This window comes from Enterobacter sp. CCUG 70166 (genome assembly GCF_020224095.1).
Taxonomy (GTDB): domain Bacteria; phylum Pseudomonadota; class Gammaproteobacteria; order Enterobacterales; family Enterobacteriaceae; genus Enterobacter; species Enterobacter intestinihominis.
In genome coordinates, this window is sequence record NZ_NRIQ01000028.1 from 56,255 (window position 1) to 113,143 (window position 56,889).

Sequence of the window (56,889 nt, forward strand, 5' to 3'; positions counted from 1 at the left end):
CTGGGCGAAGAGTTCGTTAACAAGTGATCTTGTCCCGGTAAAAAAAACGGAGCGCTAAGCTCCGTTTTTTTATGCCCGTCAGTTAGTGGCCGGGTATTCCTGGATGGTGACCTGAATCGTGAGCTTCTTGTCATTACGCATGACTTCTACGGGGATGATAGAGCCCGGTCGAATTTCCGCCACCTGGTCCATCGTTTCAAGCGCAGAGACCGCCGGCGTGCCGTTGACGGAAAGAATAACGTCGTTCACCTGGATACCTGCATTGGCCGCCGGGCCGCCAGGTGCCACTTCGTTGACCACAATCCCCTGGATCTGATCGATACCACCGCCCTGCGTATGCATCGGCGCGATTTCACGCCCGCCAATACCGATGTAGCCACGGATCACGCGGCCATCGCGGATCAGCTTGTCCATGATCTTGGTCGCCAGCTGGAACGGAATGGCAAAGCCAATCCCTTCCGGTGTTTCGCCATCGTTGCTTTTGTCGAAGGAGAGGGTGTTAATGCCCATCAGTTCGCCCAGAGAGTTCACCAGCGCACCGCCGGAGTTACCGTGGTTGATCGAGGCATCGGTTTGCAGGAAGTTCTGCCGCCCTGACGGGTTCAGTCCAATTCGACCTGTCGCGCTGATGATCCCCTGAGTGATGGTCTGGCCCAGGTTGTACGGGTTACCGATCGCCAGCACCACATCGCCGATATGCGGCGTTCGTTTGCGATTAATCGGGATAGTCGGCAGACCGCCCGTGGCGTTGATCTTCAGCACCGCCAGATCGGTCAGGCTGTCCGACCCCACCAGCAGGGCTTCAAACACGCGGCCATCCTGCAAGGCGACGATAATCTGGTCGGCATCGTTGATCACGTGTTTATTGGTGATGATGTAACCCCGGTCATCCATGATCACACCGGAACCGAGCGTGCGGATCTCCAGCTGGTTATGAGCGGAACTGTTAAGCCCGCGGTTATAGACGTTAACCACGGCGGGGGCGGCACGGCGTACCGCCTGATTGTACGTTGCAGGCGTTTCATCCGTGCTGTCGAACTGAGGAGCCGACAGTTTGTTGAACTGGCGTAAAGATGGCATAGCCACCAGCAGCAGACCGGCAACGATCAAACCAATGACAATTGAACGAAAGAGCTTTAAAAGCATGATGCGTGTGTCGTTAAAAAAGGAACGGTTTGCAGCATAACATGAGTTATCCGGACATCACACGCAGCGGCGATGCCCGGAGTCGCAAATGGTTAACGCAGTAAAATGTAGAGGGTGTCGTTGCCACGGATAATTTGCAGGGCAATGACCGCCGGTTTACTCTCCAGCACCTTGCGCATTTCGGCAATAGACTGCACGCGAGTGCGGTTCACACCCACGATCACGTCGTCCTGATGTAAACCTGCCTGCGCGGCCGGGCTGCTCTTCTCAACGGCAGTGACAGAAATGCCTTTCGTGCCGTCTTTAAGCTGACCGTCGCTCAGCGTTGCGCCCTGTAGCGCCGGGGAGATCTGTTCTGCACTGGCGGAAGAGGAGGTGCTCTTGTCCAGTGTCACTTCCACGGTCAGCGGTTTGCCCTCGCGGATCAGGCCCAGCTTCACTTTAGCGCCAGGCTCCGTGGTGGCAATACGCGAACGTAATTCAGCGAAGCTGCTCAGCGGTTTATCGTTCAGGCTGACAATAACGTCACCGGATTTCACGCCCGCTTTCGCAGAGCCTGAGTTGGGCAGCACTTCGCTGACAAACGCCCCGCGCTGGACGTTGAGCTTAAAGGCTTTGGCGATATCGGCGCTCATCTCCATGCCTTTAATGCCCAGCAGCCCGCGCTTAACCTCGCCAAACTGTATCAGCTGTTGAGACAGGGTTTTCGCCATGTTACTCGGAATGGCAAAACCAATCCCGATGCTGCCGCCGCCTGGTGCGAGGATAGCGGTATTAATGCCGATCAGTTCGCCGTTCAGGTTAAGCAGCGCACCGCCGGAGTTGCCCCGGTTGATGGAGGCATCGGTCTGGATGAAATTTTCCAGCCCTTCGAGATTCAGGCCGCTGCGCCCCAGGGCAGAGACAATCCCGGAGGTGGCGGTCTGCCCTAAACCGAACGGATTACCGACCGCGACGGCAAAATCACCCACGCGCAGCTTATCGGAATCGGCGATGGCGATCTGGGTCAGGTTGCTGGGGTTTTGCGCCTGTAGCAGGGCGATATCACTCTGATCGTCACCGCCGATCAGTTTGGCGTCAAACTCCCGGCCATCGTTCAGCTGAACGCTGATTTTATCAGCCTGGCTGATCACGTGGTTATTGGTCAGGATATAGCCTTTGGCCGCGTCGATAATCACGCCCGAACCAAGGCCTTCAAACGGCTGAGCCTGCTGATCCGGCGCCTCTTCGCCAAAATATTTCTTCAGCTCTTCGGGAATACGCTGGCTTTGGCGTGCCGTCCCTTCCACCTGAACGCTGACTACCGCAGGCAGGACTTTTTCAAGCATCGGCGCAAGGCTGGGAATGGCTTCTTGTCCTGGCACCTGCGAAGGTAGTGCCGCACTGGCGGGGAAGGACGCCGAGAGAGATAACCCGACACTTAACGCTAAGGCGCTCAACAGCTGGTTTTTTTTCTTCATCGATGCTGACTCTCGTATCCTGGAATGAAAAAGAACGGCCCCAAAAACATCTTGATGTTATTGAATTTTCAACCGCTGAACAATGAGGTGTTTGACTAAATAATAGCTGGGGACGGGAAGAAAGGACGGGCGCATAAGGTGCGCCCGTAAAATTTATTCAGGTTGTGCGATTAATCGCGTTTTACGCCACCGCGCAGCAGGCCGGACGCGCCGTCTGAATAGTCGCGTGGCATCTGAACCGGTGCCTGATCGTTACCGGCCTCAGAGTCCGCCAGACGATTGCGGAAGGGGTTGCTCTCCGCGGTCATTTCCGGCAGCAGGCTGCTGGAGCTTTTCGCCATGTGCTGGTAGAGCTGGCGATAATCTGTCGCCATGTTGTCCAGCAGCTCAGCGCTACGGGCAAAGTGGCTGACCAGCTCTTCGCGGTATTCTTCCAGTTCGGCTTTGTTCTTTTCCAGTTCGTATTGCAGTGACTGCTGCTGACGCAATTTGCGGTTACCGAAACGCATGGCCACAGCACCAATGATGATGCCGACGACTAAACCGATTAGCGCATATTCCCAGGTCATGAACTTCTCCCGTTGTCTTGTTGTTCCGTAGGGTGTTGGCTCGGCTCCTGCCTGTGCCTGATTATGCCACTATAACCGCTATTTCCGCAGAAGTGGAATCCTGACGTATCATCGCGTAGTGTAGAACGGCCTTTTTTTCATCAGCCACGCGCGCTGATGAGGTTTAACTAAAGGAATAACAATAACATCATGCAAAACCTGTCCCCATCATCGCGTTACCAACTCGCCCTGAGTGAGGGCACACACCAGCCGGATGATGTCCAGCGTGAAGCGGTAAACCGCCTGGACACGATTTACCAGGAGCTTCTGGCGAAACCCGCCGATGCGGTGCAGAGCAGTGGGCTGAAGGCGGCATTCGGCCGTTTACTGGGCAAAAAAGAGCCCACGGTAAACGCACCGGTTCGTGGCTTATATATGTGGGGCGGCGTTGGGCGGGGTAAGACCTGGCTGATGGACATGTTCTACCAGAGCCTGCCCGGCACGCGTAAGCAGCGTCTGCACTTTCACCGTTTTATGCTGCGGGTTCATGAGGAGTTGACGGCGCTCCAGGGCGAAACCGACCCGCTGGAAATCGTGGCGGACCGCTTCAAGGCGGAAACGGACGTACTCTGCTTCGACGAATTCTTTGTTTCCGATATTACGGACGCGATGCTGCTGGGGGGGCTGATGAAAGCGCTGTTTGCGCGTGGGATCACCCTGGTGGCGACCTCAAATATCCCGCCGGATGAGCTTTATCGCAACGGTCTCCAGCGGGCGCGTTTCCTGCCAGCCATAGATGCCATTAAGCAGCACTGCGACATCATGAATGTCGACGCTGGCGTCGACTATCGTTTGCGCACGCTGACGCAGGCGCACCTGTGGCTTTCACCGCTGAATGCCGACACATCCCGCGAGATGGATAAACTCTGGCTGGCGCTGGCAGGGGCGCCGCGGGATAACGCACCAGCGCTGGAGATTAATCATCGTCCGTTGCCGACGCTTGGCGTAGAGAACCAGACGCTGGCCGTCTCGTTTGCAACGCTCTGCGTGGACGCCCGCAGCCAGCATGACTACATTGCGCTTTCGCGACTGTTCCATACCGTTATGTTATGGGATGTGCCCGTCATGACCCCTCTCATGGAGAGCGAAGCGCGCCGCTTCATCGCGCTGGTGGACGAGTTTTATGAGCGCCACGTCAAGCTGGTAGTCAGTGCCGAGGTGCCTTTATATGAGATCTATCAGGGCGAGCGCCTGAAGTTTGAGTTCCAGCGCTGCCTGTCGCGCCTGCAAGAGATGCAGAGCGAAGAGTACCTTAAGCGTGAGCATATGCCATAAATGCTACCCTCTCCCCGTGGGAGAGGGGCTGTGGGTGAGGGCACCAGGCCTTAACAAACGCTACCCTCTCCCTGTGGGAGAGGGGCTGGGGGTGAGGGCACCAGACCTTAACAAACGCTACCCTCTCCCTGTGGGAGAGGGGCTGGGGGTGAGGGCACCAGACCGCACAATACGCAACCCCGAAAAACCCATCCCAAATCACATTTAAGGGTCGATCTTTGACCTCAACTTCTCTATAATCTTGCGACCCCACGTTACGAGAAGGTTTTTTTCCCGAAACTTTCTATGTGTCGGCATGTGCTATTCGAAGGGGTAGGTTTGCCGGACTTTGTCGTGTGAACCTCAACTGACTAAACGTTTGGGTGTTCACCAACGTGTAACTTATTATTTGGGTAAGCTTTTAATGAAAACTTTTACAGCTAAACCAGAAACCGTACAGCGCGACTGGTATGTTGTTGACGCGACCGGTAAAACTCTGGGCCGTCTGGCTACTGAACTGGCTCGTCGCCTGCGCGGTAAGCATAAAGCGGAATATACTCCGCACGTTGATACCGGTGATTACATCATCGTTCTGAACGCTGACAAAGTTGCTGTTACCGGCAACAAGCGTACTGACAAAATGTACTACCACCACACCGGCCACATCGGTGGTATCAAAGAAGCGACCTTTGAAGAGATGATTGCCCGCCGTCCTGAGCGTGTGATTGAAATCGCGGTTAAAGGCATGCTGCCAAAAGGCCCGCTGGGTCGTGCTATGTTCCGTAAACTGAAAGTTTACGCAGGCAACGAGCACAACCACGCGGCACAGCAACCGCAAGTTCTTGACATCTAATCGGGATTATAGGCAATGGCTGAAAATCAATACTACGGCACTGGTCGCCGCAAAAGTTCCGCAGCTCGCGTTTTCATTAAACCGGGCAGTGGTAAAATCGTAATTAACCAGCGTTCTCTGGAACAATACTTCGGTCGCGAAACTGCCCGCATGGTAGTTCGCCAGCCGCTGGAACTGGTTGATATGGTAGAAAAACTGGATCTGTACATCACCGTTAAAGGTGGTGGTATCTCCGGTCAGGCAGGTGCGATCCGTCACGGTATCACCCGCGCGCTGATGGAGTACGACGAATCCCTGCGTTCTGAACTGCGTAAAGCTGGCTTCGTTACTCGTGACGCTCGTCAGGTTGAACGTAAGAAAGTGGGTCTGCGTAAAGCACGTCGTCGTCCACAGTTCTCCAAACGTTAATCTATTCTGCTTACGCAGAACGATTGGCGAAAAACCCGCTTCGGCGGGTTTTTTTATGGATAATGCGCAGGTTATCCACAGTAACATTTCATATATCTTCTCTTTTTCCACATTTCCGGCATCCCCTCACCACAAAGCCATCAAAATCTGGTAAACTATCATCCAATTTTATGCCCAAATATCGGTGAATACTCGATTTTTGTTCGATTCTTGAACAATGTGTTTTCTCTGGGATGGGCGATACATCATCTGGCTGGCCCCGTTGGGCTGGTAGCAGTAAAAATTCTGAATATACCTGGAGGTTTTCGTGGCTGTCGCTGCCAACAAACGTTCGGTAATGACGCTGTTTTCTGGTCCTACTGACATTTATAGCCATCAGGTTCGTATCGTGCTGGCCGAGAAGGGTGTCAGTTTTGAGATCGAGCATGTGGAAAAGGATAACCCGCCTCAGGATCTGATCGATCTCAACCCGAGCCAAAGCGTACCGACGCTGGTGGATCGTGAGCTGACCCTGTGGGAATCCCGTATCATTATGGAATACCTGGATGAGCGTTTCCCGCATCCGCCGCTGATGCCTGTTTACCCTGTTGCGCGTGGTGAAAGCCGCCTGTACATGCAGCGTATCGAGAAAGACTGGTACTCGCTGATGAACGTTATCGTTAACGGTTCCTCTTCAGAAGCGGATGCTGCGCGTAAACAGCTGCGTGAAGAGCTGCTGGCGATTGCGCCGGTATTTGGTCAAAAACCTTTCTTCCTGAGCGATGAGTTCAGCCTGGTAGATTGCTACCTGGCACCGCTGCTGTGGCGCCTGCCAACCCTGGGCGTAGAATTCAGCGGTCCTGGCGCGAAAGAGCTGAAAGGCTACATGACTCGCGTATTCGAACGCGACTCTTTCCTGGCATCCTTAACTGAACCGGAGCGCGAAATGCGTCTCGGCCGAGGCTAATGACTGTGGAAATGTCACAACTTTCACCACGCCGTCCGTATCTGCTGCGCGCCTTCTATGAATGGCTGCTGGATAACCAGCTCACGCCGCACCTGGTTGTGGATGTGACGTTGCCGGGCGTGCAGGTTCCAATGGAATACGCACGCGACGGACAGATTGTACTGAATATTGCGCCACGTGCAGTGGGTAACCTGGAACTGGCGAACGACGAAGTGCGCTTTAATGCGCGTTTCGGCGGCGTGCCGCGTCAGGTTTCCGTTCCGCTGGCTGCGGTTCTGGCTATCTACGCCCGTGAAAACGGTGCAGGTACCATGTTCGAACCGGAAGCGGCTTATGATGAAGAGGTCGCCAGCCTGAACGATGATGGGACATCCGATGAACGTGAAAGCGACACGGTAATGTCTGTGATTGATGGCGATAAACCCGATCATCACGACGACAATGACCCTGATGACGATCCGCCTCCGCGCGGTGGTCGTCCGGCACTCCGTGTCGTCAAATAAACTTCATAAAGCACAATATTTTTTCCGAACCTGCACAGCTGTGCAGGTTTTTTTATTTTCTGCATAAAATTACTCTCTAAAAAACTTGTGTCTTTGCAAAAGATATCGGTCTATTAATTGGCATGGGATTAATCTTGTTGGGTTATTTTCTGTAGGACAGTTAAATTTATCTTCAATAATGTTTTATTTTAATTTGATTGTATCCGATATCACCCTGTGAAAATATATATGTGCGTTAACAAAAACGGATTTTCTTTTAAGGACAAATTATGAATATCACTTTTAAAAAATTATTTTCATCTGCTGCTATTTGTGCAGCCCTCGCCATGTCAAATGCACACGCTGCTAATGATGTGACGTTGAAAGTTATTGGTAATATCGTTCCTGGTTCCTGCGTACCCTCACTGCCAAACGGTGGAGTGGTAGATTATGGCACAATGCCAGCTTCTACCATCAATCCAACTGGCACGGCGAATACACTGGTTCAGTTGGGGGCTAAAAGTATTACTCTCACTATTACCTGTGACAGCGATACCAGCGTTGGGGTGACTTCTACGGATAACCGCCATGATACTCGTGTGGGCCTGGGGAGCGCCGCTTATATTGAAAATGGGTTTTTCGATAATGTAAATGCTAACGCTTCAGGAAACGCCTATGGCTTGGGTAAAACGAGTGCGGGTGTGAATATTGGCTCCTATGTCATTGCAGCAGATCCCGTTAATACAACAACAGATGGTGTTGTCGCTGATCTCATTGCAGCCACAGGTACCGATACATCAAATTATACCTGGGTAAAATCCAGTACGGGTGCTTTTGCACCAGTTAACAGTGGCACAGGCCAGACACGTGTCTTTACGGCTGCTGCATCGGGAACCACCACACCAAAAGCTTTTAAAGTTATGAATATGCCGTTACGCATTACAACTGCGCTTCAGGACAACACTGTATTGGGTACAGGCGATACTATCACGCTTGACGGTAATGCCACGCTGAGCCTTGTTTATCTTTGATATTCGTTATTGCTAAATGCTGTAGAAAATAAATCGGGAAATGAAAATAATGGAATTTAAAAAAGTACTCTCGGCAGCAACCGTCGCCGTAGCCTTCGGTTTATCCGCTTTTGCTGCCCAGGCCGCTAACGATGTTACGCTGAAAGTTGTCGGTACGATTAACCCGGCTGCATGTACGCCGACCCTGCCTGATGGCGGCGTTGTAGATTATGGAACGGTACTGAACCAAAATATTGCACCGACCGGTGCGACAAACAAGCTGGTACAATTGGGGCAGAAAAGCATCACGCTAAATATCAGTTGCGAAAGCAACATGAGCGTTGCTTTTACCTCCACCGATAACCGCCTGGACAGTCGCGTTAACCTGTCTTCAACCGCGTTTATCGCAGGTAGCGGTACGGATAAATCAGACTTCAGCAACACCGCTGGTGCCTTTGGTCTGGGTAAAACCACCGCTGGCGTGAGCATTGGTGCTTACACCGTTGCCATCAATACTGAAGCGGTCACAGCGGATGGCGCGAATGTTGACACCCTGGTAACAGGGAGCATCACTGAAGGCCAGCGTTCCTGGGAGAAAGTTGCGCCAGGCCTGGGTTACCTCTGCTCGCTTAACGGCTGCACGGGCTACCAAAAAGCGAATACCGTAGCAACAGCCGGTACCACGCAGCCAAAAGCCTTCAAACAGCTTAGCGTGCCGTTGCTGGTTACCTCTGCAGTGCAGGATAACTCGGTATTAGGTACGACTGACGTAATTACGCTGGACGGTAACGCAACCATTAGTCTGGTATATCTCTAATAATTTAACGCTTAATTAACGTGGCAATGGTTAGAGTATTTAAAAGCCATTGTCACGCTTTTTTTGCATTAAAATAGCTTTCTCTGCCGCAAGAATAATAAAAATAATGCCGGTATGATTTTTATTTATTTATGTGAGTGGAAAGTCATGAAGAAAATTCTATATCTTGCGTTGTTGGCTGTAGCGACAAAGTGTTGTGCCACCGGTATGGTTCCAGAAACATCGGTTTTATTAGTCGATGCACAAAAAGGCGAAGCCAGTATGAATGTTAAAAATACGGATTCGCAGCCTGCATTGCTTTATACAAACATTGTAGATTTACCTGATAGCGATAAATCTATTCGTTTAATCGTTTCTCAACCTGTAGTCCGTGTCGACGCCGGGGAAACACAGCGAATGCGTTTTCTGCTGCAAACCAGCAAACCCATGAAGTATGAAGAACTTAAACGCGTCACGTTCGAAGGCATTCCTCCAAAGGAGAAAGGAGAAGATAAAGTTGCGTTGACTATCCGCCAGGATCTTCCTGTTGTAATTCATCCTGCGGGTCTACCTGAGGAGACGCAGCCATGGAAATTTTTGACATGGAACAAAAAGGGTGATGGCCTGGTTATCAACAATCCCAGCGATTACGTTGTTCGTATAACGGCATCCTTTAAAACATTACCCTCAGGAAAAGCGGGTGTGCTGGATAAGACCTACATCCTCCCTCACACCTCGATAAAAACAACATTACCAAATTTCTCTGATAATAAAGTTGAATTCTATCCGGCGAGTCGTTACGGCTATAAAGGGGATCGCTTTACTACAGATTTGAAGTAAGCCTCTATAAGGACAGCAAAGGATATGCAGCAAAAAACGTTACTCGCCTGTCTCATTGGCCTGGTCTGTTCTGGCCAGGCGATGGCTCAGCAGATGGAGACTGCTGCCATTAATTTTGATCAGGAAACGCTTCGTTCACTGGGGATAAACCCGGACGTATCAAATTATTTCTCTCGCAAGACGAAGTATTTACCGGGTAGCGTTTCCGTCGCTCTGAAGGTGAATGGTGATAATAAAGGCAACGTTATTGCTCGTTTCGACAACAACGGCGATCTCTGTTTCGACAAACCTTTTATGGAGCAGGCAGGATTAAAAGTTCCCTCTGACTATGAGTCCGGCTGCTACGATTATACCGGTCATATCCCGAGCGCTATTGTGGAGGCTTCGCCTGCGCAAGAATCTCTAAGTCTGGTTGTACCGGCGGATCGGGTAGCAAACAGCGAATCGGATATCGGAGCTTATACTTCCGGTGGCACTGCTGCGCTGTTGAATTATTCTCTTCTCTCCTCGCGCAATGAGTTTGGTGACGGGCACTCTGACTTTTCACAGGCCATGCTGGACGGTGGGGTCAATTTCGACGACTGGATCTTACGTACTCAGCAACTGCTGAGCCGGAGCGACGGAGAATTCGAGAGTAATAACTCGTCGACCTATTTGCAGCATACTTTTGTCCCCCTGAAAAGTACCCTAAGGGCGGGCGAGGTCAATATCAATAACTCCCTTCTTCAGGGAACGGGAATTTATGGTATTGAGCTTTCACCGGAGAGCGCCTTACAACAGGGCGGTAGCGGAGTGAGCGTGTCCGGTATCGCCAATACGCCTCAGGCCCGTATTGAAGTGCGTCAGCAAAATGTTCTGGTGTACAGCACACTGGTGCCGGTCGGGCCGTTTAATCTCACCGATGTGCCGGTACGTAACGGCGTTAGCGATCTGAACGTGACGGTAGTGGAAACCGATGGCAGCCAGCACAGCTATGTGGTGCCCGCAGCGCTGTATAACCAGAGCGCAGGGGCGCCTTCAGGATATCACTTCGCGCTGGGACGAGTGAGCGATAGCTATAGTGAAACGCCATGGGTAGCCAGCCTTTCTGGAGGCTGGAAACTAAGCGAACGGGTGAATGTCAACGCAGGCTCAATCGTAGGAGAAGATTACCAGGCTGTCGCCACCAGCCTTGATACAGTGCCGCTACCAGCCTGGCTTGTTTCACTCCAGGCGAACCAGTCCAACGATTCGAAAGATTCACTGAAAGGGCAGAGGTACACGCTATCGGCAACATGGAGTTCTGACCCCGCATTTGGCATGGGGGCTAACGCCTCTGTTACGCATAAATCGCAAGACTATCGCGAACTTTTTGAAGCACTGGATGATGATTTCGACAGCGGTAATAAAAATGAGTATTCCGCCGGGCTGACCTGGAGTGTGCCCTACTTAGGCACGCTTAGCACCAGCTACTACCAAACGCAGGGTTATGATAAGTCAGATGATTCCCGCTTCATCTCTGCGGGTTGGAACAAGTCATTCAAGTACGCCACGATTTCCATGAACTGGCAACATCAGTTGAGTGCAGATGAGGAGAATGAGGATGATGGCGATCTGTTCTACGTCAACTTCAGTATTCCTTTTGGTGCCAGCAATAGCGTTAGCCTGTACAGCCGTCATGATGACCATAAAACGCGGTATGGCGCCTCTGCGCTTGGCGTTGTAAGTGATACCACATCCTGGTCGCTGGGAGCTGAACACGATCAGGCCACGAATCGCGATAATGTAAACGGTGGGATAAGCAGCAACCTTCACTATACGCAGCTTGGCCTGAGCGCCAGTTCGGATAACGAGAATAGCCGCAGCTATTCAGGATCGCTACAGGGGGGCATCGCGGTTCATGGACAAGGCGTTACGTTCTCTCCATGGGCGATCCGCGACACGTTCGCGATCGCTGCTCTGGATAAACCCGTCTCCGGTGTGAGGATTGACACGCCCCAGGGGCCGGTATGGACCGACTTCCGTGGTCAGGCAGTGGTACCGTCAGTGGGAGCCTGGCGCCCAGCGCGGGTAGAAGTGGATACGGAAACATTGCCGAAAAATATGGATATCGGGAATGGAACCCGTGTCGTCACGCTTGGCAAAGGAGCGGTAGGGCATCTTGATTTTACTGCGTTAACCCAGCGACGTGCACTGGTGAACGTTACCCTGGCAAACGGTAAAAAGCTGCCGAAAGGGATCGCCCTTGAGGATTCGCACGGAAATTATCTTACGACCTCAGTGGATGACGGCGTGGTCTTTTTTAACGATGTTGAACCTGCTCAACAGGTGGTGGCAAAACTGGATAACGGCACCTGTGCATTTGGTCTGAAGCTTCCGAAAGAGGCAAATACCGATACATTCTATGAAACTGTCAGTGAGGTGTGTAAATGAAGGCGCTTTTTTTAGCCGTGTGCGCAATGGCGTTTTCTCTGCATGCTATGGCTGACTGCCAGTTAGTATCAAGCCAGCAAAAACTCAGCTATGGCCGTATGAGTGCCGCAGAGCGCCAGGCGGAAGGGAACACGTTGATTGAGATGCCGGAGAAACAGATTGTCCTGAACGTGATATGTGATGAACCGTCGCGTATTCGTCTCTTTCTGGGCAGTAACGTACCGAAAGGGCATGAATTTGGTTTTGGTGATAACGGCGTCATGCGCGTTACTGCCGCGCAGGCAACGGTGGACGATCGTACAGTCAATCTGGCGGCTATCCATGCCGGCGACCCGTGGGTTACCAATGGCGGCGTGAGAGAGATCGCGCCAGCGCTTAACGAAGGGATTGCGTTTATCAACGGTCAGGAGCTGCGGGGAAAAACGGCGTCTGTCACGCTTACCATCAAACCGCGCTTCAAAAGTAACCATATTACGGACAGAGAAGTGTGGCGCGGAAATTTACGCGTAAGGATGGATGTACAATGAAAAAGCGTATAGCGCTATTACTCTGCGGAATGTCTGCCGCTTCAGCGGTATGGGCAACTGATACGGTCAATATTGATGTGGATGTCACCGTTGACGCTGCCGCCTGTACACCGGCGTTGAGCAATGGCGGTGTGGTAGATTTCGGCACGCGCTATGCGGGGTCGCTCTCCTCCAGCGCATTCACACAGCTTGGTACTCGCGATCTTACACTATCGGTGACGTGTGAATCTTCTACGGGAGTTGCGATTACCGCGCGTGATACCCGCGCCAGTTCCGTGGTCGTTGGCAAAGATAAATCCGGGCAAGAAGGGGTAAAATTCCAGATAAATAACGGTGCCTATGTGCGTGATACGACCCGCCTGTTTGGTTTAGGATTGACCAGCGAGCAGAAGCCGATTGGCAGTTATGGGGTGCAAATTAACGCGGCAGGCGTGACGGCAGCCGACGAAAGTGCCGCTGTTCAGGTGGAGATCGCCGGGGCCGCGACCAAAAATGGTCCATGGACGCGCACGACGCTATTGCCCTTGCCGACCCAGCAGGACTTTTTCTATACGTTTGTGCAAAAAGGCACGGATATTCCGCAGCCGATCTCATCGGCGGTTGTTCCGCTACAGGTGAGCGCCGCTGTCGCCAACGGGCTTGGCAGCGGGCAAGAGATCAAGTTGGACGGCGAGGCGGTGATTACGCTGGTCTATTTATAATCTCTCTTCTGCAAAAGAATATCGAAAATAGACGCGCCAGTTCACCGCTGGCGCCGCGCTTACCAGGTCTGCAAAGAGGCTGCGGTTTGTAGACCTGATAAAGCGTAAACAGGCTGATACGTCTCCGGATGAGATTTCCTGAAACGATAATTACCGTTTAAAGGTCACCGCTTCCGGCTGCGTCAGATGCAGCGTTGTCTGGCTGGGTACCGTCTCGGCGATAACCCGCCCGTGACGAACCGAATAACGCGCTGGCGTCTGGCGACGAACCGCATCAAAGCCATTTTCGGCCGGTAAAACAACCAGGTTCGCAGAATTACCCACCTTCACGCCGTAGTCCTGCAGGTTGAGCGTTTTCGCGCTGTGGGTGGTGATCAGATTCAGCCCGTCGTTAATCTGCCCGTACCCCATCAGCTGGCAGACGTGTAAACCCATATGCAGCACCTGCAACATATTGGCGGTGCCCAGGGGATACCACGGATCGAAAACGTCATCATGCCCAAAGCAGACGTTGATCCCCGCCTCCAGCATCTCTTTCACGCGCGTTACGCCGCGGCGCTTAGGATAGGTGTCGAAACGGCCCTGAAGGTGGATGTTCACCAGCGGATTGGCGACGAAGTTGATGCCCGACATTTTCAGCAAACGAAACAGGCGGGACGCGTAGGCACCATTATAGGAGTGCATCGCTGTGGTATGGCTGGCGGTAACGCGCGCGCCCATCCCATCACGGTGCGCCAGCGCGGCGACGGTTTCCACGAAGCGCGACTGTTCATCATCGATTTCGTCGCAGTGTACGTCGATCAGCCTGTCGTACTTCTGCGCCAGTGCGAAGGTTTTGTGCAACGACTCCACACCATACTCGCGGGTAAATTCAAAGTGCGGAATTGCGCCAATAACGTCCGCCCCCATACGCACCGCCTCTTCCAGCAACGCTTCACCGTTGGGATAAGAAAGAATGCCCTCCTGGGGGAACGCCACGATTTGCAGATCGACCCACGGGGCGACCTCCTGCTTCACTTCCAGCATCGCTTTCAGCGCCGTCAGCGTGGGATCGGAGACGTCAACGTGAGTACGCACATGCTGAATGCCGTTGGCCATCTGCCATTTCAGCGTCTGCATTGCGCGGGTCTTAACATCTTCGTGGGTGAGCAGCGCCTTACGTTCAGCCCAGCGCTCAATCCCCTCGAATAAGGTACCAGACTGGTTCCAGCTCGGTTCACCAGCCGTTTGAGTGGTATCCAGATGGATATGCGGCTCAACGAAAGGGGGAATGATCAGCCCGCCTTCAGCATCAAGCACCTGGCCCACCGGTGACGATGCCGCGTCCTGCGGTTCAATACGGCTAAAGCGCCCGTTTTCAATTGCGATCTGCCATAACCCCTCTTGCCCCTGTAAACGGGCCTGACGAATGGTGAGGGTATTATTCTGCATGGGGAGCCTCCGGGGCGGTAGCAAAGGTACGTCTGACTAAGGGGGTTAACAGAAGGTAGCTGAATACGCCACCGAGGACCGCATTCACCGGCACTATACCGGGAATAATATTCCCTGCAGCCACGCCGAGCGCGACCGAAAGAATGGCTACCCAGTTGACCGGCACAAAGGTAGCGCTATGGAAGCTGGCGTAGCGGCGGCGGTTGATCAGATAGTCGGCGATAATCACCCCACCGACGGGAGGGATCGCCGCCGACAGAAAGGTGAGCCAGCCGACAAAGTTATTGTACAGCCACAGCGCGCAGAGCGTGCCGATAATACCGTTAACCACCGACAGCGTGCGGCTGGAAAGGCCGGTCACGTTGGCAAAGCCCAGACCCGACGCATAGAGCGCGTTGTCGTTGGTTGTCCAGATGTTCAGGCCGAGAACGATAATGGCGGGCAGCAGTAGCCCCTGAGCGATCATCACGTCCGAGATATCCGCCTGTCCAACTGCCGCGGCGCCTGCCGCACCGAAGATAAACATCAGCGAGTTGCCAAGGAAAAACGCCACCATTGCCACCACCACGGCGCCTTTCGCGTTACGCCCAAAGCGGACGAAGTCGGCGGTCAGCGTTCCGGCGCTGATGAAGGAGCCGACGACCAGCGCCAGCGCGCCTGAAAAATTGAGCGGGGTCTGTGGCACCATCGCTTTTAAATGATCCAGCCCGCCCACGCCGTGCACCGCCAGCCAGACGGAGTAGCTGCCGAGGATAACTATCGCGGGAACGGCGATGATCGACAGAATCGTCAGCGCTGAGATACCAAAGAAGATGGTCATGGTCATCAACAGACCGGATACCGCGATCAGGATATTGACGTCGATGCCCGTGGCTTTACTCACCGGGATGGCAAACATCGCTACGCCGACGCCAAACCATCCTACCTGCGTACCGCCTAAAAGCATGGAGGGAAGCCAGGAACCTTTTATACCGAACGAGTAACGCGCAAGAAGATGGGTTGAGAGGCCGGTTTTTGCGCCAATGTAGCCAAGAAAAGCAGTGTAAATACCGAGGAGGAGATTGCCGAAGAGAACTGCGAGGAAGAAATCATTATAGGAAAGACCGGTACCGAGCGTACCTCCGGTCCACATACTGGCGGAAAAAAAGGTTAACCCTAACATCACAAAAGTGAGTGGAACCACGCCTTTCCGCGCCGCCAGAGGGACGGGGCCCTGGCTATAATTGTTATCTTGCGACACAACGCCTCCTTGAATTTTGGCCAAAAAATCCGCCGCATAATATACAGTTTTTTCATGAAAGCAAACGTTTACGTCAGGATTTACGCTGCTTTTTTGCTTAAAAAGGTATCATTAACTTAAGGGCAGGCTACTGAAAACAGGCTCCCCAGCGTTCCGCTTTATGCTTCTGCCGGGGAGTCAGAGGGGCTTACACTTCCAGGAAGTTCATGATCCCGTCAGCCGCTTTACGGCCTTCGGCAATCGCCGTCACCACCAGGTCAGAGCCGCGAACGATGTCGCCACCGGCGAAGATTTTCGGGTTGCTGGTCTGGAACGCGTTGTCGCTGCCTTCCGGCGCAATTATGCGGCCCTGAGAGTCCAGCTCTACGCTGTGCTTCGCCAGCCACTCCATGCTGTGAGGACGGAAACCAAACGCCATCACCACGGCGTCAGCCGGGATCACGTGTTCAGAACCGGCCACGATCTCCGCGCGACGACGGCCTTTCGCATCCGGCGCGCCCATCTCCGTGCGCGCCATCTTCACGCCGCTCACTCTACCGTTGGCATTCACCTCAATACCCAGAGGCTGGATGTTGAACTGGAACTCCACGCCCTCTTCACGCGCGTTTTTCACTTCGCGCTTAGAGCCCGGCATGTTCTCTTCGTCACGACGGTAAGCACAGATGACGTGCGCCGCGTTCTGACGAATGGAGGTACGCACGCAGTCCATCGCGGTATCACCGCCGCCCAGCACCACCACGCGTTTGCCTTCCATGCTGACGAACGGCTCATCGGCGGTCTCGCCGTAGCCCATTAGCTGTTTGGTATTCGCAATCAGGAACGGCAGCGCGTCGTACACGCCTGGCGCATCTTCGTTCTCCAGACCACCGCGCATGGACTGATAAGTGCCTACGCCCAGGAACACGGCGTCGTAATCTTTCAGCAGGTCGTCGAGCTGCACGTCGCGGCCCACTTCGGTGTTGAGTTTGAACTCAATGCCCATGCCGGTGAAGATTTCGCGGCGGCGGGTCATCACCTCTTTCTCCAGCTTGAAGGCCGGGATACCGAAGGTCAGCAGGCCGCCAATCTCCGGGTGGCGATCAAAGACCACCGCTTTCACGCCGTTACGGGTCAGCACGTCCGCACAGGCAAGGCCTGCCGGGCCCGCGCCAATAATCGCCACGCGCTTGTCGGTTTGACGCACACCGGTCATATCCGGCCGCCAGCCCATTTCGAACGCTTTATCGTTGATATAACGTTCGATGTTGCCGATGGTCACCGCGCCAAACTCGTCGTTCAGCGTACAGGAGCCTTCACACAGACGATCCTGAGGGCACACGCGGCCGCACACTTCCGGCAGGGTGTTGGTCTGATGAGACAGCTCGGCGGCTTCAAAAATACGCCCTTCGTTGGCCAGCTTCAGCCAGTTCGGGATGTAGTTATGGACCGGACACTTCCATTCGCAGTAAGGGTTACCGCAGGACAGGCAGCGGTCTGCCTGTGCTTTGGCCTGGCCTTCTGAAAACGGCTCGTAGATTTCAACAAATTCAATTTTACGGATCTTCAGCGGTTTCTTTGGCGGATCAACACGCTGAAGGTCGATAAACTGGTAAACGTTCTGGCTCATCTGAATTCCTTACTGCGCCTGCACGCGCAGCTCTGCTGCGCTACGACTACGGTGACCCAACAGGGCTTTAACATCGCTGGACTTCGGCTTAACCAGCGCAAATTTCGCAGAGAACGCCGGCCAGTTGGCCAGGATCTCTTCGCCGCGCGAAGAACCGGTATGCTGCACGTGTTCGGTAATTAAGCCGCGCAGGTGTTCTTCGTGGATGGCCAGCGTATCAACGTCCAGCACTTCCACCAGTTCCGGGTTCACGCGTTTGCGGAACTCACCGTCTTCATCCAGGACGTAGGCAAAACCGCCCGTCATGCCCGCGCCAAAGTTCACGCCGGTTTTACCCAGGACGCACACAATTCCGCCCGTCATGTATTCACAGCCGTTATCGCCGATGCCTTCCACCACGGTGATGGCACCGGAGTTACGCACCGCAAAACGCTCGCCCGCACGGCCCGCGGCAAACAGACGACCGCCGGTTGCACCGTACAGACAGGTATTGCCGATGATGCTTGCTTCATGGCTGCGGAAGGCTGAACCAACCGGAGGACGCACCGCCAGCAGACCGCCCGCCATGCCTTTTCCGACGTAGTCGTTGGCATCACCGGTCAGGTATAACTCAACGCCGCCCGCGTTCCACACACCGAAGCTCTGACCCGCGGTACCGCTGAAGTGCGCGGTAATCGGATCCGACGCCAGGCCCTGGTCACCGTGCGTTTGCGCGATGTAACCGGAGAGGGATGCACCCACGGAACGATCGGTGTTGCGGATATCAAACCAGAACGTTTTGCTCTGCTTCTCATCCACGTACGGCTTCGCCTGTTGCAGCAGCTGCGCGTTCAGCACGCCGTTGTCGAACGGCGGGTTGTTCTCGGTGCAGTAAACCGCTTTGCCAGGATGCGGCTGAGCGGTTTCCAGCAGCTTAGACAGCTCCAGCTTCTGCTGCTTGGCCGTGAAGCCCTCAAGCTCTTTCAGCAGGTCGGTACGGCCAATCAGATCCACCAGACGCTTCACGCCCAGCTGCGCCATCAGCTCGCGGGTTTCACGGGCGATGAAGTCAAAGTAGTTAGTCACTTTGAACGGGAGGCCGTGATAGTGATTCTTACGCAGCTTTTCGTCCTGGGTAGCAACGCCCGTTGCGCAGTTGTTCAGGTGGCAAATACGCAGGTATTTACAGCCGAGCGCAACCATCGGGCCGGTACCGAAGCCGAAGCTTTCCGCACCCAGAATCGCCGCTTTGATGATGTCGAGGCCGGTTTTCAGCCCGCCGTCTACCTGCAAACGGATCTTGTGACGCAGGCCATTGGCGACCAGCGCCTGCTGGGTTTCCACCAGACCAAGCTCCCACGGACAACCCGCGTATTTTACGGAGGAGAGCGGGCTTGCGCCGGTGCCGCCGTCGTAGCCGGCGATGGTGATCAAATCCGCATAGGCTTTCGCCACGCCGGTGGCGATGGTGCCAACGCCCGGCTCGGAAACCAGCTTCACGGAGATCATCGCTTTCGGGTTGACCTGTTTCAGGTCGAAAATCAGCTGCGCCAGATCCTCGATAGAGTAAATATCGTGGTGTGGCGGCGGGGAGATCAGCGTCACGCCCGGCACCGAGTAGCGAAGCTTAGCGATGTACGGGGTGACTTTATCACCCGGCAGCTGACCGCCTTCACCCGGTTTTGCCCCCTGCGCGACCTTAATCTGGATCACGTCGGCGTTAACCAGGTACGCAGGCGTTACGCCGAAACGGCCGGACGCTACCTGCTTGATACGGGACACTTTATTGGTGCCGTAACGGGCAGGATCTTCACCGCCTTCGCCGGAGTTGGAGTTGCCGCCGATGCTGTTCATGGCTTCCGCCAGCGCTTCGTGGGCTTCCGGGCTCAGCGCGCCGATAGACATCGCCGCAGTATCAAAACGTTTGAACAGCTCAGATGCGGGTTCAACCTCGTCAATGCTGACCGCTTCCTCACCCGGATTGAGGGCAATGAGATCGCGCAGCGTCGCCGCCGGACGGTTGTTCACCAGCTCAGCATACTGCTGATAATCGCTGTACTCGCCGCTCTGCACCGCCTGTTGCAGTGTGCGCACCACGTCCGGGTTATAAGCGTGATACTCACCCCCGTGAACGTATTTCAGCAGACCGCCCTGTTCCAGCGGCTTACGTGCCAGCCAGGCGCGTTTCGACAGGTTCACCAGATCCTGCTGGAAGTCAGCAAAGCCTGCGCCACCAATACGGCTGATCACGCCCTGGAAGCAGAGGTTGGCAACGTCGTCATGCAGACCGACCGCCTCAAACAGCTTCGAGCAGCGGTAAGAGGCGATGGTCGAGATGCCCATTTTGGACATGATCTTGTACAGACCTTTGTTGATGCCGTTACGGTAGTTCAGCATCACAGCACGGTAGTCTTTGTCGATCGCGCGGGTATCCACCAGGCGGGCCAGTGTTTCGTAGGCCAGATACGGGTAGATCGCCGTGGCGCCAAATCCTAACAGCACCGCAAAGTGGTGCGGGTCGCGCGCGCTCGCAGTTTCAACGATGATGTTGGCATCGCAGCGCAGGCTCTTGTCCACCAGACGCGTCTGGATAGCCCCCACCGCCATGGGTGCAGGCACCGGCAGACGGTTTTTCGCGATGTTGCGGTCAGACAGCACCAGCAGAACGGTGCCGTTACGCACCATCTGCTCGGCTTTGTCGCACAGCGCGTTCACCGTCTCTTCGAGGCTCGTTTCGGTCACGTCGAAGGTGATATCGAGCGTGTCGGCGCGATAGTGCTCCTCGGTCATGGTGGTGAGCTGTTTGAAATCGGAGTACAGCAGGATCGGTGATTTAAAGGTCAGACGGTGCGCCTGACCTTCGGCTTCACAGAATACGTTCATCTCACGGCCGATGCTGGTGGCCAGCGACATGACGTGGGCTTCGCGCAGCGGATCGATTGGCGGGTTGGTGACTTGCGCAAACTGCTGACGGAAATAGTCGTAAATAATGCGTGGCTGGCTGGAGAGCACAGCAAACGGGGTATCGTCACCCATTGAGCCGACCGCTTCCTGGCCGTTTTCGCCGAGCACGCGAATAACCGAGTCCAGCTCTTCCGCGCTGTAGTTAAACTGCTTCTGGAAGCTCGCGAGGGTGTCATCGTCCAGCTCGCGTCTACCCACTTCTTCGTCTGACAGATCTTCAAACGGCACCAGACGACGCACGTTTTTCTCCATCCACTCTTTGTACGGATGGCGGCTCTTCAGATCGTTGTCGGTTTCAGCAGAGTGCAGAATACGCCCACCGCGGGTGTCAATCACCATCAGCTCGCCCGGTCCGACGCGGCCTTTCTCGACCACTTCGTCTGGCTGGTAATCCCAGATACCCACTTCAGAGGCACAGGTGATGAGCTTGTCTTTGGTAATGACATAGCGCGCCGGACGCAGACCGTTACGGTCCAGGTTACAGGCGGCAAAACGTCCGTCGGACATAACGATGCCTGCCGGGCCATCCCACGGCTCCATGTGCATGGAGTTAAAGTCAAAGAACGCGCGCAGCTCAGGGTCCATATCCGGGTTGTTCTGCCAGGCCGGCGGTACAAGCAGACGCATGGCGCGCACGATATCCATCCCGCCCGCCAGCAGCAGTTCCAGCATGTTATCCATTGAGCTGGAGTCCGAGCCGGTTTCGTTCACGAACGGCGCGGCATCGTGCAGGTCCGGGATCAGCGGGGTCTGGAACTTATAGGTACGGGCGCGGGCCCACTGGCGGTTACCGGTGATGGTGTTGATCTCACCGTTGTGCGCCAGGTAGCGGAACGGCTGAGCCAGCGGCCAGCGTGGAACGGTGTTGGTGGAGAAGCGCTGGTGGAACAGGCAAATGGCCGATTCCAGACGCAGATCCGCCAGGTCCAGGTAGAAGCGCGGCAGGTCAGCCGGCATGCATAGACCTTTATAGATGTTCACCAGGTTAGAGAGGCTACAGACGTAGAACTCTTTATCGTCCTGAAGACGTTTTTCAATGCGGCGGCGGGCAATAAACAGACGGCGTTCCATATCACGCGGACGCCAGCCCGCAGGCGCGTTGACGAAAATCTGTTCAATACGAGGCAGCGAGGAGAGGGCGATTTCACCGAGCACCCCTTCGTTGGTTGGCACATCGCGCCAGCCGACAATCGACAGGGTTTCACGCTGAAGTTCTTCTTCAACGATGCGGCGTGACGCGGCAGCTTTTTCAGGATCCTGATTCAGGAACAGCATACCGACAGCGTAGTTTTTGGCTAAACGCCAGCCGCGCTCTTCCGCCACGATGCGGAAGAAACGATCCGGTTTTTGCAGCAGCAGACCGCAACCGTCGCCGGTTTTACCATCGGCAAGGATGGCGCCACGGTGCTGCATACGGGCCAGTGCGTGAATAGCAGTACGCACTACCTTGTGGCTAGGTTCGCCTTCTATGTGGGCGATCAGGCCGAAACCACAGTTATCCTTCTCAAGGGATTTATCGTACAACATATCAGTGAACCTCCCCAGGCTCGTCGGGCTTCCCACTGAACTTTACCGTGGCGCACAGGCGCAGAAAGAGCATGGCGACGGGGTTAGCGTTTCATACGCGGACCTCGCATTCGCCCTCTTTTTCATCCTTTCGCGCAGGTAAACAAGTTTGAGGACTTGCTTCAGAGGGAATCTCAATTACTGCATAAATATGATGAGCAGGCCGCTCATCCAGAAAGCTTCCAGCGGATTTCCAACTTATCGGGAATTGGTACACAGGTCAAATGGCAATCTTATTTATACAAAAATGCGCTAAAGAGTGGTCATATTGTTGTTTTTATTGATGATTTCACTATTTTTACAACCACTTAAAGCGCCGGGAAGGTGCAGGGGAGTGTGATCTGACTCACTATATGAAAGCGGTATTATCAATGCAGCGTGCTGAAATGCAGATTTATAGCAGAATAATAATCTGGGGTGGCATTCAAACCCGCATAAAATCACTGTTTTTCAGACCTGGCGCTATAAATGAAAAAAACCATCAGAACATAAGGAAAAGTAATTACGTGCAGGGTGAATGAAATCTCGGTAATCGTGATTATTTATTCAAATAGATAAAGGCCGTCCAGGGCGATTGATCCAGGTCATCGCCGACAGAGGCTAAAAATGGCAGGCTTGTCCCCTTTCTTCGGGACGGTCTATCAGATTATGCAGTTACAGAAATTAGTCAATATGTTTGGTGGGGATCTTTTGCAGCGCTACGGACAAAAGGTTCACAAACTGACGCTGCACGGCGGCTTTAGCTGTCCGAACCGCGATGGCACCATCGGGCGTGGTGGCTGCACCTTCTGTAACGTGGCCTCGTTTGCTGATGAAGCTCAACAGCATAAATCTATCGCTGAACAGCTCGCCCATCAGGCGAGTCTGGTGAACCGCGCGAAGCAATATCTGGCCTATTTCCAGGCCTACACCAGCACGTGGGCGGAGGTGCAGGTGCTGCGCGCTATGTATCAACAGGCGGTTGCTCAAGCGAACATTGTCGGGCTGTGCGTGGGGACGCGTCCGGACTGCGTGCCGGACGCCGTGCTGGATTTACTTAGCGAGTACAAAGAGAAGGGCTACGAGATCTGGCTGGAGCTGGGCTTGCAGACCGCGCACGACAAAACCCTGCACCGTATCAATCGCGGGCATGATTTTGCCTGCTACCAGCGCACCACGCGTCTCGCCCGCGAGCGTGGATTAAAAGTCTGCTCGCATCTGATTGTCGGCTTGCCGGGAGAAGGGCAGCAGCATGGCCTTGAAACGCTGGAAAAAGTCGTCGAGACCGGCGTGGACGGCATTAAGCTGCACCCGCTGCATATCGTTACGGGAAGCATTATGGCGAAAGCCTGGGAAGCGGGGCGGTTAAGTGGCATCGAACTCGACGACTATACGGTGACGGCGGGGGAGATGATTCGCCACACGCCGCCGGAGATTGTTTACCACCGCATCTCGGCAAGCGCCCGCCGCCCAACGCTTCTGGCACCGCTCTGGTGTGAGAACCGCTGGACGGGGATGCTGGAAATCGACCGCTATCTACAGGAGAACGGCGTACAGGGGTCGGCGCTTGGCCGCCCGTGGGTTCCACCGCTACCGGCGACGGCCGCCTAACAGACTTCCCAGCATACCGCGCACTATCTGGTTGGTAATCTGACGCGTCGCGCTTTTTGCCATGGTCTGCACCACGCCATCGCGTTTGCCGCCGCGCGGCCCGGTGCTGCCGAACAGAATATCTTTCAGCCCGCCGAGAATGCCGTCGTCCACGGCTACAGATTGCCCTTTGGCGGCAGGCGCATCCTGCGATTCGGCAGTCGCCTGCACCCCTTTTTGCAGCATCTCGAACGCGGATTCGCGATCCACCTCGTCTTCATACTTCCCGTACACCGGGGAGTGGTTGATCAGGCCGTTGCGTTCATCGTCCGTTACTGGCCCCATGCGCGAGCAGGGCGCAATCACCATCGCGCGCTCGACAACTGTCGGGCTGCCTTTTGCATCGAGGAACGAAATCAGCGCTTCACCGGTGCCCAGCGCCTGAATGGCGGTTTCGGTATCAAAGGCCGGATTGGCACGCATGGTTTGCGCCGCGGCTTTCACCGCTTTCTGATCTTTCGGCGTAAAGGCGCGCAGGGCGTGCTGCACGCGGTTACCCAGTTGCCCCAGTACGTTGTCCGGAATATCCGACGGGTTTTGCGACACAAACCAGACCCCGACGCCTTTGGAGCGGATCAGGCGGATAACCTGTTCAATTTTATCCAGCAGCACCTGCGGCGCGTCGTTAAACAACAGGTGCGCTTCGTCAAAGAAGAACACCAGTTTGGGTTTTTCCAGATCGCCTGCTTCCGGCAGTTGTTCGTAGAGTTCAGAGAGCATCCACAGCAGGCTGGCGGCGTAGAGCTTCGGCATCTGGTAGAGCTTCTCTGCGCTCAGAATGTTGATGATGCCTTTGCCGCTGCTGTCGGTGCGCATCCAGTCTTTGATATCCAGCATTGGCTCGCCGAAGAAATGCTCGGCGCCCTGTTGCTCCAGCGTCAGGAGCCCGCGCTGAATGGCGCCCACCGAGGCGCTGCTGATATTGCCGTACTGGTTCTGGAAGGATTTGGCGTTATCGCCAATGTACTGGGTGATGGCGCGCAGATCTTTGAAGTCGAGCAGCAGTAAGCCCTGATCGTCGGCGATACGGAAGATAATGTTCAGCACCCCGGACTGCACGTCGTTAAGATTAAGCAGACGGGCCAGCAGCAAAGGGCCGAGGTCGGAGACGGTGGCGCGCACCGGATGCCCTTTTTCGCCGAAGATATCCCAGACCACCACTGGATTACCGTGCGGCGTCCAGTCCGTGATGCCGATATTTTTCAGGCGCTCGAGCAGTTTTTCTGACGCCGTGCCTTCCTGAGCCACCCCGGTTAAATCGCCCTTCACGTCAGCCATAAAAACCGGCACGCCAGCCTCGGACAACGACTCAGCCAGCTTTTGCAGGGTGACGGTTTTTCCCGTCCCGGTCGCGCCGGTGATCAGGCCATGACGGTTCGCCATCGCGGGCAGTAAAAACAGCTCTTTTTCCAGCGTCCTGGCGATTAACAATGGTGTACTCATGATGCACGTCCTCTCGTAGTCCTGGGTGGAGTATAGGCAACCTGACGGCAAAATGTCTGCGTAAATTCCTCACTTTGCGGCGCATTATCCAGTGCGGACTATGCTTTTGCATACGGTAAACAAAATTTTGGGAAACTATGTCCAGATTCTTTTTTAACGACCGCAAACAGCTTGTCAACGATGCCATTGAAGGCATACTTCTCTCCGCGCCGCACGGTAATCTCGTCAAACTGGATATCGATCCGGCCATCCGCGTGGTGGCACGCGGCGACTGGGATAAAAGCCGCGTGGCGGTGATCTCCGGTGGCGGCTCCGGCCATGAACCGGCACATGCCGGGTTCGTCGGTAAAGGCATGCTTACCGCAGCGGTGTGTGGCGATTTGTTCGCCTCCCCAAGCGTGGATGCGGTCCTCAATGCCATTGTGGCGGTGACGGGCGATCGTGGCTGCCTGCTAATTGTGAAAAACTACACCGGCGACCGGCTTAACTTTGGCCTGGCAGCGGAAAAAGCCAAACGCTACGGCCTGAAGGTGGAGATGGTTATCGTCGCGGATGATATTGCCCTGCCGGATAACAAGCAGCCGCGTGGTATCGCGGGAACGGCGCTGGTGCATAAGATTGCGGGATATGCGGCAGAGCAGGGGAAATCGCTAAACGACGTTCGGGATATAGCGCAACAGGCCTGCGATAACCTCTGGAGCCTGGGCGTGGCGATGCAAACGTGCAACCTGCCGGGCAGCGATGATGAAGAGGGGCGCATAAAACAAGGCCATGTCGAGCTGGGTTTGGGCATTCACGGCGAGCCGGGGGCATCGGTGGTGGATACGCAAAACAGCAAAGCCATTATCGACACGCTGGTGACGCCGTTACGCGCGCAGGCGGGTGACGGGCGCTTTGCGGTGCTGATCAACAACCTCGGCGGCGTGTCAGCGCTTGAGATGGCTCTGCTCACCAAAGAGCTGGCGCATTCGGCGCTGAAAGAGAACATTGCGTATCTGATTGGCCCGGCGCCGCTGGTGAGTGCGCTGGATATGAAAGGGTTTTCGCTAACGCTGTTAAAGCTCAGCGATTTCTTCGAGAAGGCGATACACGCCGAGGTCGAGACGCTGGGCTGGCAGAAGCCCGTCGCGTTCGCGCCCCTGCGTACCGTCCCCCATAGCGCCCTTCATGACCGCGTGGAATATACCCCATCGGACAATCCGCAGGTGAGCGAGGCCGTCGCTTCGGTAACGAAGACATTGATCCAGCTGGAAAACCGCCTCAACGCGCTGGATGCCAAAGTAGGCGATGGCGATACGGGCTCCACCTTTGCGCAAGGGGCGCGGGATATTGCGCAGCGACTTGAGGAGAACAACCTGCCCCTTAACGACGTGCCGACATTACTCCTGCTGGTGGGGGAGCGGCTGGCTACGGTAATGGGCGGGTCGAGCGGGGTGCTGATGTCGATCTTCTTCACGGCGGCAGGACAAAAGCTTCACGATGGACAGCCGCTACCAGAAGCATTGTTGAGCGGACTGGCGCAGATGAAGCAGTATGGCGGTGCAGATCTTGGGGATCGCACGCTGATCGACGCCCTGCAACCGGCGCTGGAGGCGTTAAGGGATAGCGATCTGCGGACGGCGGCGCAGGCTGCGCAGCAGGGCGCCGAAGCAACGGCAAAAATGGCGAAAGCCGGCGCGGGACGCTCGTCGTATGTCAATAAAGAGAACCTGGATGGGGTGATGGATCCGGGAGCGGTCGCGGTGGCGGAAGTGTTTAAGACCATGGTAGATGCAAAACGGTAACAACCGTTACCGTTTTTAGTGTTTGCGCCCTCTCCCTGTGGGAGAGGGTTGGGGTGAGGGCATCAGGCCGCACATTCCCCGGCAAACTCACATCAGAAATCCGCTTTCAACACTACGCGGTAGCGGGCTTTACCGTCGCGCACGTGCTGGATTGCTTCGTTGATTTTTGACATCGGATACAGTTCGGTGGTCGGCGCCACTTTTGTGCGTCCGGCAAACTTCATCAGCTTGCGTAACTCATATGGCGTGCCGGTAGCAGATCCGGATACGCTGCGATCGCCGCCGATCAGGGTAAACGCCGGAACCGGCAGCGGCTTCATCACCGCACCCACGGTGTGGAAGTTACCACCGTAGGCCAGGGCCTCAAAGTACGGCTGCCAGTCGAGATCGACGTTGACGGTGTTGATGATCAGGTCAAACTGACCTGCCAGAGCGGTGAGCGCCTCGGGATCGCGACTGTTCACCACTTTATCCGCACCCATCGCCAGCACTTCCTGCTCTTTCGCCGGGTTCGAGCTGAACGCCGTCACTTCACAGCCCATCGCGTGCAGCAGTTTGATGGCAATATGCCCCAGCCCGCCAATACCGATCACGCCCACGCGGCTGGTGGCAGTTACGTGATGCATCAGCAGCGGTTTAAATACGGTTATACCGCCACACAGCAGCGGACCTGCGGATTCAATATCAATGCTGTCCGGCAGCGGGATAACCCATTGCCAGTCGGCGCGTAGTTTATCGGCGAAACCACCCTTGTTCAGGATGGTCGGCGTAGCGCCCTCAAGGCAGTTGATCTGGTTACCGCTAATACAGGCGTCGCAGTGGCCGCAGCTGCGTGCCGTCCAGCCGATACCCACGCGCTGGCCCACTTTCAGCCCTTTGTCCTGCGCGGCGCTGCCGAGCGCCACGACGCGGCCAATGACTTCGTGCCCGGCAACCAGCGGATAGCTGGAAAAGCCCCATTCATTGTCGATCATCGAGAGGTCTGAATGGCAGATCCCGCAGTAATCCACCTGTACTTCGACGTCTTCCGCTTTTAGTTCGCCCGCATCGTACTCGTACAGCTCAAGTTCTGCACCCGCCTGCGGTGCGGCGTAGCTTTTTATCTTCGACATCGCGTTTCCCCTGTTTTGGTGTGAACTGTGAGTGTAGAGCATTCAGTTTACAGACGCTTAACAGAAGACGGCAGGAACAAAACTTACAGACTTTTCAGCATCCTGACTTCGCAGTCCACGTGGCCCGTGCAGCCCAGTGGGGCATCGATATGCTCAAAGCCCAGATGCTCATACAGGCCAATGGCCTCTTTAAGGAAAGCGGTGGTTTCAAGGTAGCAACGTTTAAAGCCCTGTGAGCGTGCATGTTCCAGGGCGACCAGCGCCAGCTTTTTCGCCAGGCCTTGTCCGCGTATCGTTGGCAGGAAATACATTTTCTGAAGTTCACAGATATCCGGCTCGCTGCAGAGCAGGGGGGCAATGCCGCCGCCGCCCACGACCTGGCTGTCCTGCTCGATGACCCAATAGGCATGGCCCGGCTGGCTGTACAGCTGAAAAAGTTTGTCCAGATTGGGATCGGCCACGGTGTAGCCTTTGTCGGCGGTCAGGCCATATTCGGCCGATACCGTGCGGATAACGGCGGCGATAGCCGGGTTGTCCTGCTCAGTGATCCGACGCATTGTCGTCGCGACGGGGGTAATCACGCTCATAGCATTACTCATGACAAAAATTGACACACAACTGCTGTTAATAGCACCGCAGAAAGGGGAGTGCAAGCGAGGAGTTTTCAGGAAGGATACCCCTTACGCCCTGAAGCGTAAGGGGTAAAAGCATTACAGGGCTGCGATAACCGCCTGCTGCTCGATCAGTTTGGTCTTCGCATCGGCGAAGGCAACCAGACGCTCACGCTCTTTGGCGATGACCGCTTCCGGCGCGCGGGCCACAAAGCCTTCGTTCGCCAGTTTGCTTTCGATTTTGCCGATTTCCACGTCGACTTTCGCCACTTCTTTCGCCAGACGAGCCAGCTCAGCGTCTTTGTCGATCAGGCCCGCCATCGGGATCAACAGCTCCGCGCCGTCGATAATTTTGGTGACGGAAACCGGACCTTTATCATCGGCAGGCAGCACGGTGATGCTTTCCAGACGAGCCATGGTTTTCAGGAAGGTGTTGTTCTCGGTGACGCGACGAACGGCAGCTTCGCTGCAACCGCGCAGCAGCAGCTCCAGTGGTTTACCCGGAGCGATATTCATTTCTGCACGAATGTTACGTACCGCAACGATCGCCTGTTTCAGCCACTCGGTATCCGCAGACGCGGCTTCATCCACTTTCGCGGCGTCGAATGCCGGGAACGGCTGGAGCATGATGGTATCGGCGTTAATACCGGCAATTACCTTCACGCGCTGCCAGATGGTTTCGGTGATGAACGGAATGATCGGGTGCGCAAGGCGCAGCAGACCTTCCAGGACGGTAATCAGCGTATTACGCGTACCGCGCAGCTCCGCCTCAGTGCCGCCGTTCATGACCGGCTTCGCCAGCTCCAGATACCAGTCACAGAACTGGTTCCAGGTGAATTCGTACAGGATGCCTGCCGCGATGTCGAAGCGGTAGCTGTCCAGCGCGTCGCGGAACGCTTTCACCGTCTGGTTAAATTCCGCCAGGATCCAGCGGTCTGCCAGAGACAGGGTCATTTCGCCGCCGTTAAATCCGCAATCCTGATCTTCGGTGTTCATCAACACGAAGCGGCTGGCATTCCACAGCTTGTTACAGAAGTTACGGTAACCTTCCAGACGCTTCATATCCCAGTTGATGTCACGACCGGTGGAGGCCAGCGCCGCCAGGGTGAAGCGCAGGGCGTCGGTACCGTGAGATTCGATCCCGTTCGGGAACTGCTTCTCGGTACGCTTGCGGATTTTCTCCGCCAGCTGCGGCTGCATCATGTTGCCGGTACGTTTTTCCAGCAGCTCTTCCAGAGAGATACCATCAACCATGTCCAGCGGGTCGATAACGTTACCCTTGGATTTGGACATCTTCTGGCCTTCGTCGTCGCGGATCAGGCCGGTCATGTAAACGGTATGGAACGGAACCTGCGGCTTGCCATCTTCGTCTTTGATGAAGTGCATGGTCATCATGATCATGCGGGCGATCCAGAAGAAGATGATGTCGAAGCCGGAGACCATCACGCTGGTTGGGTGGAACTGACGCAGCGCGTCGGTGTTTTCCGGCCAGCCGAGGGTCGAGAAGGTCCACAGCGCGGAAGAGAACCAGGTATCCAGCACGTCTTCGTCCTGGCGCAGCGCAACGTCAGCGCCCAGGTTGTTTTCCTGACGCACTTCCTCTTCGGTGCGGCCAACGTAGACGTTGCCTTCATTGTCGTACCACGCCGGGATACGGTGACCCCACCACAGCTGACGGGAGATACACCAGTCCTGAATATCGCGCATCCAGGAGAAGTACATGTTTTCGTACTGCTTCGGCACGAACTGAATGCTGCCGTTCTCAACCGCTTCCACAGCCGGTTTCGCCAGCACGTCGGCACGCACGTACCACTGGTCGGTCAGCATTGGCTCGATAACTACGCCGCCACGGTCGCCGTACGGCACGGTCAGATCGTGAGGTTTAATCTCTTCCAGCAGGCCGAGCGCGTCAACGGCGGCTACGACGGCTTTACGCGCGGCAAAGCGCTCCAGCTTCTGGAACTCAGCCGGGATGTCGCTGGAATAAACGTCGGATTCGTTGCCTTTGGTGTCGTACACTTCTGCGCTTTCGCGGATATCGCCGTCGAAGGTCAGAATGTTGATCATCGGAAGTTGATGGCGACGACCGACTTCATAGTCGTTAAAGTCATGCGCCGGGGTGATTTTCACGCAGCCGGTGCCTTTTTCCATGTCGGCGTGTTCGTCGCCCACAATCGGAATACGGCGGTTCACCAGCGGCAGCACCACAAATTTGCCGATCAGATCTTTATAGCGCGGATCTTCCGGGTTAACGGCCACGCCGGTATCGCCCAGCAGGGTTTCCGGACGGGTGGTCGCCACCACCAGGTAATCTTTACCGTCTGCGGTTTTTGCACCGTCGGCCAGCGGATAGCGGATGTGCCACATGGAGCCTTTAGACTCGCGGTTTTCCACTTCCAGGTCAGAGATGGCGGTACGCAGTTTCGGGTCCCAGTTGACCAGGCGTTTGCCACGGTAAATCAGGTCTTCTTTGTACAGGCGCACGAAGACTTCTTTCACGGCGTTGGACAGGCCTTCGTCCATGGTGAAGCGCTCACGCTCCCAGTCCACGGAGTTGCCGAGACGGCGCATCTGACGGGTAATAGTGCCGCCGGATTCCGCTTTCCACTGCCAGATTTTGTCGATAAACGCGTCGCGACCGTAGTCGTGGCGGGTTTTACCCTCTTCAGCGGCAATTTTACGCTCAACCACCATCTGGGTCGCGATACCCGCGTGGTCAGTCCCCGCCTGCCACAGGGTGTTTTTACCCTGCATACGCTGGTAGCGGATCATGGTATCCATGATGGTCTGCTGGAAAGCATGCCCCATATGCAAACTGCCGGTGACGTTCGGCGGCGGGATCATGATGCAGAAGGACTCTTTGCTTTCGTCGCCGTTAGGCTTGAAATAGCCCTGCTGTTCCCAGTGCTCGTAAAGCGGCTGTTCGATATCGCGTGGGTTATATGTCTTTTCCATTATTTCCAGGTTGCCGTATTCAGGTTAAAACCGGCCAGGCGGTACGCTTTGTAGCGTTCGCGCGCCAGCTGTTTCAAAGATTCTTCGTAAGGGACAAAGTCTACCACTTCTGTGAAAGCGGTGGCAAAATCTGCAAAGTCTGTCCGCAGGCTAATGAGAATGTCGCGCGCGCTGCTGTTGCGTTTTTGCGGCCAGGCAATCTCCACCGGTGCCCCGCCGCGTGGACCTTCGCCCGACAGGTTATGCGGAACAAAACTCTCCGGCGGGCGCGCCCATAGCGCTTCATCCAGACGAATCGCCTGCTGCTCATCTTCACAGGCAATCAGGACGCGTTTACCTGCGCGCCAACGTTCTGCGGCAATTTCACACACCAGTTGTTCAACGGCGCTGAGGCCATCCTGATGGGTGTCATTGTCCAGAAGGTAGAACGTTGCATTCTTCATATATGGGGTTTCTTGTCGTGGATTTAAATGCAAAGCCGGGTGGCGCTACGCTTACCCGGCCTACGGTTGAGTGACGTTGTAGGCCGGGTAAGGCGAAGCCGCTACCCGGCGTTTTTCATCACTCGTCGCCGTTAAAACCCGCGCGATTGAGCAGGAACTGCGACAGCAGCGCCACCGGACGTCCGGTCGCGCCTTTGGCTTTACCGGAGCGCCATGCGGTCCCCGCAATGTCCAGGTGCGCCCAGTTGTACTTGCGGGTGAAGCGCGCCAGGAAGCAGCCTGCGGTAATTGCGCCGCCAGGACGACCACCAATGTTCGCCATGTCCGCGAAGTTAGACTCCAGCTGTTCCTGGAACTCGTCCCCCAGCGGCAGACGCCACACGCGGTCGCCAGCCTGTTCGGACGCGCCGATCAGCTCATGCGCCAGCGGATTGTGGTTCGACATCAGGCCGGTGATGTGATGCCCCAGCGCAATCACGCAGGCGCCGGTCAGGGTAGCTACGTCGATAACCGCTTCAGGTTCGAAACGCTCAACGTAGGTCAGCACGTCGCACAGCACCAGACGGCCTTCGGCGTCGGTGTTCAGCACTTCAACGGTCTGGCCGGACATGGTAGTCAGCACATCACCCGGGCGATAAGCGCGGCCGCCAGGCATGTTTTCGCAGCCCGCCAGCACGCCGATCACGTTGATGGGCAACTGAAGTTCCGCGACCATGCGCATGACGCCGTAAACCGCCGCCGCGCCACACATGTCGTACTTCATCTCATCCATGCCTTCTGAAGGCTTGATGGAGATACCGCCGGAGTCGAAGGTCAGCCCTTTGCCAACGAGCACGATCGGACGCGCGTCTTCAGACGGATTGCCTTTGTATTCGATGACCGACATCAGGGATTCGTTCTGGGAGCCGTTACCGACCGCCAGATAAGAGTGCATCCCCAGCTCTTTCATCTGCTGTTCGCCGATAACGCGGGTGATGACGTTCTTGCTGTAGGCGTCAGCCAGCTGGCGCGCCTGTGACGCCAGGTACGCGGCGTTACAGATGTTTGGCGGCATATTGCCAAGATCTTTTGCCGCTTTAATACCGGCAGCAATCGCCAGACCGTGCTGAATGGCGCGCTCGCCGCTGGTCAGCTCGCGACGGGTCGGCACGTTAAAGACCATTTTACGCAGCGGGCGACGCGGCTCGCTTTTGGTGGTCTTCAACTGATCAAAGCTGTAGAGGCTCTCTTTTGCGGTTTCGACGGCCTGGCGTACTTTCCAGTACGTGTTGCGGCCCTTAACGTGCAGCTCCGTGAGGAAGCAGACGGCTTCCATCGAACCAGTATCATTCAGTGTATTAATGGTTTTCTGAATAACCTGCTTGTACTGGCGCTCATCAAGCTCACGTTCTTTACCGCAGCCAATCAGCAGAATACGCTCGGACAGGACGTTTGGAACGTGGTGCAGCAACAGGGTCTGCCCTGGTTTGCCTTCCAGTTCGCCACGGCGCAGCAGGGCGCTGATATAGCCGTCGCTGATTTTATCGAGTTGCTCGGCGATCGGGGAGAGTCGGCGTGGTTCAAAGACGCCCACAACGATGCAGGCACTCCGCTGTTTCTCCGGGCTACCGCTTTTTACACTGAACTCCATGCACTACGCTCCTGAATCTTAAAGACAACGGCGGCGGCTACGGATAGAATTGAAACCTTTCGTAACTCATGTCCGCCGTTGTGGTGACTTCGTGTTAATCTTACGTTACTACGGTTTCGACACGTCAATAAATGTCATGAAGCGCGAATCCGCCGGGTTTTTTAATCTTAGCGATGATTTCGACGACTCAAGAGAATAAATGACGTTTAAGCCATGAAACAAGCTAAATTCCTGCATAAGACGAGTTTTAACGGGCGTATTTAAAGTGATAATCATAAGATATCTGGTTCGGGAGACGCTGAAGAGCCAACTGGCGATCCTCTTTATCCTCCTTCTGATCTTTTTCTGTCAGAAGCTGGTCAGGATCCTCGGCGCGGCAGTTGATGGCGAAATCCCAACGAATCTGGTGCTTTCCCTGCTCGGGCTTGGCGTGCCGGAAATGGCGCAGCTTATCCTGCCGTTAAGCCTGTTCCTTGGTCTGCTGATGACCCTGGGTAAGCTCTATACCGAAAGTGAAATCACCGTGATGCATGCCTGCGGCCTCAGTAAGGCCGTACTGGTAAAGGCAGCCATGGTGCTGGCGCTGTTTACGGGCATTGTTGCCGCGGTTAACGTCATGTGGGCGGGGCCGACCTCGTCCCGTCATCAGGATGAGGTGCTGGCGGAAGCAAAAGCTAACCCGGGGCTGGCGGCACTGGCGCAGGGGCAGTTCCAGCAGGCGACCGACGGTAACTCCGTGCTGTTTATCGAAAGCGTCGATGGCAGCCGCTTCAATGACGTGTTTCTTGCTCAACTGCGCCCGAAAGGTAACGCGCGCCCTTCTGTGGTAGTGGCGGATTCCGGTCAGCTGGCGCAGCGTAAAGACGGCTCTCAGGTTGTCACGCTGAACAAAGGAACGCGTTTCGAAGGCACGGCTATGCTGCGTGACTTCCGTATCACAGATTTCCAGAACTACCAGGCCATCATTGGTCATCAGGCCGTCGCGCTCGATCCAACGGATACTGAGCAGATGGATATGCGCACCTTAATGAATACTGATACCGATCGTGCGCGTGCTGAACTGCACTGGCGTATCACGCTGGTATTCACCGTATTTATGATGGCGCTGATGGTAGTGCCGCTGAGCGTGGTGAACCCGCGTCAGGGCCGCGTGCTGTCGATGCTGCCAGCGATGCTGCTGTATCTGGTGTTCTTCCTGCTGCAAACCTCAATCAAGTCTAACGGCGGGAAAGGAAAAATTGACCCGATGATCTGGACCTGGGTCGTGAATGGTTTGTATCTGCTGCTGGCAGTCGGACTCAACTTGTGGGACACGGTGCCTGTGCGTCGTCTTCGTGCCCGGTTTACGCGTAAAGGAGCCATCTAATGCAGGCGTTTGGCGTACTTGACCGCTATATCGGTAAAACAATTTTTACCACCATCATGATGACCCTGTTCATGCTGGTGTCGCTCTCGGGCATTATCAAATTTGTCGACCAGCTGAAAAAAGCCGGGCAGGGGAGTTACGACGCGTTGGGCGCCGGGATGTACACCCTGCTCAGCGTACCAAAAGATGTGCAGATCTTCTTTCCAATGGCGGCCCTGCTGGGTGCGCTGCTGGGCCTGGGGATGCTGGCTCAGCGTAGCGAACTGGTGGTGATGCAGGCATCGGGCTTTACCCGTATGCAGGTTGCGCTGTCGGTGATGAAAACCGCGATCCCGCTGGTGCTGCTGACCATGGCGATCGGCGAATGGGTCGCGCCTCAGGGCGAACAGATGGCGCGTAACTACCGTGCTCAGGCGATGTACGGCGGTTCTCTGCTCTCCACGCAGCAGGGATTATGGGCGAAAGATGGCCAGAACTTCGTCTATATCGAACGCGTGAAAGGGGATGACGAGCTGGGTGGCGTGAGTATCTATGCTTTCAATAACGATCGTCGTTTGCAGTCAGTGCGTTATGCCGCCTCTGCTAAATTTGATGCAAACAACAAGCTGTGGCGGTTATCCCAGGTTGATGAATCTGACCTGACTAACCCGAAACAGATCACCGGTTCGCAGACCGTTAGCGGTACCTGGAAAACCGACCTGACGCCGGACAAGCTTGGCGTCGTGGCGCTTGATCCCGATGCGCTCTCCATCAGCGGTCTGCATAACTACGTGAAGTATCTGAAATCGAGCGGGCAGGATGCGGGGCGTTACCAGCTCAACATGTGGAGCAAAATCTTCCAGCCGCTGTCCGTGGCGGTGATGATGCTGATGGCGCTGTCGTTCATCTTTGGACCGCTACGTAGCGTGCCGATGGGGGTTCGCGTGGTAACCGGTATCAGCTTTGGTTTCGTGTTCTACGTCCTCGATCAGATTTTTGGTCCGCTGACGCTGGTGTATGGCATTCCGCCAATTATCGGCGCGCTGTTGCCGAGCGCCAGTTTCTTCCTGATCAGCCTCTGGATGCTGCTAAAACGCTCCTGATAAACCTTCTTCCTCGCTCCCGCTTGCCCGGGGGCGAGGCTAATCTCCTGTTTCACCCCGCACTTTTTCTCACAACCTTCAACGCCTCGCCGTGAATTTGAGTATTATTGAGCGATAAAGTCGTGAAGGGATCCTCTATGAAGCAAATTCGAATGCTGGCCCAGTACTACGTCGACCTGATGATGAAGCTCGGGCTGGTGCGTTTTTCCATGCTGCTGGCGCTGGCGCTGGTCGTTCTGGCCATCGTCGTGCAAATGGCCGTGACCATGGTTCTGCATGGTCAGGTCGAGAGCATCGACGTGATCCGCTCTATTTTCTTTGGCCTGCTGATCACCCCATGGGCGGTCTATTTCCTCTCCGTGGTGGTTGAGCAGTTGGAAGAGTCCCGACAGCGTTTATCGAAACTGGTGGATAAGCTGGAAGAGATGCGCGAGCGCGATCTTAAACTCAACGTTCAGCTCAAGGACAACATTGCCCAGCTGAATCAGGAAATTTCAGACCGTGAGAAGGCGGAAGCCGAGCGTCAGACCACGCTGGAGCAGCTGAAAATTGAGATGAAAGAGCGTGAGGTCACGCAGATCCAGCTTGAACAGCAATCCTCTTTCCTGCGCTCGTTCCTCGATGCGTCGCCGGATCTGGTGTTCTACCGTAATGAAGATAAAGAGTTCTCCGGCTGTAACCGGGCCATGGAATTGTTGACCGGGAAAAGCGAAAAGCAGCTGATCCACCTGAAACCTCAGGATGTCTACTCCGAAGAGGCGGCGGCAAAAGTGATGGAGACGGATGAAAAGGTGTTCCGTCATAACGTCTCGTTGACCTATGAGCAGTGGCTGGATTATCCCGACGGGCGCAAGGCCTGCTTTGAGATCCGCAAAGTGCCTTATTACGATCGGGTGGGTAAACGTCATGGTCTGATGGGCTTTGGCCGTGATATCACCGAGCGTAAGCGATATCAGGATGCGCTGGAGCGCGCCAGTCGTGACAAGACCACCTTCATCTCCACCATCAGCCATGAGCTTCGTACGCCGCTAAACGGTATCGTGGGGCTGAGCCGTATTCTGCTGGATACCGACCTGACCAGCGAGCAGGAAAAATACCTCAAAACGATCCACGTTTCGGCGGTCACGCTGGGCAATATCTTCAATGATATTATCGACATGGATAAGATGGAGCGCCGTAAGGTTCAGCTCGACAACCAGCCGGTTGATTTTACCGGCTTCCTCGCAGACCTGGAGAACCTGTCAGGTTTGCAGGCCCAGCAGAAAGGGTTGAGCTTCGTGATGGAACCGACGCTGCCGCTGCCGCATAAAGTGGTGACGGACGGCACGCGTCTGCGTCAGATCCTGTGGAATCTCATCAGCAACGCCGTGAAGTTTACCCAGAAGGGACAGGTTGCGGTGCGCATTCGCTATGATGAGGGGGACATGCTGCACTTTGAAGTTGAGGACTCGGGTATCGGCATTCCTCAGGATGAGCAGGATAAGATCTTCGCCATGTATTATCAGGTTAAAGACAGCCACGGCGGTAAACCGGCGACCGGCACGGGCATTGGACTGGCGGTGTCGAAACGTCTGGCGAAAAGTATGGGTGGGGATATCACCGTTGCCAGCCAGCCGGGTAAAGGCTCCACCTTTACGCTTACCGTCCACGCCCCTGCTGTTGCTGAAGAAGTGGAAGATACGTTTGAGAACGATGATATGCCGCTTCCAGCCCTGCACGTCCTGCTGGTTGAAGATATTGAGCTGAACGTCATTGTCGCCCGGTCGGTACTGGAAAAACTCGGTAACAGCGTGGATGTCGCGATGACCGGCAAAGCCGCGCTGGAGATGTTCACGCCGGGCGAGTACGACCTGGTGCTGCTCGATATTCAGCTACCGGACATGACCGGGCTGGATATCTCCCGCGAGCTGACGCGCAAATATGCTCCTGACGAGCTGCCGCCGCTGGTTGCGTTGACCGCAAACGTGCTGAAAGATAAAAAAGAGTACCTCGAGGCCGGTATGGACGATGTGCTCAGCAAGCCGCTGGCAGTACCTGCCCTGACGGCGATGATCAAGAAGTTCTGGGATACCTGTGATGAAGAGGAGAGCACCATGACGTCTGTTGATAGCGCTAAAACCCAAACGATACTGGATACCGCCATGCTGGAGCAGTATATCGATCTGGTGGGACCCAAACTGATCACCGATGGCCTGGCCGTGTTCGAAAAAATGATGCCGGGCTATCTGAACGTGCTCGAATCCAACCTGACGGCGCGTGACCAGAAGGGCATCGTCGAAGAGGGACATAAAATCAAAGGCGCAGCTGGTTCAGTCGGGTTACGCCATCTCCAGCAATTGGGCCAACAGATTCAGTCGCCTGATTTACCTGCCTGGGAAGATAATGTAGGTGATTGGGTTGAAGAGATGAAACAAGAGTGGCAAAACGATGTGGCAGTGCTGAAAGCCTGGGTAGAATCCCGAAAAAAATGACCCCGGCTATACCGGGGTGCGCGAATACTGCGCCAACACCAGGGAAATCGTGGCTGCGCCTGATTTTTATGGGTTGTTTTCGCATGGACGCCGCCTGAAAATTAAGGCCGCACGCAGATAAGATAGCAAATCTTAAACAGTTTGTTACATGAATCAGTGAAATGTGTGAAGCATAGCGTTTTAATCAGAATTTTTAATGTGCTTCAGCGAGTTGCATAGAAGGATCGTCAGAATGAAGAAAGTGGGTGTCGTGCTGAGCGGATGTGGCGTTTACGATGGTTCAGAGATACATGAAACCGTATTAACGCTGCTGGCATTATCGCGCCAGGGGGCCGACGTTATCTGCTTCGCTCCGGATAAAACGCAGGCAGACGTGGTTAATCATCTTACCGGCGAGCCAATGGCGGAAAGCCGTAACGTGCTGATTGAAGCGGCGCGTATTGTGCGCGGGGATATTCATCCGCTGGTACAGGCCGATGCGGCTGAGCTAGATGCGCTCATCGTGCCGGGCGGCTTTGGCGCGGCGAAAAACCTGAGCACGTTTGCAACGCAAGGCGCGGCGTGCCATGTCGATCCCGATTTGAAAGCGCTATCGCTGGCGATGCATGCGGCAGGTAAGCCGCAGGGCTTTATCTGCATTGCGCCAGCCATGCTGCCGAAGATTTTTGATTTCCCGCTGCGGCTCACGATCGGAACCGACATTGATACTGCTGAAATTGTCGAAGATATGGGCGGCGAACACGTGCCATGTCCGGTAGACGACATTGTGGTGGATGAGGACAATAAAATCGTCACCACGCCGGCGTATATGCTGGCGCAGAACATTGCCGAGGCTGCTGCAGGCATTGAAAAGCTGGTGGACAGAGTGCTGGTTCTTACCGAATGAGTCGTAAATTATCCCCTGGCGGGTGGTTAAAACGGATCCTGCTGCGTATTGTGCTGGTCCTGGCCGTTTTTTGGGGCGGAGGCATTGCGCTGTTCAGCATCCTGCCCGTCCCGTTCTCGTCCGTGATGGCAGAGCGGCAGATTAGCGCCTGGCTCTCGGGTGATTTTGGCTATGTTGCCCACTCAGACTGGGTCGGCATGGATGAAATCTCCCCGTGGATGGGGCTGGCGGTCATTGCGGCAGAAGATCAGAAATTCCCGGAGCACTGGGGTTTTGACGTGGCGGCTATCGAGAAGGCGCTGGATCATAATGAACGTCATGAAAACCGCGTCCGCGGTGCGTCGACGCTTTCTCAGCAGACGGTAAAAAATCTGTTCTTATGGGACGGTCGCAGCTGGGTGAGAAAAGGGCTGGAGGCCGGGCTGACGCTGGGCGTCGAGACGGTGTGGAGCAAAAAACGCATTTTGACCGTCTACCTGAATATCGCGGAGTTTGGTGACGGCGTGTTTGGCGTCGAAGCGGCATCGCAGCGCTATTTTGGCAAGCCCGCCAGCAGGCTGACTATGTCCGAAGCGGCACTGCTTGCCGCCGTGCTGCCGAACCCGCTGCGTTTTAAGGCCAGCGCGCCGTCAGGCTACGTGCGAAGCCGCCAGGCGTGGGTTATGCGCCAGATGCGTCAGCTGGGTGGGGAAGGGTTTATGGAGCGAAATAATCTTATGTAAAGCGGGTAAGCGCAGCGCTACCCGCCGACGTGGCGAACGTTAATCTTCGTCAAACCCGGCGTTAAACAGGGCAATCACTGCCGCCAGCGCTTCTTCTTCCTGCGGGCCGGTGGCTTCAACTTCAATCTGGCGGCCTTTGGCAGAATCCAGCATCAGCAGCGCAATCACGCTGTTGGCTTCTGCCTCGGTTCCCTCATCGTTGCGCAGCAGCACCTCAGCATCAAAACCCTGCATCAGTTCAAACAGCTTCATCGCCGGGCGCGCATGCATGCCCAGCTTATTGGTGATTTCGACGGTCTGTTTTACGGTCATGTTTTGCGTTTTTCCAGCGTGCGATGACGGGACTGAACGTTCTTCCCGCGTGAGCGGAAGTAATCGGCCAGCTGTTCGGCAATGTAGACCGAACGATGTTTACCGCCGGTACAGCCAATCGCCACCGTCAGGTAGCTACGATTGTTTGTCTCCAGCATAGGTAACCATAGCTCAAGGTAGCTTCGCGTCTGGTAGATAAAATTGTGTACTTCTGTGTGTCGGTCGAGGAACGCCGCCACCGGCTTATCCAGACCGGTCATCGGACGCAGTTTCGGATCCCAGTGTGGGTTCGGCAGGAAACGCACATCAAAAACGTAATCCGCATCGATAGGGATACCGTGCTTAAAGCCGAAGGATTCAAACACCATCGTCAGTTCGCGCTCGCGCTTGCCGAGTAAGCGAGTACGCAGCATTTCCGCCAGCTCGTGGACGGACATTTCTGAGGTGTCGACAATCAGGTCGGCCCGGGAACGCAGCGGCTCAAGCAGATCGCTCTCTTTATCGATGGCGCTTTCCAGCGAAAGATTTTTACTCGAGAGCGGGTGCAAACGACGTGTATCGCTGTAACGGCGGATCAGCGTGTTGCGGTCAGCATCCAGGAACAAGAGCTGAGGCGAGAAGCATTCCGGCAGGCTGTTCATTGCCTGCTCGAAGATTTCCGGCGATTCCGGCATGTTACGCACGTCAATACTGACGGCGGCAGAGATTTGCCTGTCCGCCAGCGTCCGCGCCAGATCGGGTAACAGCACTACCGGCAGGTTATCTACGCAGTAAAATCCCATGTCTTCCAGCGCGCGCAGGGCCACGGACTTCCCGGACCCCGAACGACCGCTGACGATCATCAGCACCATGTTCCGTTTCTCCTCAGGGCAGCCGTTCTGAAGGCCCTTTCCCGATTATGCCTCATCCTGATTGCCTTCTGCTTCAGTGATAATTTGATAAAGCTCTTCATCACTTTGAGCTGAGCGCAGTCGACGACAAATGGTTTTATCCGCCAGACGTTTGGCAACCAGCGACAGCGTGTGCAGGTGGGTTTTGGTCTGATCGGCAGGAACCAGCAGCGCGAAGAGCAGATCCACAGGCTGGTTATCGATGGCGTCAAAAGCGATAGGCGTTTCCAGTTGCACAAACACCCCCACGGCACGCAGCGTATCTTCTTCCAGCTTGCCATGCGGGATCGCAATGCCATTGCCGATGCCGGTACTGCCCATTTTTTCACGGGTCAGAATGGCTTCAAACACGATCTGCGGCGGCAGACCCAGCTGTTTTGCGGCCAGCTCACTGATGATTTCCAGCGCACGTTTTTTGCTCTGGCAGTGAACGCCACTGCGGGTACAATCCTGGTTAAGGACATTGCTCAGTTGAAGAGCGGAATCGTTGTTTATCATAATTTCACCTAAGCGCTAACTGTACAAATGGCCTGTTGTGTTTCACAACAGGCCGTCCTGCACCCGTTAACTGCCCGGACAATTAGTGTTGTTTCAGTTTATCTTTATGTTTATTGAGCTGTCTCGCAAGCTTATCAATCAAGCCGTCGATAGCCGCGTACATGTCTTGCCCTTCCGCACTGGCATGAAGTTCCCCTCCGTTGACGTGCAGGGTCGCATCCGAGATATGCGTCACTTTCTCCACTTTCAACACAACATAGACCTGGTTGATCCTCTCGAAATACTGCTCGAGTTTCGCGAACTTAGCGTTTACAAAATCGCGTAAAGCCTCAGTAATTTCGACGTTATGTCCGGTGATATTGAGCTGCATAGTGTCTTCCTTATCGGTTGTGTCAAACCAGTTGTTTACGCTGGTTAGACGGCGGAATGGATAAAGACTCTCGATACTTCGCGACAGTACGGCGTGCCACCATAATACCCTGATCGGACAGCATGGTGGTTAACTTACTGTCACTGAGTGGCTTCGCGGGGTTCTCCGCGGCGATCAACTTCTTCACCAGTGCGCGAATAGCCGTTGACGAGGCTTCGCCGCCGCCTTCGGTGTTCACGTGGCTGGAGAAGAAATACTTAAGCTCAAAAATACCGCGTGGGCTGTGCAGATACTTCTGCGTGGTCACGCGGGAAATGGTTGATTCATGCATCTCGACGGCCTGGGCGATGTCCGCCAGCACCATCGGTTTCATAAACTCTTCGCCCTGCTCAAAGAATGCCTGCTGCTGTTCGACAATACAGCGGCTGACGCGCAGCAGCGTGTCATTACGGCTTTCCAGACTCTTAATCAACCAGCGTGCTTCCTGAAGGTTGCTGCGAATGTATTGATTATCAGCGTCGTTACGGGCGCTGGTGCACATGGAGGCGTATTGCTGGTTGATTTGCAGGCGAGGAATGCTGTCGGCGTTCAGTTCAACGACCCAGCGGCCATTGTGTTTTCTCACCAGCACATCAGGAATAACGTATTCCGGTTCGCTGGTCTGGATCGATTGCCCCGGACGCGGATCGAGTGACTGGATCAGATTCACCGCTTCCTTCAGCACCTCTTCTTTGAGGCGCGTGACGCGCATCAGGGTGCGGAAGTCGTGATTTGCCAGCAAATCCAGATGCTCGCTGATGATGAGCCGGGCTTCGTCAATCCACGGTGTCTCTTTGGCAAACTGCGAAAGCTGGATCAGAAGGCAGTCGCGCAGATCTTTCGCAGCAACGCCAATCGGGTCGAAACGCTGAACGCGTTTCAGGACGGCTTCGATCTCTTCCAGTTCAATCTCGTCATCGCCGATGCTTTCCAGAATCTCGTCCAGCGTCACGGTCAAATAGCCCGTGTCGTCAACGGCATCGACAATCGAGGTGGCAATGGCGCGATCGGTATCGGAGAAAGGCGTCAGCTCCACCTGCCACATCAGGTAGTCCTGAAGCGACTGGGTAGTTTCGCCCTGGTAGACCGGGAGTTCATCGTCCTGGTAATCTGCACGCGTCCCGGAAGGGGTACCCGCGGTGTAGATTTCATCCCAGCTGGCATCCAGCGGCAGTTCCTCCGGCATCTCTTTCTGTTCGAGCGCATCTACGGAGTCGAGCGTTTCTGTGTCCTGCGTCTGCTGAGCGTCTACCTCGTCATGAAGATCGGTTTGCTCCAGCAGCGGATTGCTGTCCAGCGCCTGCTGGAGCTCCTGCTGGAGTTCTAACGTGGACAGCTGCAACAGACGGATTGCCTGCTGGAGCTGCGGCGTCATGGCCAGTTGCTGGCTGAGCCGTAATTGCAAACCTTGCTTCATGTTCAGAGCGTTTTTCTCCGGTTCGGCGTGACTTAACCTCTACCCTATCAGAGTCTGAAGTCTTCCCCAAGGTACACGCGCTTAACATGCTCATCTTCGAGGATTTGCTGCGGCGTACCGTGGGCAATCAGATGGCCCTGGCTCACTATGTAGGCGCGCTCACACACGGCCAGCGTTTCACGAACGTTGTGGTCCGTGATCAGCACGCCAAGCCCGCTGTCGCGCAGGTGCTCAATAATACGTTTGATATCGATAACGGAGATGGGGTCAACGCCCGCAAACGGTTCATCCAGGAGGATAAATTTCGGGTTTGCTGCCAGCGCGCGCGCAATCTCAACGCGGCGGCGTTCACCACCGGACAGCGCCTGACCGAGGCTGTCACGCAGATGTTCGATATGAAACTCTTCCATCAGCTCGTTCGCACGGTCAGTGCGCTGCTCGCTGGTCAGATCGTCACGGATCTGGAGCACGGCCATCAGGTTGTCGAACACGCTTAAGCGGCGGAAGATGGAGGCTTCCTGCGGCAGATAGCCGATGCCACGACGCGCGCGGGCATGCAGTGGCAGCAGACTGATATCTTCATCATCGATGATGATGTTGCCGGCGTCACGCGGGACGATGCCCACCACCATGTAGAAGGTCGTGGTTTTACCCGCCCCGTTAGGGCCAAGCAAACCCACGATTTCGCCGGAGTTGACGGTCAGACTGACATCTTCGACGACGCGGCGGCCCTTATACGCTTTCGCGAGGTTTTTTGCAGTTAAAGTTGCCATAACGAATTAGTTACTCTTTTTCTGTGCCGGAGCCTGGCCGTTGTTCTTGTCCTGCAATTGCGAAGGCACAAGAACGGTCGTGACGCGTTTGCCTTTTTCACTGGAGGCCTGCATTTTCTGCTCTTTCACCAGATAAGTGATCTTGTCGCCTTTGATATTGCTGTCCAGCTGTTCCAGGTAAGCATTACCGGTCAGGATGACCAGATCCTTCGCCAGTTCATAGTGCATATGCGAGGCATGGCCTTTCACCGGCTTGCCGTTGTCCTGCATCTGGTAGAAGGTGGCCGGGTTGCCATAACCATCGATAATCTCTTTGCCCTGCTCGCCGCCCGGTCGGGTAACGACCACTTTGTCGGCGTTGATTTTGATGGTGCCCTGGGTCATGACCACGTTGCCGGTAAAGGTGACGACGTTACCCTGCATATCCAGAGACTGGGTATCGGATTCAATATGAATCGGCTGTTCGGTGTCGCCAGTCACAGCAAGCGCGGGAAGACTGGCCGCCAGCAGCGCGCTGGCGATAACAACTTTAAGGCTGAGTTTGTTTGTTTTGAATTTCATAGGAGGTTCTAACCTTTTCAATCAGCTCGGCGTTTTTGCTGCGTAAGTTCCCGCGCATTCTTAAACCGCTGGAATTAAATGTTGTGCCATACAGGGTGACTAAATCCTGCGACGTGACATCCTGGGTGACCAGGTTGATCTGGGCGTTATCCGTCGTAATTTTTCGCAGTTGCGCGTCAGCAGTCAGGGCGTTGACTTCAACGTGACCATACAGGTAAAGCATACGGTCATTTGTCAGTTTTGCCCGGTCAGACTTGATAGACCACGTCGGCACTTTGTCCGTATCAAAGGTGGTCATGACCGGTTGGGTAAACCACGAAGTACCGTCATCTGAAAAATATTCTACATGCTGAGCAACGAGGCGATAGTTCAGCGCGCCTTCCGGGCTATAGACCACGGTGTCGCTGTGATCGCTTTTATAGGTCGGGTCGCTCGTGTTAACCACTTCCGCTTGCGTATCTTCGCGGTCGGCGAGGTTTACGCCAATCAGTACCAGGGCGACAAGCGCAAGCAGAATGATAACCCAACGTCTGGTTTTACTCATATCGATTGCCCTTTCGCCTCATCAAGCTTGCCCTGCGCCAGCAGAAGCAGATCGCAGACTTCGCGGACGGCGCCGCGGCCACCGTGAATATGGGTAACATAATCAGCACGCGGGATCAGCAGCGGGTGCGCGTCAGCCACGGCGATGCTCAGACCCACCTCCGCCATGACTGGCCAGTCGATCAAATCATCCCCGACGTATGCCACATTCTCTGGTGCAATGGCCAGTTTTCCCAACAGATCCCGGAAGGCTACCATCTTATCAGACTGCCCCTGATAGAGATGGGTAATGCCCAGCGTTTCACACCGATCTTCTACCAGTTTAGCTTTCCGCCCGGTGATGATTGCAACTTCAATACCGGACGTGAGCGCACAGCGGATACCGTAACCGTCGCGAACGTTAAAGGCTTTCAGCTCTTCGCCGTTATTGCCCATATAAATCAGACCGTCGGAGAGCACACCATCCACATCGAGGATCAGCAGGCGGATATTTTCCGCCTTTGCCATCATGTGGGCGCTCACCGGGCCATAACAGGTTGCAAGGGATGCACCCGCATTACTCATTGTCTTATCCTTCATTACACTACGCCAGCGCGCAGCAGATCATGCATATGTACCACACCCAGCAGTTGGTCGCCATCGGCAACCATCACTGAGGTAATATGACGGGACTGCATCAGGTTCAGTACATCTACCGCCAGCGTGCCCGGACGGACGCGGATCCCGCCTGGTGTCATTACATCAGCGATGCCCAGCGTTCGGACATCCACACCCATATCGAATACCCGGCGCAGGTCGCCGTCGGTGAAAATGCCCTGAATCTTCATCAGATCGTCGCAGATAACCGTCATGCCCAGGTTTTTACGGGTGATCTCCAGTAACGCGTCGCGCAAAGAGGCCTCTTTGCTGACGTGCGGGATCTCATCCCCGGTGTGCATAATATCGTTGACCCGCAGCAGCAGTTTGCGCCCGAGCGCGCCGCCGGGGTGAGACAGGGCGAAATCTTCTGGCGTAAAACCGCGGGCTTCCAGCAGCGCAACGGCAAGGGCATCGCCCATCACCAGCGCGGCGGTTGTGCTGGAGGTCGGCGCCAGCCCCAGCGGACAGGCTTCTTTCGGCACCTTCACGCACAGGTGAATATCTGCCGCACGCGCCATGCTGCTTTCCGGGCGGCTGGTCATGCAAATCAGCGGTACGTGCAGACGCTTCAGCACCGGGATCAACGCCAGGATTTCATTCGATTCCCCGGAGTTGGACAGCGCAATAACCACGTCCTGCGGCGTAACCATGCCGAGGTCACCGTGCGCGGCTTCACCGGGATGAACGAAGAATGACGACGTGCCGGTACTGGCAAAGGTCGCCGCCATTTTGCGCCCGATATGGCCGGATTTGCCCATCCCCATCACCACGACTTTACCGGCGCAGTAGAACATCTTCTCACAGGCCAGACTAAAATCCTGATTAATGTACTGATCTAACTGCGCCAGACCTTCACGTTCAATCTCCAGAACGTCTTTGCCTGCTTTCTGAAAGTCAAAACCCGGCTGCAATTCTATTTGCGACATAATGCGTTTCCGTTTACCCAGAGAGAAGTGGCGAGAGCCAGTACAGCATCGCCAGCCATACGATAAATCCACCCGTCAGCAGCGCGCCCGCGCCTTTGCCGATCTGCTCTTTTCGCCGCCAGCAGAGCAGGGCGAAAATTACGCTGACCAGTAGCATCACACCGTAATCGCGCGTGAAGACCATAGGGTTAAACGGCCCCGGTGAGATTAATGCCGGCAGCCCCGTCACGATCGCGATATTGAAAATATTCGAGCCAATGATATTGCCGATGGCGATATCATCTTCCCCTTTACGTGCCCCGGCGATAGCGGTAGCCAGCTCTGGCAGGCTGGTGCCGATGGCGATGACCGTCAGACCGATTGTCAGTTCGCTCATCGCAAACGCGTTCGCCAGCACCGTCGCGTTATCGACCACCATCCGCGTGGCCATTGGCATTATGATCAGCGCGACGCCCAGCCACAGCAGGGCGACGGGTAAGGTCCCTTCCCGTGGCAGTTCGGCGAGATGCTCACGCGTGAGGCTATCATTACCCTGTTTTTCCGCCAGACGTGCGATCTTCACGCTGTAAAGCAACCAGATCACGGCCAGGGCGAGCAGGAATATACCGTCACCGACGCTCAGCACCCCGTCATAAAGCACATAGCCTGCCAGCAGACTGACGACTAACATTAGCGGCAATTCACGACGCAAAACATCGGAATGTACGCGAAATGGATGCAGTAATGCGGCTAAGCCTAAAATCAGCAAGATATTGACGATGTTAGAGCCAATCGCAGTGCCAATAGCGAGGTCGACCTGGCCATGTAACGAGGCTGAAACAGAAACGATGATTTCAGGAAGCGATGTGCCTACACTGACCACCGTCATCCCAATAATGATGGGCGGCATGCCAATGAGTCGACAGAGAATGGATGCGGCAAAGACCAAACGGTCAGCACTGTAGACCACCAACAGTAAACCAATTATTAACAGTGCTGTTGCTAAAAGCATCAAAAGTCCTTTCTTCAGGTATACTCGCTGGTCCACTGCGCACGAATTTTAGCGCCAGATGAAGTCTGAGACGTGACGAATTCCTAATTTTGACTTTATGCGCCGGAAAAGTAAAACAAATGCCAGCTTTCGCTAACCCCAATAGTGAATATTCTGTAAAAATGCGGGGTTTAGGGCTGATTTACGCTTCATGCCAGCAGTGAAGCAAGGTAAGTAAGGAACCATAAATGAGCCAAACGATGGCGAATATAGTCGATGTCCGGGGCGTCAGTTTTTCTCGCGGCAACCGGGTGATATTTGATGATATTTCGCTGACCGTGCCGCGCGGTAAAATCACCGCCATCATGGGGCCGTCAGGGATCGGTAAAACGACGTTGCTGCGTCTTATCGGCGGGCAAATCCCCCCTGATAGCGGCGAAATTCTCTTCGACGGTGAAAACGTCCCGGAGATGTCTCGCTCGCGCCTCTACACGGTTCGCAAACGGATGAGCATGCTCTTTCAGTCGGGTGCGCTGTTCACCGATATGAACGTATTTGACAACGTGGCCTATCCGCTGCGTGAGCATACCCATCTTCCTCCTGCGCTGTTGCACAGCACGGTGATGATGAAGCTCGAAGCCGTGGGGTTGCGGGGGGCTGCGAAACTTATGCCGTCCGAACTCTCGGGTGGGATGGCGCGCCGCGCCGCGCTGGCGCGTGCTATTGCCCTGGAACCCGATTTAATCATGTTCGATGAACCGTTCGTTGGGCAGGACCCTATCACCATGGGCGTGCTGGTGAAGTTAATCTCGGAGCTGAACAGCGCCCTTGGCGTCACCTGCGTGGTGGTTTCCCACGACGTGCCGGAAGTGCTGAGCATTGCTGATTACGCCTATATTGTGGCTGACAAAAAGATCGTCGCCCACGGCAGCGCTCAGGCGTTGCAGGAGAATGGCGATCCGCGCGTGCGGCAGTTCCTGGACGGTATCGCAGATGGGCCGGTGCCTTTCCGCTATCCGGCGGGCGACTATCATGACGATTTACTGGGAATAGGGAGTTAATCCACTCATGCTGTTAAATGCGTTGGCGGGTCTTGGACACCGTGGCCTAAAAACCATCAGTACGTTCGGGCGTGCCGGATTAATGTTGTTCAACGCGCTGGTTGGCAAACCGGAGTTCCGCAAGCATGCGCCGTTACTGGTGCGGCAGCTTTATAACGTCGGCGTGCTGTCGATGCTTATCATCATCGTGTCGGGTCTGTTTATTGGCATGGTGCTGGGGTTGCAGGGGTATCTGGTGCTGACAACCTACAGCGCGGAAACCAGCCTTGGCATGCTGGTGGCGCTCTCGCTGCTGCGTGAACTCGGGCCGGTTGTAGCAGCGCTGCTGTTCGCCGGGCGTGCCGGATCAGCGCTGACGGCTGAAATTGGCCTGATGCGCGCCACAGAGCAGCTCTCCAGTATGGAGATGATGGCGGTCGATCCGCTGCGCCGGGTGATCTCGCCGCGCTTCTGGGCCGGGGTTATCTCCTTGCCGTTACTGACTATCCTCTTTGTGGCGGTAGGTATCTGGGGAGGCGCGCTGGTTGGCGTCAACTGGAAAGGCATTGATGCCGGGTTCTTCTGGTCTGCCATGCAGGACGCCATCGATCTGCGGATGGATCTGGTGAACTGTCTGATCAAGAGCGTGGTTTTCGCTGTGACGGTTACCTGGATTGCGTTGTTTAATGGTTACGATGCCATTCCGACGTCGGCGGGCATTAGCCGTGCAACGACGCGTACTGTCGTACATTCGTCGCTGGCCGTTTTAGGTCTGGATTTTGTGCTCACCGCACTGATGTTTGGGAATTGAGTTCATGCAAACGAGAAAAAATGAAATTTGGGTTGGCGTGTTTTTGCTTCTGGCGCTGCTGGCCGCGCTGTTTATCTGCCTGCGCGCGGCGGACATCACCTCTGTTCGCACCGAGCCGACGTATCGCGTCTACGCGACTTTCGATAATATCGGCGGCCTGAAGGCGCGCTCACCGGTCCGTATTGGTGGCGTCGTTATTGGACGTGTCGCTGACATTACGCTTGATGAGAAAACCTATCTGCCGCGCGTCGCAATGGATATCGAAGAACGCTATAACCACATTCCGGACACCAGCTCGCTCTCTATCCGCACCTCTGGCCTGCTGGGGGAGCAATATCTGGCCCTTAACGTTGGTTTTGAAGATCCTGAGCTGGGAACGTCTATCCTTAAAGACGGTAGCGTAATCCAGGATACCAAGTCAGCGATGGTGCTGGAAGATATGATTGGTCAGTTCCTTTACAACAGTAAAGGGGATGATAAAAAGTCTGACGATGCCCCTGCGCAGAGTGAAGACCACACCAACGTCGAACCGACGCCAGGCGCGACGAATTAATTTCAGGAGAAGTCATTCATGTTTAAACGACTGTTAATGGTTGCCATGCTGGTCATTGCCCCTCTAACCGCGGCGCACGCTGCGGATCAGAGTAACCCGTACAAACTGATGGATGAGGCCGCGAAGAAAACCTTCGACCGTCTTAAAAACGAACAGCCCAAAATCCGTTCTAACCCTGATTATCTGCGTGATGTGGTGGATCAGGAGCTGCTGCCGTATGTGCAGATCAAGTACGCGGGCGCACTGGTGCTGGGCCGTTACTACAAAGACGCGACCCCGGCGCAGCGCGAGGCTTACTTTGCGGCGTTCCGTGAATACCTGAAACAGGCTTACGGCCAGGCGCTGGCGATGTACCACGGGCAGACCTATCAGATTGCCCCTGAACAGCCGCTGGGCGATGCCACCATCATTCCTATCCGCGTGACGATTATCGATCCAAACGGTCGTCCACCGGTACGCCTGGACTTCCAGTGGCGTAAAAACAGCCAGACCGGAAACTGGCAGGCGTACGACATGATCGCTGAAGGCGTCAGCATGATCACCACTAAACAGAACGAGTGGAGCGATCTGCTGCGCACCAAAGGCATCGATGGCCTGACGGCTCAGCTTCAGTCCATCTCTCGTCAGAAAATTACCCTGGACGAGAAGAAGTAATGTCACAGCAGCTTAGCTGGGCGCGTGACGGCGAGACGTTGACGCTGACGGGAGAGCTGGATCAGGATCTGCTTAACCCGCTGTGGGACGCTCGCCATAACGCGATGCAGGGCGTGACGTTGATTGATCTCCATGGCGTCACGCGGGTAGATACCGCCGGTATCGCCCTACTGGCGCACCTGGTGGCCACGGGCAAAAAGCAGGGGAGTAGCGTCACCCTGACGGGGGTAAGCGATAATGTCGTAACCCTTGCACAGCTTTACAATTTGCCTGAAGACGTATTACCTCGCTAATTTTTTCAGTACGTTACTTCCGAAAGCCCCGACAGTTTACGCGTCGGGGCTTTTTGCTTGTTTAAGACCGCGCCACTTTGCTCTAAGATGTTGAGCTTGTTTTCACTATCAGATGATGTAGACCCCATGGAAAATAATGAAATCCAGACAGTGCTGATGAATGCACTCTCCCTTCAGGAAGCCCACGTCTCTGGCGATGGCAGTCACTTCCAGGTTATTGCTGTGGGTGAGATGTTCGACGGAATGAGTCGCGTGAAGAAACAGCAGGCTGTGTACGCGCCGCTGATGGAATACATTGCGGATAACCGCATCCACGCCCTGTCGATTAAAGCGTTCACCCCACAGGAGTGGGCACGCGATCGCAAACTAAACGGTTTTTGAGCTGAGGGCGAAGCGCCCGCAGCACGGTTGAATTTATAAGAGAGCAAACGATGGATAAATTTCGTGTACAGGGACCCACGCGTCTCCAGGGCGAAGTCACAATTTCTGGCGCTAAAAACGCCGCGCTGCCCATTCTTTTCGCTGCGCTGCTCGCAGAAGAGCCGGTAGAGATCCAGAACGTACCGAAGCTGAAAGATATCGACACGACCATGAAGTTGCTCGGCCAGTTGGGCACTAAAGTGGAGCGTAACGGTTCCGTCTGGATCGATGCCAGCAACGTGAACAACTTCTCAGCGCCGTATGAGCTGGTGAAAACCATGCGTGCTTCCATCTGGGCGCTTGGCCCGCTGGTTGCGCGTTTCGGTCAGGGACAGGTTTCACTGCCGGGCGGATGCGCTATCGGCGCCCGTCCAGTCGACCTGCATATCTTCGGTCTGGAAAAGCTGGGCGCGGAGATCAAGCTGGAAGAGGGGTACGTTAAAGCGTCCGTCAATGGTCGCCTGAAAGGCGCGCACATTGTCATGGACAAAGTGAGCGTGGGCGCAACGGTAACCATCATGTCGGCTGCTACGCTGGCAGAAGGCACTACCATCATCGAAAACGCCGCCCGAGAGCCGGAAATCGTGGATACCGCGAACTTCCTGGTCGCGCTGGGGGCGAAGATCAGCGGGCAGGGCACAGACCGTATCACCATCGAAGGCGTTGAACGTCTGGGTGGTGGTGTGTACCGCGTACTGCCAGACCGTATCGAAACCGGTACTTTCCTGGTAGCGGCTGCCATTTCTGGCGGTAAGATTGTTTGTCGTAACGCACAACCGGATACCCTGGATGCGGTGCTGGCGAAACTGCGCGATGCGGGTGCGGACATTGAAATTGGTGAAGACTGGATCAGCCTCGATATGCACGGGCAGCGTCCTAAAGCCGTTAACGTGCGCACTGCGCCACATCCGGCATTCCCGACGGATATGCAGGCACAGTTCACCCTGTTGAACCTGGTGGCCGAAGGCACAGGCTTCATCACGGAAACTATCTTCGAAAACCGTTTCATGCACGTACCGGAACTGATCCGTATGGGTGCGCATGCTGAGATTGAAAGCAACACGGTCATTTGCCACGGCGTTGAAAAACTGTCCGGTGCGCAGGTGATGGCGACCGATCTGCGCGCGTCTGCGAGCCTCGTACTGGCAGGTTGTATTGCAGAAGGGACTACCGTTGTCGATCGTATCTACCACATCGATCGTGGTTACGAGCGTATTGAAGACAAACTGCGCGCGCTGGGTGCGAATATCGAGCGTGTGAAGGGCGAGTAATCGTTCCGGCACCCCCCTGCCAGAACAGGCCGGGGGATTGCTGTTCCTGTAAATCCGGGTGCATCAGTCCTGATGTGCTTTCTTCGCTTTGCTCTGGCGCATCATGCGCGTTCTGTCGATAAATTCATGAGTAATGGGATCGTGATAGCGTGACGGCCATATCACCCACGGATGCGTATCCAGCGCCGTCGCAATAATCAGTTCCCCCTTCGGCCATGGGCGGGTCAGGGCGTTTGCCAGCGTCGACGAGCTCAGCCCATGACGACGTGATTCGGCAGCCAGCGATGTCCCTTTTTTACGCAGTGCCGCAATAATGTCAGCAGAATGCCAGTCGATGAATTTTGTATCCATAATGCTGTCCTTGTGTTCGTTATCGTCCACGTCGTTTCGTGTGAAAAGACAGCATTACTATACTCACTTCGAACATCTGTTCTAAAAAGTTCATGTTACGAGAAGCAATATTCAGAATAAGGCACGGCTTTATACATACGGCCTGTAACCTGATGAGCTTACGCGTAAATGTAATTTATTGGTGCGTACTGGAACCTCCCTACGAGATCGCAGGGAGATGAGGAGGGGATTAACGGTCGCGCTGGACGGCGATGTGCGCGAGGCCGATTAGCGCATCACGCCATGGGCTGTCGGGAATGACCTGAATTGCGGCGATGGCTTTGTCTGCTTCTTCTTCAGCACGCTGACGCGTCCATTCAAGGGAACCACAGATGGCCATTGTTTCCAGTACCGGTTCCAGAAGATGGCGACCATTTCCCTGCTCGATAGCCTCCCGGATCATTTTCGCCTGCTCTGGTGTGCCATTGCGCATCGCGTGGAGCAGCGGCAGCGTTGGCTTGCCTTCGTTCAGGTCATCGCCAACGTTTTTACCGAGCGTTTCGCCATCCGCGCTGTAGTCCAGCAAATCATCAATCAGCTGGAACGCGGTGCCGAGGTAACGGCCATAGTCCTGAAGCCCTTTTTCCTGAGCTTCGCTACAGCCTGCCAGAATGCCGGAGCACTGCGCGGCGGCTTCAAACAGACGTGCGGTCTTGCTGTAAATCACCCGCATATAGTTTTCTTCGGTGATATCCGGGTCGTTGACGTTCATCAACTGTAGGACTTCGCCTTCAGCGATAACGTTTACGGCTTCTGACATCACTTCCAGCACCTTCAGCGAGCCAAGGCTGGTCATCATCTGGAAGGCTCGGGTATAGATAAAATCCCCTACCAGAACGCTTGCCGCATTACCAAACGCGGCATTGGCGGTGGCTTTGCCACGACGCATGTCTGATTCATCCACAACATCGTCATGAAGCAGGGTGGCGGTGTGGATAAATTCGATCAGCGCCGCGATCGTGACGTGGGCATTTCCCTGATAGCCAACCGCGCGTGCGGCCAGAATGGCAATCATCGGACGAATACGTTTACCGCCGCCGCTGACGATGTAATAGCCCAACTGATTGATCAGCTGAACGTCAGAGTTGAGTTGCTCCAGGATTGCTGCATTCACACCCGCCATATCTTGCGCGGTTAACTCATTGATTTTTTCTAAATTCATCGCAAAAGCCGGGCTTTTTATCCTGTTTATCCCACACGAGATGGGTACACAAAGGGTTTCGGTTTATAAATAGTATTGCTGATTGTACTGAAAAAATGGCTCAGATAAACGTTACCGTACGTGTTGTGTTTTTTTTCTTCATGTATTGATGGTAGCACTTGTCAAAGGCTCGCGTTTTGCGTAATATTCGCGCCCTATTGTGAATATTTATAGCGCACTCTGAATCATACGAGGATGTGCGCGGAAGCGGAGTTTATATGTACGCGGTTTTCCAAAGTGGTGGTAAACAACACCGAGTAAGCGAAGGTCAGACCGTTCGCCTGGAAAAGCTGGACATCGCAACTGGCGAATCTGTTGAGTTCGCTGAAGTTCTGATGATCGCAAACGGTGAAGAAGTCAAAATCGGCGTTCCTTTCGTTGATGGCGGCGTTATCAAAGCTGAAGTTGTTGCTCACGGTCGTGGCGAGAAAGTTAAAATCGTTAAGTTTCGTCGTCGTAAACACTATCGTAAGCAGCAGGGCCACCGTCAGTGGTTCACTGATGTGAAAATTACTGGCATCAGCGCCTAAGACCTGAGGAGAGATTTAAATGGCACATAAAAAGGCTGGCGGCTCCACACGTAACGGTCGCGATTCAGAAGCTAAACGCCTGGGCGTTAAGCGTTTCGGTGGCGAATCCGTTCTGGCGGGTAGCATCATCGTTCGTCAGCGTGGCACCAAGTTCCACGCGGGTACCAACGTAGGTTGCGGTCGTGACCACACTCTGTTTGCTAAAGCAGACGGTAAAGTGAAATTTGAAGTTAAAGGCCCGAACAACCGTAAATACATCAGCATCGTTGCTGAGTAAGGTTTTCTCGGTCCGGTAACGGATTAAAGCCCCGCAACGTGTTGCGGGGCTTTTTACATTGGAAACCCGGAAAATTTTCTGTAGGGAAAACGGGCATGAAGCAGCAGGCCGGCATTGGTATTCTTTTGGCGCTCACTACCGCGATGTGCTGGGGGGCGCTGCCAATTGCAATGAAGCAGGTACTGGAAGTGATGGAACCGCCCACGGTGGTGTTTTATCGCTTCCTGATGGCAAGTATAGGCCTGGGCGCCATTCTGGCCGTCAAAGGTAAGCTGCCACCGCTGCGCATCTTCCGAAAACCGCGCTGGCTGGTGTTACTGGCTATCGCGACGGGCGGTCTGTTCGGTAACTTCATTCTGTTCAGCTCTTCCCTGCAATATCTTAGCCCTACAGCGTCGCAGGTGATTGGTCAGCTATCACCGGTCGGCATGATGGTCGCCAGCGTATTCATCCTCAAGGAGAAGATGCGCGGTACGCAGATCATCGGGGCAAGCATGCTGCTTTGCGGTCTGGTGATGTTCTTTAACACCAGTCTGATCGAGATTTTTACCCGCCTGACGGATTACACCTGGGGTGTCATTTTTGGGGTGGGTGCAGCAACGGTCTGGGTGAGTTATGGCGTCGCGCAAAAGGTGTTATTGCGTCGTCTTGCCTCACAGCAGATCCTCTTTTTGCTGTACACTTTGTGTACACTGGCATTATTGCCGTTAGCTAAGCCGGGGGTGATTACCCAGCTCAGCGACTGGCAACTGGCGTGCCTCATTTTTTGTGGGCTGAACACGCTGGTCGGTTATGGCGCGCTGGCTGAAGCCATGGCGCGCTGGCAGGCAGCACAGGTGAGCGCCTTAATCACGCTTACCCCGCTGTTTACGCTGTTATTTTCAGATTTGTTATCAATGGCCTGGCCCGATGTCTTCGTCAAGCCGATGCTCAACCTGTTGGGTTATCTCGGTGCGTTTGTCGTGGTTGCGGGCGCGATGTATTCCGCCATTGGTCATCGTCTCTGGGGGCGTTGGCGCAAAAATGAAGCGGTTGTAATAGTCCCCCGCTCAGGCGAATGAGTTACGGAGAGTAAAATGAAGTTTGTTGATGAAGCGACGATTCTGGTCGTGGCAGGTGATGGCGGTAACGGTTGTGTAAGCTTCCGC

At 55.0% G+C, this 56,889-nt stretch carries 56 protein-coding genes (2 of these 56 only partly in view); 30 read left to right on the plus strand and 26 right to left on the minus strand.

Annotation, left to right across the window (positions count from 1 at the left end):
* Positions 1-27, plus strand: the 3' end of a protein-coding gene (gene mdh, locus CKK19_RS12490; protein WP_023298737.1) for a malate dehydrogenase. It extends 912 nt beyond the left edge of the window; 27 of the gene's 939 nt are visible here — the last part of the coding sequence; its start codon lies beyond the left edge, outside the window; its stop codon occupies positions 25-27.
* A 51-nt stretch (positions 28-78) separates the two neighbouring features.
* On the opposite strand, the gene degS is transcribed toward mdh, so the two are convergent.
* The 3 genes from degS to zapG form a co-directional block, all read right to left on the minus strand.
* On the minus strand, positions 79-1,146 hold the full coding sequence (gene degS / locus CKK19_RS12495; protein ID WP_003860430.1) for an outer membrane-stress sensor serine endopeptidase DegS: 1,068 nt from the start codon (positions 1,144-1,146) through the stop codon (positions 79-81).
* A 92-nt stretch (positions 1,147-1,238) separates the two neighbouring features.
* Positions 1,239-2,606, minus strand: a complete 1,368-nt coding sequence (gene degQ / locus CKK19_RS12500; protein ID WP_063853586.1) for a serine endoprotease DegQ — start codon at positions 2,604-2,606, stop codon at positions 1,239-1,241.
* Between the two features lie 170 nt (positions 2,607-2,776).
* Positions 2,777-3,175 carry a Z-ring associated protein ZapG gene (gene zapG, locus CKK19_RS12505; RefSeq protein WP_022649554.1) on the minus strand — a complete coding sequence of 133 codons (399 nt, stop codon included), beginning with the start codon at positions 3,173-3,175 and terminating at the stop codon, positions 2,777-2,779.
* Positions 3,176-3,364: 189 nt separating this feature from the next.
* On the opposite strand from zapG, the gene zapE reads away from it, so the two are divergent.
* The 11 genes from zapE (at position 3,365) to CKK19_RS12560 (ending at position 13,443) form a co-directional block, all read left to right on the plus strand.
* Positions 3,365-4,489, plus strand: a complete 1,125-nt coding sequence (gene zapE, locus CKK19_RS12510; RefSeq protein ID WP_063150258.1) for a cell division protein ZapE — start codon at positions 3,365-3,367, stop codon at positions 4,487-4,489.
* A 403-nt stretch (positions 4,490-4,892) separates the two neighbouring features.
* Entirely contained in the window at positions 4,893-5,321 is a 429-nt protein-coding gene (gene rplM / locus CKK19_RS12515) for a 50S ribosomal protein L13 (protein ID WP_003860434.1), read from the plus strand.
* A gap of 15 nt (positions 5,322-5,336) precedes the next feature.
* The gene (gene rpsI, locus CKK19_RS12520; protein ID WP_003860436.1) at positions 5,337-5,729 is read left to right on the plus strand and encodes a 30S ribosomal protein S9; all 393 of its coding nucleotides are present in this window, start codon (positions 5,337-5,339) and stop codon (positions 5,727-5,729) included.
* 307 nt (positions 5,730-6,036) lie between these two features.
* Positions 6,037-6,675: a stringent starvation protein SspA gene (gene sspA, locus CKK19_RS12525; protein ID WP_003860438.1), complete on the plus strand. Its 639-nt coding sequence runs from the start codon at positions 6,037-6,039 to the stop codon at positions 6,673-6,675.
* A gap of 5 nt (positions 6,676-6,680) precedes the next feature.
* Positions 6,681-7,178, plus strand: coding sequence for a ClpXP protease specificity-enhancing factor (gene sspB / locus CKK19_RS12530; protein WP_032622090.1), 498 nt, complete (start codon positions 6,681-6,683; stop codon positions 7,176-7,178).
* Positions 7,179-7,447: 269 nt separating this feature from the next.
* On the plus strand, positions 7,448-8,188 hold the full coding sequence (locus CKK19_RS12535) for a DUF1120 domain-containing protein (RefSeq protein ID WP_022649551.1): 741 nt from the start codon (positions 7,448-7,450) through the stop codon (positions 8,186-8,188).
* Between the two features lie 49 nt (positions 8,189-8,237).
* Positions 8,238-8,984, plus strand: coding sequence for a DUF1120 domain-containing protein (locus tag CKK19_RS12540; protein WP_022649550.1), 747 nt, complete (start codon positions 8,238-8,240; stop codon positions 8,982-8,984).
* A 147-nt stretch (positions 8,985-9,131) separates the two neighbouring features.
* Entirely contained in the window at positions 9,132-9,803 is a 672-nt protein-coding gene (locus tag CKK19_RS12545) for a fimbria/pilus chaperone family protein (RefSeq protein WP_022649549.1), read from the plus strand.
* Positions 9,804-9,827: 24 nt separating this feature from the next.
* Positions 9,828-12,215: a fimbrial biogenesis usher protein gene (locus CKK19_RS12550; RefSeq protein WP_063853587.1), complete on the plus strand. Its 2,388-nt coding sequence runs from the start codon at positions 9,828-9,830 to the stop codon at positions 12,213-12,215.
* Complete coding sequence (locus CKK19_RS12555; RefSeq protein WP_023307075.1) at positions 12,212-12,742, plus strand: hypothetical protein; 531 nt, start codon at positions 12,212-12,214, stop codon at positions 12,740-12,742. Before CKK19_RS12550 ends, CKK19_RS12555 begins: the two co-directional genes overlap by 4 nt.
* Positions 12,739-13,443: a DUF1120 domain-containing protein gene (locus CKK19_RS12560; RefSeq protein ID WP_225455149.1), complete on the plus strand. Its 705-nt coding sequence runs from the start codon at positions 12,739-12,741 to the stop codon at positions 13,441-13,443. Before CKK19_RS12555 ends, CKK19_RS12560 begins: the two co-directional genes overlap by 4 nt.
* A gap of 150 nt (positions 13,444-13,593) precedes the next feature.
* Here CKK19_RS12560 and CKK19_RS12565 read toward each other — a convergent pair whose 3' ends face one another.
* From CKK19_RS12565 to gltB, 4 genes are all read right to left on the minus strand, one after another.
* Complete coding sequence (locus CKK19_RS12565; protein ID WP_058677026.1) at positions 13,594-14,874, minus strand: cytosine deaminase; 1,281 nt, start codon at positions 14,872-14,874, stop codon at positions 13,594-13,596.
* Positions 14,864-16,114, minus strand: a complete 1,251-nt coding sequence (codB, locus tag CKK19_RS12570; protein ID WP_063853588.1) for a cytosine permease — start codon at positions 16,112-16,114, stop codon at positions 14,864-14,866. Before codB ends, CKK19_RS12565 begins: the two co-directional genes overlap by 11 nt.
* Positions 16,115-16,301: 187 nt before the next feature.
* On the minus strand, positions 16,302-17,720 hold the full coding sequence (gltD, locus tag CKK19_RS12575; RefSeq protein WP_023298729.1) for a glutamate synthase subunit GltD: 1,419 nt from the start codon (positions 17,718-17,720) through the stop codon (positions 16,302-16,304).
* Between the two features lie 9 nt (positions 17,721-17,729).
* Positions 17,730-22,190, minus strand: a complete 4,461-nt coding sequence (gltB, locus tag CKK19_RS12580; RefSeq protein WP_063853589.1) for a glutamate synthase large subunit — start codon at positions 22,188-22,190, stop codon at positions 17,730-17,732.
* Positions 22,191-22,877: 687 nt separating this feature from the next.
* Here gltB and CKK19_RS12585 point away from each other — a divergent pair.
* The gene (locus CKK19_RS12585; protein ID WP_096147825.1) at positions 22,878-23,819 is read left to right on the plus strand and encodes a TIGR01212 family radical SAM protein; all 942 of its coding nucleotides are present in this window, start codon (positions 22,878-22,880) and stop codon (positions 23,817-23,819) included.
* On the opposite strand, the gene CKK19_RS12590 is transcribed toward CKK19_RS12585, so the two are convergent.
* Positions 23,799-25,301, minus strand: coding sequence for a helicase HerA-like C-terminal domain-containing protein (locus CKK19_RS12590; protein WP_038416799.1), 1,503 nt, complete (start codon positions 25,299-25,301; stop codon positions 23,799-23,801). The genes CKK19_RS12585 and CKK19_RS12590 overlap by 21 nt on opposite strands.
* A gap of 137 nt (positions 25,302-25,438) precedes the next feature.
* Between CKK19_RS12590 and CKK19_RS12595 the strand changes: the two genes are divergently transcribed.
* The gene (locus CKK19_RS12595) at positions 25,439-27,085 is read left to right on the plus strand and encodes a dihydroxyacetone kinase subunit DhaK (RefSeq protein ID WP_063853590.1); all 1,647 of its coding nucleotides are present in this window, start codon (positions 25,439-25,441) and stop codon (positions 27,083-27,085) included.
* A 92-nt stretch (positions 27,086-27,177) separates the two neighbouring features.
* Here CKK19_RS12595 and ahr read toward each other — a convergent pair whose 3' ends face one another.
* From ahr to pepA, 5 genes are all read right to left on the minus strand, one after another.
* The gene (gene ahr, locus CKK19_RS12600; protein ID WP_022649538.1) at positions 27,178-28,197 is read right to left on the minus strand and encodes an NADPH-dependent aldehyde reductase Ahr; all 1,020 of its coding nucleotides are present in this window, start codon (positions 28,195-28,197) and stop codon (positions 27,178-27,180) included.
* Positions 28,198-28,280: 83 nt separating this feature from the next.
* A complete protein-coding gene (locus tag CKK19_RS12605) occupies positions 28,281-28,784 on the minus strand; it encodes a GNAT family N-acetyltransferase (RefSeq protein WP_063853592.1) in 504 nt (167 codons plus the stop codon).
* Between the two features lie 123 nt (positions 28,785-28,907).
* On the minus strand, positions 28,908-31,763 hold the full coding sequence (locus CKK19_RS12610) for a valine--tRNA ligase (RefSeq protein ID WP_063150255.1): 2,856 nt from the start codon (positions 31,761-31,763) through the stop codon (positions 28,908-28,910).
* A complete protein-coding gene (gene holC / locus CKK19_RS12615; protein ID WP_003861884.1) occupies positions 31,763-32,206 on the minus strand; it encodes a DNA polymerase III subunit chi in 444 nt (147 codons plus the stop codon). The genes CKK19_RS12610 and holC overlap by 1 nt, the downstream gene beginning before the upstream one ends.
* Positions 32,207-32,324: 118 nt before the next feature.
* The gene (gene pepA, locus CKK19_RS12620) at positions 32,325-33,836 is read right to left on the minus strand and encodes a leucyl aminopeptidase (RefSeq protein ID WP_063853593.1); all 1,512 of its coding nucleotides are present in this window, start codon (positions 33,834-33,836) and stop codon (positions 32,325-32,327) included.
* A 265-nt stretch (positions 33,837-34,101) separates the two neighbouring features.
* On the opposite strand from pepA, the gene lptF reads away from it, so the two are divergent.
* The 5 genes from lptF to mtgA all read left to right on the plus strand — a co-directional run bounded on the left by lptF (position 34,102) and on the right by mtgA (position 40,363).
* Positions 34,102-35,202: an LPS export ABC transporter permease LptF gene (gene lptF / locus CKK19_RS12625; protein WP_023307066.1), complete on the plus strand. Its 1,101-nt coding sequence runs from the start codon at positions 34,102-34,104 to the stop codon at positions 35,200-35,202.
* On the plus strand, positions 35,202-36,284 hold the full coding sequence (gene lptG, locus CKK19_RS12630) for an LPS export ABC transporter permease LptG (protein WP_022649534.1): 1,083 nt from the start codon (positions 35,202-35,204) through the stop codon (positions 36,282-36,284). The genes lptF and lptG overlap by 1 nt, the downstream gene beginning before the upstream one ends.
* Before the next feature lie 137 nt (positions 36,285-36,421).
* Positions 36,422-38,755: an aerobic respiration two-component sensor histidine kinase ArcB gene (arcB, locus tag CKK19_RS12635; RefSeq protein ID WP_032626426.1), complete on the plus strand. Its 2,334-nt coding sequence runs from the start codon at positions 36,422-36,424 to the stop codon at positions 38,753-38,755.
* 232 nt (positions 38,756-38,987) lie between these two features.
* Entirely contained in the window at positions 38,988-39,641 is a 654-nt protein-coding gene (gene elbB, locus CKK19_RS12640; RefSeq protein ID WP_022649532.1) for an isoprenoid biosynthesis glyoxalase ElbB, read from the plus strand.
* Complete coding sequence (gene mtgA / locus CKK19_RS12645) at positions 39,638-40,363, plus strand: monofunctional biosynthetic peptidoglycan transglycosylase (RefSeq protein WP_063853594.1); 726 nt, start codon at positions 39,638-39,640, stop codon at positions 40,361-40,363. The genes elbB and mtgA overlap by 4 nt, the downstream gene beginning before the upstream one ends.
* Positions 40,364-40,402: 39 nt before the next feature.
* Here mtgA and npr read toward each other — a convergent pair whose 3' ends face one another.
* The 11 genes from npr to CKK19_RS12700 form a co-directional block, all read right to left on the minus strand.
* The gene (npr, locus tag CKK19_RS12650; protein ID WP_003861872.1) at positions 40,403-40,675 is read right to left on the minus strand and encodes a PTS phosphocarrier protein NPr; all 273 of its coding nucleotides are present in this window, start codon (positions 40,673-40,675) and stop codon (positions 40,403-40,405) included.
* A complete protein-coding gene (gene rapZ, locus CKK19_RS12655; protein ID WP_003861870.1) occupies positions 40,672-41,526 on the minus strand; it encodes an RNase adapter RapZ in 855 nt (284 codons plus the stop codon). The genes npr and rapZ overlap by 4 nt, the downstream gene beginning before the upstream one ends.
* Positions 41,527-41,571: 45 nt before the next feature.
* Positions 41,572-42,063 (minus strand): PTS IIA-like nitrogen regulatory protein PtsN, encoded by a 492-nt coding sequence (ptsN, locus tag CKK19_RS12660; RefSeq protein ID WP_003861869.1) that lies wholly within the window; start codon positions 42,061-42,063, stop codon positions 41,572-41,574.
* 82 nt (positions 42,064-42,145) lie between these two features.
* Positions 42,146-42,433: a ribosome hibernation promoting factor gene (hpf, locus tag CKK19_RS12665; protein ID WP_014171818.1), complete on the minus strand. Its 288-nt coding sequence runs from the start codon at positions 42,431-42,433 to the stop codon at positions 42,146-42,148.
* A gap of 22 nt (positions 42,434-42,455) precedes the next feature.
* Positions 42,456-43,889, minus strand: coding sequence for an RNA polymerase factor sigma-54 (gene rpoN, locus CKK19_RS12670; protein WP_022649530.1), 1,434 nt, complete (start codon positions 43,887-43,889; stop codon positions 42,456-42,458).
* A gap of 47 nt (positions 43,890-43,936) precedes the next feature.
* Entirely contained in the window at positions 43,937-44,662 is a 726-nt protein-coding gene (lptB, locus tag CKK19_RS12675) for an LPS export ABC transporter ATP-binding protein (protein WP_003861862.1), read from the minus strand.
* A gap of 6 nt (positions 44,663-44,668) precedes the next feature.
* Positions 44,669-45,223, minus strand: a complete 555-nt coding sequence (lptA, locus tag CKK19_RS12680; protein WP_006812136.1) for a lipopolysaccharide ABC transporter substrate-binding protein LptA — start codon at positions 45,221-45,223, stop codon at positions 44,669-44,671.
* Entirely contained in the window at positions 45,192-45,767 is a 576-nt protein-coding gene (gene lptC, locus CKK19_RS12685; RefSeq protein WP_022649529.1) for an LPS export ABC transporter periplasmic protein LptC, read from the minus strand. Before lptC ends, lptA begins: the two co-directional genes overlap by 32 nt.
* Entirely contained in the window at positions 45,764-46,330 is a 567-nt protein-coding gene (gene kdsC, locus CKK19_RS12690; protein ID WP_017382729.1) for a 3-deoxy-manno-octulosonate-8-phosphatase KdsC, read from the minus strand. Before kdsC ends, lptC begins: the two co-directional genes overlap by 4 nt.
* 14 nt (positions 46,331-46,344) lie before the next feature.
* A complete protein-coding gene (gene kdsD / locus CKK19_RS12695; RefSeq protein WP_003861853.1) occupies positions 46,345-47,331 on the minus strand; it encodes an arabinose-5-phosphate isomerase KdsD in 987 nt (328 codons plus the stop codon).
* 13 nt (positions 47,332-47,344) lie between these two features.
* A complete protein-coding gene (locus tag CKK19_RS12700) occupies positions 47,345-48,322 on the minus strand; it encodes a calcium/sodium antiporter (RefSeq protein ID WP_003861852.1) in 978 nt (325 codons plus the stop codon).
* A 227-nt stretch (positions 48,323-48,549) separates the two neighbouring features.
* Here CKK19_RS12700 and mlaF point away from each other — a divergent pair, with 227 nt between their 5' ends.
* The 7 genes from mlaF to murA all read left to right on the plus strand — a co-directional run bounded on the left by mlaF (position 48,550) and on the right by murA (position 53,343).
* Positions 48,550-49,362, plus strand: coding sequence for a phospholipid ABC transporter ATP-binding protein MlaF (gene mlaF, locus CKK19_RS12705; RefSeq protein ID WP_022649527.1), 813 nt, complete (start codon positions 48,550-48,552; stop codon positions 49,360-49,362).
* Between the two features lie 7 nt (positions 49,363-49,369).
* Complete coding sequence (gene mlaE / locus CKK19_RS12710; protein WP_003861848.1) at positions 49,370-50,152, plus strand: lipid asymmetry maintenance ABC transporter permease subunit MlaE; 783 nt, start codon at positions 49,370-49,372, stop codon at positions 50,150-50,152.
* A 4-nt stretch (positions 50,153-50,156) separates the two neighbouring features.
* Positions 50,157-50,705, plus strand: coding sequence for an outer membrane lipid asymmetry maintenance protein MlaD (gene mlaD / locus CKK19_RS12715; RefSeq protein WP_022649526.1), 549 nt, complete (start codon positions 50,157-50,159; stop codon positions 50,703-50,705).
* A gap of 18 nt (positions 50,706-50,723) precedes the next feature.
* Positions 50,724-51,359 carry a phospholipid-binding protein MlaC gene (gene mlaC / locus CKK19_RS12720; protein WP_006812130.1) on the plus strand — a complete coding sequence of 212 codons (636 nt, stop codon included), beginning with the start codon at positions 50,724-50,726 and terminating at the stop codon, positions 51,357-51,359.
* Positions 51,359-51,652: a lipid asymmetry maintenance protein MlaB gene (gene mlaB / locus CKK19_RS12725; RefSeq protein ID WP_022649525.1), complete on the plus strand. Its 294-nt coding sequence runs from the start codon at positions 51,359-51,361 to the stop codon at positions 51,650-51,652. The genes mlaC and mlaB overlap by 1 nt, the downstream gene beginning before the upstream one ends.
* Before the next feature lie 126 nt (positions 51,653-51,778).
* On the plus strand, positions 51,779-52,033 hold the full coding sequence (gene ibaG, locus CKK19_RS12730; RefSeq protein ID WP_003861840.1) for a BolA family iron metabolism protein IbaG: 255 nt from the start codon (positions 51,779-51,781) through the stop codon (positions 52,031-52,033).
* Between the two features lie 50 nt (positions 52,034-52,083).
* The gene (murA, locus tag CKK19_RS12735) at positions 52,084-53,343 is read left to right on the plus strand and encodes a UDP-N-acetylglucosamine 1-carboxyvinyltransferase (RefSeq protein WP_006812128.1); all 1,260 of its coding nucleotides are present in this window, start codon (positions 52,084-52,086) and stop codon (positions 53,341-53,343) included.
* 63 nt (positions 53,344-53,406) lie between these two features.
* Here the strand turns inward: murA and sfsB are convergent, their stop codons facing one another.
* Together sfsB and ispB are read right to left on the minus strand one after the other, a co-directional pair.
* Complete coding sequence (gene sfsB / locus CKK19_RS12740) at positions 53,407-53,694, minus strand: DNA-binding transcriptional regulator SfsB (protein ID WP_022649524.1); 288 nt, start codon at positions 53,692-53,694, stop codon at positions 53,407-53,409.
* Positions 53,695-53,923: 229 nt separating this feature from the next.
* A complete protein-coding gene (ispB, locus tag CKK19_RS12745; protein WP_006812126.1) occupies positions 53,924-54,895 on the minus strand; it encodes an octaprenyl diphosphate synthase in 972 nt (323 codons plus the stop codon).
* A 257-nt stretch (positions 54,896-55,152) separates the two neighbouring features.
* Between ispB and rplU the strand changes: the two genes are divergently transcribed.
* The 4 genes from rplU to cgtA all read left to right on the plus strand — a co-directional run.
* Positions 55,153-55,464 carry a 50S ribosomal protein L21 gene (gene rplU / locus CKK19_RS12750; protein ID WP_003025032.1) on the plus strand — a complete coding sequence of 104 codons (312 nt, stop codon included), beginning with the start codon at positions 55,153-55,155 and terminating at the stop codon, positions 55,462-55,464.
* A 19-nt stretch (positions 55,465-55,483) separates the two neighbouring features.
* Positions 55,484-55,741, plus strand: a complete 258-nt coding sequence (gene rpmA / locus CKK19_RS12755; RefSeq protein WP_003861831.1) for a 50S ribosomal protein L27 — start codon at positions 55,484-55,486, stop codon at positions 55,739-55,741.
* A 95-nt stretch (positions 55,742-55,836) separates the two neighbouring features.
* Positions 55,837-56,802: a DMT family transporter gene (locus CKK19_RS12760; protein ID WP_003861826.1), complete on the plus strand. Its 966-nt coding sequence runs from the start codon at positions 55,837-55,839 to the stop codon at positions 56,800-56,802.
* A gap of 15 nt (positions 56,803-56,817) precedes the next feature.
* Positions 56,818-56,889, plus strand: partial view of an Obg family GTPase CgtA gene (cgtA, locus tag CKK19_RS12765; protein WP_003861823.1) — the 5' portion only. Its footprint extends 1,104 nt past the window's final position; 72 of the gene's 1,176 nt are visible here — the first part of the coding sequence; it begins with the start codon at positions 56,818-56,820; its stop codon lies beyond the right edge, outside the window.

What these genes read in the sequence shown, in the direction of transcription:
- CKK19_RS12540 (WP_022649550.1), top strand. Translation starts at nt 8,238, where the DNA reads ATGGAATTTAAAAAAGTACTCTCGGCAGCAACCGTCGCCGTAGCCTTC.
- CKK19_RS12760 (WP_003861826.1), top strand. Translation starts at nt 55,837, where the DNA reads ATGAAGCAGCAGGCCGGCATTGGTATTCTTTTGGCGCTCACTACCGCG.
- arcB (WP_032626426.1), top strand. Translation starts at nt 36,422, where the DNA reads ATGAAGCAAATTCGAATGCTGGCCCAGTACTACGTCGACCTGATGATG.
- rpsI (WP_003860436.1), top strand. Translation starts at nt 5,337, where the DNA reads ATGGCTGAAAATCAATACTACGGCACTGGTCGCCGCAAAAGTTCCGCA.
- mlaC (WP_006812130.1), top strand. Translation starts at nt 50,724, where the DNA reads ATGTTTAAACGACTGTTAATGGTTGCCATGCTGGTCATTGCCCCTCTA.
- rpmA (WP_003861831.1), top strand. Translation starts at nt 55,484, where the DNA reads ATGGCACATAAAAAGGCTGGCGGCTCCACACGTAACGGTCGCGATTCA.
- elbB (WP_022649532.1), top strand. Translation starts at nt 38,988, where the DNA reads ATGAAGAAAGTGGGTGTCGTGCTGAGCGGATGTGGCGTTTACGATGGT.
- rplM (WP_003860434.1), top strand. Translation starts at nt 4,893, where the DNA reads ATGAAAACTTTTACAGCTAAACCAGAAACCGTACAGCGCGACTGGTAT.
- ahr (WP_022649538.1), bottom strand. Translation starts at nt 28,197, where the DNA reads ATGTCGAAGATAAAAAGCTACGCCGCACCGCAGGCGGGTGCAGAACTT.
- degS (WP_003860430.1), bottom strand. Translation starts at nt 1,146, where the DNA reads ATGCTTTTAAAGCTCTTTCGTTCAATTGTCATTGGTTTGATCGTTGCC.
- lptA (WP_006812136.1), bottom strand. Translation starts at nt 45,223, where the DNA reads ATGAAATTCAAAACAAACAAACTCAGCCTTAAAGTTGTTATCGCCAGC.
- rplU (WP_003025032.1), top strand. Translation starts at nt 55,153, where the DNA reads ATGTACGCGGTTTTCCAAAGTGGTGGTAAACAACACCGAGTAAGCGAA.
- CKK19_RS12700 (WP_003861852.1), bottom strand. Translation starts at nt 48,322, where the DNA reads ATGCTTTTAGCAACAGCACTGTTAATAATTGGTTTACTGTTGGTGGTC.
- mlaF (WP_022649527.1), top strand. Translation starts at nt 48,550, where the DNA reads ATGAGCCAAACGATGGCGAATATAGTCGATGTCCGGGGCGTCAGTTTT.
- CKK19_RS12595 (WP_063853590.1), top strand. Translation starts at nt 25,439, where the DNA reads ATGTCCAGATTCTTTTTTAACGACCGCAAACAGCTTGTCAACGATGCC.
- npr (WP_003861872.1), bottom strand. Translation starts at nt 40,675, where the DNA reads ATGACCGTAAAACAGACCGTCGAAATCACCAATAAGCTGGGCATGCAT.
- lptG (WP_022649534.1), top strand. Translation starts at nt 35,202, where the DNA reads ATGCAGGCGTTTGGCGTACTTGACCGCTATATCGGTAAAACAATTTTT.
- zapE (WP_063150258.1), top strand. Translation starts at nt 3,365, where the DNA reads ATGCAAAACCTGTCCCCATCATCGCGTTACCAACTCGCCCTGAGTGAG.
- CKK19_RS12555 (WP_023307075.1), top strand. Translation starts at nt 12,212, where the DNA reads ATGAAGGCGCTTTTTTTAGCCGTGTGCGCAATGGCGTTTTCTCTGCAT.
- hpf (WP_014171818.1), bottom strand. Translation starts at nt 42,433, where the DNA reads ATGCAGCTCAATATCACCGGACATAACGTCGAAATTACTGAGGCTTTA.
- degQ (WP_063853586.1), bottom strand. Translation starts at nt 2,606, where the DNA reads ATGAAGAAAAAAAACCAGCTGTTGAGCGCCTTAGCGTTAAGTGTCGGG.
- mlaB (WP_022649525.1), top strand. Translation starts at nt 51,359, where the DNA reads ATGTCACAGCAGCTTAGCTGGGCGCGTGACGGCGAGACGTTGACGCTG.
- kdsD (WP_003861853.1), bottom strand. Translation starts at nt 47,331, where the DNA reads ATGTCGCAAATAGAATTGCAGCCGGGTTTTGACTTTCAGAAAGCAGGC.
- murA (WP_006812128.1), top strand. Translation starts at nt 52,084, where the DNA reads ATGGATAAATTTCGTGTACAGGGACCCACGCGTCTCCAGGGCGAAGTC.
- mlaE (WP_003861848.1), top strand. Translation starts at nt 49,370, where the DNA reads ATGCTGTTAAATGCGTTGGCGGGTCTTGGACACCGTGGCCTAAAAACC.
- rpoN (WP_022649530.1), bottom strand. Translation starts at nt 43,889, where the DNA reads ATGAAGCAAGGTTTGCAATTACGGCTCAGCCAGCAACTGGCCATGACG.
- pepA (WP_063853593.1), bottom strand. Translation starts at nt 33,836, where the DNA reads ATGGAGTTCAGTGTAAAAAGCGGTAGCCCGGAGAAACAGCGGAGTGCC.
- kdsC (WP_017382729.1), bottom strand. Translation starts at nt 46,330, where the DNA reads ATGAGTAATGCGGGTGCATCCCTTGCAACCTGTTATGGCCCGGTGAGC.
- sfsB (WP_022649524.1), bottom strand. Translation starts at nt 53,694, where the DNA reads ATGGATACAAAATTCATCGACTGGCATTCTGCTGACATTATTGCGGCA.
- CKK19_RS12565 (WP_058677026.1), bottom strand. Translation starts at nt 14,874, where the DNA reads ATGCAGAATAATACCCTCACCATTCGTCAGGCCCGTTTACAGGGGCAA.
- CKK19_RS12605 (WP_063853592.1), bottom strand. Translation starts at nt 28,784, where the DNA reads ATGAGCGTGATTACCCCCGTCGCGACGACAATGCGTCGGATCACTGAG.
- lptB (WP_003861862.1), bottom strand. Translation starts at nt 44,662, where the DNA reads ATGGCAACTTTAACTGCAAAAAACCTCGCGAAAGCGTATAAGGGCCGC.
- ispB (WP_006812126.1), bottom strand. Translation starts at nt 54,895, where the DNA reads ATGAATTTAGAAAAAATCAATGAGTTAACCGCGCAAGATATGGCGGGT.
- rapZ (WP_003861870.1), bottom strand. Translation starts at nt 41,526, where the DNA reads ATGGTGCTGATGATCGTCAGCGGTCGTTCGGGGTCCGGGAAGTCCGTG.
- ptsN (WP_003861869.1), bottom strand. Translation starts at nt 42,063, where the DNA reads ATGATAAACAACGATTCCGCTCTTCAACTGAGCAATGTCCTTAACCAG.
- CKK19_RS12590 (WP_038416799.1), bottom strand. Translation starts at nt 25,301, where the DNA reads ATGAGTACACCATTGTTAATCGCCAGGACGCTGGAAAAAGAGCTGTTT.
- CKK19_RS12560 (WP_225455149.1), top strand. Translation starts at nt 12,739, where the DNA reads ATGAAAAAGCGTATAGCGCTATTACTCTGCGGAATGTCTGCCGCTTCA.
- gltD (WP_023298729.1), bottom strand. Translation starts at nt 17,720, where the DNA reads ATGAGCCAGAACGTTTACCAGTTTATCGACCTTCAGCGTGTTGATCCG.
- lptC (WP_022649529.1), bottom strand. Translation starts at nt 45,767, where the DNA reads ATGAGTAAAACCAGACGTTGGGTTATCATTCTGCTTGCGCTTGTCGCC.
- mlaD (WP_022649526.1), top strand. Translation starts at nt 50,157, where the DNA reads ATGCAAACGAGAAAAAATGAAATTTGGGTTGGCGTGTTTTTGCTTCTG.
- CKK19_RS12550 (WP_063853587.1), top strand. Translation starts at nt 9,828, where the DNA reads ATGCAGCAAAAAACGTTACTCGCCTGTCTCATTGGCCTGGTCTGTTCT.
- CKK19_RS12585 (WP_096147825.1), top strand. Translation starts at nt 22,878, where the DNA reads ATGCAGTTACAGAAATTAGTCAATATGTTTGGTGGGGATCTTTTGCAG.
- CKK19_RS12610 (WP_063150255.1), bottom strand. Translation starts at nt 31,763, where the DNA reads ATGGAAAAGACATATAACCCACGCGATATCGAACAGCCGCTTTACGAG.
- zapG (WP_022649554.1), bottom strand. Translation starts at nt 3,175, where the DNA reads ATGACCTGGGAATATGCGCTAATCGGTTTAGTCGTCGGCATCATCATT.
- CKK19_RS12545 (WP_022649549.1), top strand. Translation starts at nt 9,132, where the DNA reads ATGAAGAAAATTCTATATCTTGCGTTGTTGGCTGTAGCGACAAAGTGT.
- gltB (WP_063853589.1), bottom strand. Translation starts at nt 22,190, where the DNA reads ATGTTGTACGATAAATCCCTTGAGAAGGATAACTGTGGTTTCGGCCTG.
- holC (WP_003861884.1), bottom strand. Translation starts at nt 32,206, where the DNA reads ATGAAGAATGCAACGTTCTACCTTCTGGACAATGACACCCATCAGGAT.
- ibaG (WP_003861840.1), top strand. Translation starts at nt 51,779, where the DNA reads ATGGAAAATAATGAAATCCAGACAGTGCTGATGAATGCACTCTCCCTT.
- CKK19_RS12535 (WP_022649551.1), top strand. Translation starts at nt 7,448, where the DNA reads ATGAATATCACTTTTAAAAAATTATTTTCATCTGCTGCTATTTGTGCA.
- mtgA (WP_063853594.1), top strand. Translation starts at nt 39,638, where the DNA reads ATGAGTCGTAAATTATCCCCTGGCGGGTGGTTAAAACGGATCCTGCTG.